Genomic DNA, 57671 nt, shown 5'->3' with positions numbered 1-57671 from the left:
CCAGGCGGGCGGCATGTCCGTCCGGCGAATAGTCGCTCGGCTCGTGCGCCAGGCGATCGATCATCGCGCGGATCATCGCGGTCAACTCCAGCGCGCAGCAATGGTCGGGAAGCCTGCTCGCGCCGGGCTCGACGAACAGATAGTCGACCCGCGCATTCGCGGTCGCGCGCGCGCTGTGCGGCACCCCACCCGGAATCCAGATGCCGCAGCCCGGCGGCACGATCCACACATCGTCCGCGGCGATACAGGTGACCGCGCCGTGCGACGCCAGGATCAGCTGCGCCTTGCGATGGACATGGGTGGGCACTTCGGCGGCATGGTCGGTGAAGTCGAGCCGGTGCGCGATCGCGGTCGCGTTCGCCGCGTCCGGATCCAGGATGGCAGTGGCTAACATAGGTCGTGACATCAAGACGGCAGTTTATAGGGATAGATTGGCTGGATAGCTAATATCATTGCTTGCTGAGAGTCACTATCAACAAGCGATGGGATATTGGCTTTTCTGGTATGGCGGGTGGATCGGACCCGAAATCGCGCTGCCCCAGTGGCAGTGGCAGTGGCCGCGATGGTGCAACCCGCTGCGCAATCCGGTCGTCAAGACGGACGTCGAGGCGCTACTGTTTGCCGCCAAGAGCTTCGTTGCCGCGCTGCTGGCCTATTATGTCGCGCTTCGCATCGGGCTGCCGCGCCCGTCTTGGGCGATCGTCACAGTCTACCTTGTGTCGCAGCCTAGCGCCGGAGCCTCGCTGGGGCGTGGCGTCTACCGACTGGCGGGCACGCTGGTCGGTGCGATCGCGACGGTGGCGATCATCCCGACATTCGCGAACGAGCCGCTGGTGTGCAGCGTGGTGCTGGCCGGATGGATCGGCCTGTGCCTGTTCCTGTCGCTGCTCGACCGGACACCCCGCGCCTATGCCTTCGTGCTGTCCGGTTACACCGCCAGCCTGATCGGCTTCCCCGCCGTCGCGGCACCGGACACAATCTTCGATACCGCATCGGTGCGGGTGCAGGAGATCGCACTTGGGATCCTGTGTGCGGTGCTGGTCCATCGCTATGTGATGCCTCGACCGATGACCGGCCAATTCAAGGCAAAGCTGGCGGCGACGTTGCGCGATGTCCGCCAGCTCGCTGGCGACGCGCTGCGCGAGGTTTCGGAGGACGAGCGCCGCGAGGATCGCCACCGGCTGGCCCTGGACCTGCTCGCGCTGCGGGGACTGGCGACGCACCTTCCCTATGATCCGGTCGCGGGAAGGCCAAGTGCTGCGTCGGTGCAGCTGCTGCACGACCGACTGGCGCGGCTGCTGCCGCTCCTAGCCGACGTCGAGGAGCGGATCGATGCCCTTCGTGCCCGTCGCTTGGGCATGCCGGTGGAACTGGCGCAGCTCGTGCTCGACGTTCGCGCCTGGATCGCCTCGGACGAACGTGTCGACCGGGAGGCGGGCGCACTCTGGTTGATCCGTCATGCCCGTTCGCTCGCACACGGTGGATCCGACACCGGAGATGCGCTGTCGGCCAATGTCGCGGGGCACCTCGCCGACCTGGTCGGCCTGCTCCACGACGGCGACCGGCTTGGGCATGAGGTAATCACGGGGGCGTCGGCGTGCGCGGTAGAGCCGCTCTTCGTCAAGAAGCGGGTTAAAGGCTACGTTTTCCACCGCGATCCCGTCATGGCGGCACGCGCCGGGGCGGGCGCCATCGTCGGGATCACGCTCGGCTGTTTCGCCTGGATCTGGTCGGCATGGCCTGATGGCGGGCTGGCTGTATCGGTGCTGGGGGTCACCTGCGCGCTGTTCGGCAATGTCGACAACCCCGTTCCCTTCGTCCGAAAGTACATTGTCGGCTCGATCTACGGCGTCGCGATCAGCCTGGCCTACAGCTTCGTCATCCTGCCGCGCGTCTTCGACTTCCCATCCCTGCTCGCTGTGCTTGCACCCACCTTCCTGTTCGCCGGATCTTTGCAGGCGCGGCCCGCGACCGCCTTCATGGCGCTCGGCATGACGTTGACAATTCCGATCCTGGTCGGGCTGGGGGCCGAATATGGCGGCGATTTCGCCGACGCCGTCAACAGCAGCATCGCCCTGTTCGTGGGCGTCGGCTTCGGCACGGTGAGTATGGCGCTGTTCCAGACCGTCGCCCCCGATGCCGCGATCCACCGCCTGCTGTGGCTCGGTCGCCGCGACGTGGCACGCCGCGCGCGAGGCGGTGGTCCGGCAGAGGCGGCATGGACCGGACTGATGATCGACCGCGCCGCGCTGCTGATGCCGCGGCTCGCCCTGTCGGCGCGGCCGACGAAGGCGACGCTGGACGAGACCTTGCGCCACCTGCGCATCGGGCATGCGGCGGGACTGTTGCATCGTCGGCTCGGTCGGCAGGGCGGAGCGGTCGCGGACGACGCGCGGGCGGTGCTGGCGGACGTCGCGGCACATTTTGGGAGTGCCAGCGCGCCGAGCCTCGCCGAACTCAGCCGCAGTGTCGACGCGCTGGCTGTGCGGATTGCCGACGCGGCAGAGGCAGATCGCTCGCTGCTCGACCCACTCACTGACCTGCGGTTCGCGCTGGCTCCAGTGCCACGGGGCGAGGTCGCGGCATGATCTCCGACATCGTCATCGGTGGCGTGCTCATTCCCGGTCTGCTGGCAGTCGCCTGCTTGGCGCTGGTGCTGACGGTCGCGATTCTTCGTCTGCTTTCTGCCACCGGCGCATCTCGGCGGCTCGCCTTGCCGCCCGTCGTCGAGCTTGCCGTCCTCGTCATCGTCTTCGGCCTGCTCGTGCAGAGCGTGCCTGCCACTGGATTACTCCAATGAAGCCATATTTCGCCTTGCTCGCGCGCTACGCCGTTACGCTTTCGCTTGTCGCTATCGCCGCGCTGGTGGCGCTGCACCTGTGGGACCGTCACCAACGCACGTCGTGGACCCGCGACGGTCGTGTCCGTGCCGACGTGGTGCGCATCTCGACCGACGTCGGCGGTCTCGTCACCCAGGTGCCGGTCCGCGACAATCAGGTCGTCCGTCCCGGGCAGTTGCTAATCGTCCTCGACCGGCCACGCCTCACCGCCGCTATCGGCCGCGCCGATGCCGCCATCGCCGAGGCTCAAGCGCAGCTCGAACAAGCACGTAAGGAAGCGCGGCGCGATCTTGCGCTCGGAGATCTCGTCGCGACCGAGGCGCGCGAGCAGAATGTCGCCAAGGTCAGGACAGCCGAGGCGGCACTGGCGCGCGCGATCGCCGACCGCAACGTCGCGATGGTCGATATGCAGCGTACCGAAATCCGTGCCACTGTTGCCGGCACCGTCACCAACCTCGACATCCACCCCGGCGACTATCTCGCGGCGGGGGCGCAGGCGATGGCGCTTGTCGACACCGCCTCGCTGCGGATCGAAGGCTATTTCGAAGAGACGAAGCTGCACAACGTGGCCATCGGAGATCGCGCCCGCATTCGCCTGATGGGCGACGATGGCGAGATCCTCGGCCATGTCCAGAGCATCGCCGCTGCGATCGCCGACGACCAGCGCGACGATACCGGCAACCTCCTACCCAAAGTCGCGCCGACCTTCTCTTGGGTACGGCTTGCCCAGCGTATCCCGGTCCGCGTGCATATCGACCGGACGCCCGCGACGACGCGCTTGATCGCGGGGCGGACCGCAACGGTCGAGATCGTGCCCGCCGCGATCGCGCCGGGAGGCCGCTCGTGAGGCGCCTGCTCGCACCCCCCTTCGTGGCGAGCCTTGCGCTGCTGGCCGCCGGCTGCGTAGCGGGACCGGACTACCGCATGCCGCCCGCAGCCATCGTCAATCGACCGCAGGCGTCCGCGTCGTTCTTGGGCAGTCGAGATCCTGCCGTGACCCAGGCAGACCTGCCACCGCATTGGTGGCGTCTCTACGGCGATCCCCGGCTCGATGCCTATGTGACCGAAGCACTTGGCGCCAACACCGATTTGCGCGTGGCCGATGCCAATCTGCGCCGGGCGAGCGCGATCGTGCGCGAGGCCGCGGCCGCGCGCATGGTCACGACGGGCATCAGCGGCCAGGCGGCGGGCGCCCGCATCGGCGGGCCGACCGGGACCTTGCCGGCGCCGCTCAGTTACGCGCTCGGCTTCGATCTCAACTACCCACTCGATCTGGCGGGCGGCATCCGTCGGGGGATCGAGGCGGCGAACGCACAGGCAGAGGCGACACTTGCCGCGCGCGACCATGTGCGCGTGGTGGTGGCGGCGGCTGTCACCCGCAATTATGCGCGCGTCTGCGCCGACGGCGTCGCGCTCGCCGCTGCGCGGCACGTCGTCACGATCCAGCGTTCGACCCTCGGCGTGGCGTTGCGAATGGTGCGCGGCGGCCGCGGCACACGCTTCGACAGCGATCGCGCACGCGCGGCCGTCTTCGCCAGAGAAGCTACCATCCCCGACATCCTCGCCGACCGGCGTGCCGCGTTGTTCGCGCTGGCGGCAATGATGGGACGCGTTCCAGCCGACTATCCACGCGAGCTGGAAGGCTGCACGACAATACTGTCGCTCCGCCGCCCGCTGCCGATCGGCGACGGTGCGATGCTGCTCAAGCGCCGCCCCGACATCCGGCGAGCCGAACGGCTGCTGGCCGCCGCAACCGCCGGCATGGGAATCGCCGAAGCCGATCTTTACCCCCGTATAAGCCTCGGCGGTTCGGCGGGAACCGCTACGTCAGTCGGCCATGCGCTGGCGCCTTCGTCGTTCGGCTTCAGTCTCGGCCCGCTGGTCTCCTGGTCCTTTCCCAACCGCAAGGCGGTCCGTGCGAGGATCGATGAGGCTGATGCTGATGGCGACGCCGCGCTCGCGGGCTTCGATGGTTCGGTCTTGCTGGCCCTTCAACAGACCGAAACCGCCCTGTCCGCTTATGCGCGGTCACGCGACCGACTGGACGCGCTGGAACACGCGGCGGGAGCTGCTAGCAAGGCGAGCGGCGATGCCGAAAAGCTGCAACGCTTCGGTCGCACACCGTTTCTCGACGTATTGAACGCGCAGGCCAGCTACGCCGACGCGCAGGCAAGCCTGTCGTCCGCGCGCGCCAGCCTGGTCGATCGGCAGATCGACTTCTTTCTTGCACTCGGCGGCGGTTGGGAGTGAGGCCGATAAAACTTGTGATTCAAGCGCTACATCCTGATTATCCGCGCTTGCCTGAGGCCAAGCGCCGTCGTTTGGGCGGTCGACACAGACTCAAGCAATGACTGGCCGTCATTCGGGAACGTTTATGAGAGCCGCTCCGCTTTCCCAATATTCGATCCAGACTGTGTGAAAAGCCGCGTCCGTGATTCCGCCCGGTCGCGGATCGGCTTATGCTGCGGGCATGGCGTACATTGAGGGTCACGCGCGCGACCAGGCGCTGCTGCTGCCGGCATCGGTCGAAGACTATGTAGCGGCTGACAACCCGGTGCGGTTCATCGATGCCTTCGTCGAAGATCTCGATTTGGGCGACGCAGGGTTCCTTCGAACGCGGCCCAGGGCCACCGGCCGACCGGGCTACGATCCGGCCGACATGCTCAAGCTGTACCTGTACGGCTATCTCAACCGGGTGCGGTCGAGCCGCCGCCTCGAGGCGGAAGCGACGCGTAATCTCGAACTGATCTGGCTGCTGCGCGGACTGCGGCCCGACTTCAAGACCATCGCCGACTTTCGCCGTGACAACCGCTCCGCGTTCAAGGCGGTGTTCCGCGCCTTCGTGTTGCTGTGTCGCAAGCTCGACCTGTTCGGGCGCGAGTTGCTGGCGGTGGATGGCACGCGGCTGAAGGCGGTGAACAGCCGGACACGCAACTTCGCTAAGGCCAAGCTCGACAAGTACATCAAGTCCGCCGACGAGCGGTTGGAGAAGTACCTTGCGCAGTTGGATGACGCCGACCGGGGCGAGGAGGCAGGCACGACCAGACGCAGCGAGGCACTGGCGGCCAAGATCGCCAAGGTGCGCGAGCAGCGTCAGGTCAACCAGGCGATGCTGGAGCAGCTGAAGGCCAGCGGCGAGAGCCAGATATCGCTCACCGATCCCGACGCGCGGGCGATGGCGGCCCATCCCAAGGTCGGCGTCGGCTACAACGCGCAGGTTGCGGTCGATGCGAAGCACAAGCTGATCGTCGAACAGCATGTCACCAATGCTGGCAGCGATCTGGGTTTTCTGGCTGAAACGGCAGGGGCGGCGAAAGACCTTCTCGGCGTCGAGCGGATCGATGTCGTCGCCGACATGGGATATTACATGGGCGAGGACATCGCCGCCTGCGAACGGGCCGGCATCACGCCCTATGTCGCGCGCCCCCAGCGCGGCACTGCGGTCGGCGACGGTCGCTTTCCCAAAGAGCGGTTCCGCTACGATGAAGCCGCGGACTGCTATCACTGCCCCGGCGACCAGCGCCTCGATACACGCTACCGCTGGCTCCAGGGCGGTCACATCATCGTGCAATATTCAAACCCGCACGCCTGTGGCGGATGCGAACTCAAGGCGCAGTGTGCCCGCGGAAACTTCCGCCGTATCACGCGCTGGGGGGGCGAGGCGGTGCTCGACCGCATGGCGATACGCCTCGCTGCCCGACCCGACATCCTGAACACCCGGCGCGAGACGGTCGAACACCCCTTCGGCTCCATCAAACAGTGGATGAACCAAGGCGCCTTCCTGATGCGTGGGCTCGACAAGGTCCGCGGCGAGTTCAGCCTGACGGCGCTCGCCTACAACCTCAGGCGGGCAATCAACCTCGTCGGCGTACAAGGGCTGATCCGGGCCGTGCAGAGCTGATCTTCCCAGCAACACCCCCGGCACAACAGAATCAACGGTCGTCAGCGCTCGCGAGATGACCACCCGTCACTTCATCATCCCTCCAGCGCCTACAAACCGTCGCCTGCCAAATTCTGCTCATGGCTCGCAACCACAGCAGAGTTTTCGCACGGTCTGGATCGTTTTTGGGACAACGAACGACCGCCCGGTGTGCGCTGATGCTGGTCGCACGACTCCCGCTCCGAACATGAACGAACGTCTGAGGTTGGGAAGCGACGAAGACGGCGCGAATGACCGGATGTGGGTCAATCTGCCTTCAAGTTGAAGTACCGGACGGGTCAACTACGCAATCGCCGCAGCGCCTGCGGCGGTTGCCCCAACGCGCGGACGAAGGCGCGCCGCATCCGCTCGGGATCGCGAAAGCCCGTTGTCGCGGCGATCTGCTCGATCGGTTCGCGAGAATTCTCGACCCGCTCACGAGCCGCTTCCAGCCGCAACCGCTCGACCGCCTTCGCCGGACCGACGCCGACGTCTCTGGTGAAAGCGCGGGAGAAGTTACGCGGGCTCATCGCCATGCGCGCGGAGAGATTCTCGATCGTCAGCCGCTGCGACAGGTTGGCGCGCATCCAGTCGAAGAGCGACGAGAACGCGGTCGCGTCGCCGCCAAGCTCAGCAAGAGCGGAGAATTGTGACTGCCCGCCCGGGCGGCGATAATAGACGACCATTTCCTGCGCCACGCGCCGCGCGACGACTTCGCCCGAATCGTCGGCGATAAGCGCCAGCGCCAGATCGATCCCCGCGCTGATCCCTGCGGACGTCCAGATATCGCCGTCGCGCACATGGATGCGGTCTGGCTCAACCCGGACGTCCGGGAATTGACGCTGGAACTGCTCTGCGCGCCGCCAGTGCGTCGTCGCGCGGCGCCCGTCGAGCAAGCCAGCGGCAGCGAGCAGGAACGCCCCCGAGCAGACGCTACATATGCGCCGCGCTTTGCCGGCCGTATGACGCAGCCAGCCGGTGCTCGTCTCACATCGCATCGCGACACGGCTGCCTTCGCCGCCGACCACCACGATCGTGTCGACGGGACCGGCATCTACCGCCGAGCCTGAGTCGATCGCGATGCCCGACGAGCTTCGTACCGGACCACCAGCGATGGACAGCACCGTTATCCGATACGCATCCGGCGCGATGCGCCCGGCGATCTCAAACGCCGTCACCGGACCCGCCGCGTCGAGCAGCTGGAAGTCGGGGTAGAGGAAAATGCCGATCGCTCGTGACATTGGCCGGAAGTGAGGGATCACTGTCATTCGGTCAATGCCTATCATTTGCCATGATGCGCGCATGATCCTCGAAGGAGCGCATCCGTGACCGACCATACGTTCCGTATCGTCTTCGCCGTCTATCCGGGCATGACCCAGCTCGATTTTACCGGCCCACATCAGTTCCTATCGCGCTTGCCGGGAAGCGAGGTCGTGATCGCCAGCGCGGCAGGCGACGATGTGCCGAGCGAGGGCCTGACCTTCGCCCATACGACGCAGCTCGCCGACGTCGATCGCTGCGACCTGATCTGCGTGCCGGGCGGCATGAACGCGACCGAGGTCGCGCTAGACGCGGCAATCACCGGCGAGATCCGCCGCCTTGGCGAAGGTGCGCGTTACGTCACCTCGGTTTGCACCGGTTCGCTGATCCTCGGCGCCGCGGGACTGCTCAAAGGTCGGCGGGCGGCCTGTCACTGGGGATGGCGGCACCTGTTGCTGCTGTTCGGCGCGATCCCCGACGATGCCCGCGTCGTGCGCGATGGTTCGGTCATCACCGGCGGGGGCGTGACGGCGGGCATCGACTTCGCGCTCACCGTTCTGGCCGAGATCGCCGGCCCGGAGACGGCGCAGACGATCCAGCTCGGACTGGAATATGCGCCTGAGCCGCCGTTCGATGCAGGCCGGCCCGATACCGCGCCGGCCGCGGTGCTGGCGGCGTGTCAGGCCCGCTTCGGTGGCATGATGGCGCGTCGAGAGGCCGAAGCGCGACAGGCCGCAGAGCATCTCGGCCTCGATCAGGAGTAGGATGATGAGCCGACCACCACTGCCGCCATTCGATCTGGCCGGCGCCACTGCCAAAGTCCGCCGCGCGGAAGATGCGTGGAACGGCCGCGATCCGGACGCGGTCGCGCTTGCCTATACGCCTGATAGTCAGTGGCGGAACCGCTCGGAATTTCTGACCGGGCGTACGGCGATCATCGACTTCCTACAGCGGAAATGGACGCGGGAACGGGAGTATCGCCTCATCAAGGAACTGTGGACCTTCGCTGGCGACCGGATCGCCGTCCGCTTCGCCTATGAATGGCATGACGAGGCCGGGCAGTGGTTCCGCTCCTATGGCAACGAGAACTGGGAGTTCGACGACGCCGGCCTGATGCGACGTCGGATCGCCAGCATCAACGATCTGGCCATCAGGCCAGTCGACCGGCTGTTCCACTGGCCTTCCGGACCCCGGCCGCTCGATCATTCGGGCTTGAGCGAACTCGGGCTTTGAAGGACGCTAGCATAGCGGACACTTCAGCCGGACGCTGCCGATAGCAGATCAGCAGTGATTCCCTGCGCCGCCGTCCCGTTGCCTATAACCGGCGGATGCCAAGTTGCTCGGCCAGTGCTGCGGCAGTCACGATGCGGGCGGGACCGTGCCGTTCGAGGGCGAGCAGATCGTCCTTGTTGCCGGTCACCAGCCAATCCGCCGGACCCGCCTCGCACAGCGAAAGCAGGAAATCGTCGCGAGGATCGGGTGAGCGCCGCACATGCGGCAGGGAAGCCGGCATCTCGGCGATCAGCGTGATCTGGTTGACCAGCCGGCCGACTTCGATGGGGCGGAGCAGGACGCGTATCTTGTCGCGTCGCGATACCTCGCGCGGCTCGTCGAGCAGGAGCGTGTGGCAGACCAGCGTGAACCGGCGATCCAGCCATGCTTCGATCAACAGTGCAGGGATACCCCGAGCCGAGATCAATCCGCTGAGCAGGACGTTGGTGTCGAGAATGACGCGCACGGATCAGCGGTGGCCGGCTGCCCAGAAGGACGATCCGGTTTCCCGCAGCTCGTCTTCGATCAGGCGCTCCAGTTCGTCCGGGTCGGCATCGGCGTTGCGGCTCTGCACGTCACGGATCGTCGCGCGCAGTACCTCGCGGTTCACCGCCTCCTCCACGAAGCGCGACAAGTCGCCCTTCTTGCCGCCGCGCGTTGCCAGCAGCGTGCGAAGTCCGATGTCCGTTTCACGGGATACCTTGAGGCTCCAGCGGGTCAGTTCGCCCATGATCCACCTGTAGTTTATGCGTCTAGGCGTATAGACGTTTTATCCAGCTCTATTCAATGACGAGGCATAAAAGGGAGTGCCATGTTCGCTCGACAAGCTCTTGAAGCGTCGTGGCGGCGTAGGATCGGAAGACGCATCTCAAAGGAAGGTAGGCGCCAAATTCCGGACGGACGGAGGGCATCGCCCACCGAGCGGCAGTTTCATTTCACTTCCGTTCTAAAACTGGATAGGGGGCCCGCCCTTTGGCTGGAGCCTAAATGTCCCGTGTCGCCCTGTATGCCCGTTACTCCTCCAACCGGCAGCGGACGGCCTCGATCGAAGATCAACTGCGCCTGTGCCACGATCACGCCACCGCTCGAGGCTGGAAGATCGTCAGCACCTACGCGGATGAGGCGGCGTCGGGCGCCAGCCTGAACGGACGGCCCGGCATGCTCGCCATGCTGGGTGCGGCCAGGGAAGGGTGCTTCGATATCGTCGCGGCAGAGGCTCTGGACCGCCTGTCGCGCGACCAGGAAGATATCGCCCGGTTGTTCAAGATGTTTCGCTTCGCCGGGATCGGCTTGTCCACGGTCACCGAAGGGGAGATCGACGAGCTGCATGTCGGATTGAAGGGCACGATGAATGCGCTGTTCCTCACTGACCTCGCGAACAAGACCCGCCGGGGATTGCGGGGTCGGATCGAGCAGGGCCGTTCGGGTGGCGGTCTCTGCTACGGCTATGACGTGCGGATCGACGCCGACGGGGAAGTCGGTGGCCGGATCGTCAATGAAGCGCAGGCCGATATCGTCCGCCGCATCCTGACCGAATATGCCGACGGATCGGTGCCTCGCGTGATTGCCGAGCGCCTCAACAAGGAGGGCATATCGGGTGTCGGCGGGCGGCCGTGGACTGCGTCGACGATCCGTGGTCACCGCGCGCGGGGCAGCGGCATGATCAACAACATGCTCTACGTGGGTGAACTGGTGTGGAACCGGCAGCGGTTCGTTCGGCATCCGGAAACCGGTCGTCGCGTGTCGCGGGTCAATCCCGAAAGCGAATGGGTAAGGCGGAGCGTGCCCGCACTGCGGATCGTCAGCGACCGCCTGTGGCAGGCGGTAAGAGCACGCGACGCGGAGATCGAGCAGCGCAGTCGGGCGGTCAGTACCGGAATCCGGCGTTCCCGTGAGATCGCGGTCAACAGCGAGAGGCGGGTGCCTGCGCCGCTGCGAAGGATGCTGATCCGTGGTGAGTGCGGTGGAAGCGTCGGGCAACTCGATCGTGGTCGCTATGGCTGTGTCGATCGCGTGCGGCATCGGAATTGTGGCAATGCCGCTGCAATCCGTGGGCATGACATCGAGACGCGCGTGGCGGTGATCCTGTCGGACGGGTTGAAGCGGCTCGATCATGCCACTGTCGGGTCGAACGACGATGATCCGCTTGTACGCGAACGGCGGATGGCGGTGGCTTCGGACCGTCATGCCTTGGCTGAGATCGAGCGAGGTCTCGCGGGCTTCCTTGCCGCGATCGAGGACGGTCTTTACCTTCCCGCCATGAAAGCGCGGATGACGCATCTCGACGCCGAGGCTGTCAGGTTACGTGCCAGGATACGCGTCGCATCGAAGATGGCGGATGCCGAGCAAGCGGAGGCGCTGCGGCATCGCACTGCATTGGGTCAACTGATCGAGCGGGTCGCTGCCGGAAGGGCAGGGGACGACGACATCATCCGCCTGCGTGACCTGCTCGGCCCGATCGCCTTGCTGCAGACCGGTGAACGTGGCGTATGTCGGCTGGTCGAAGTCGGTAAGCTTGGCAGTACCTGACAGACAGACTCTCTGCCGCACCGGTATCGATTCTCCCACTTGCCAGTGGTAACCTGTGACCGCGCTCTTCAAGTGCAACAACGAGTTGATCTTTCCGTGGCGCGCACGTCCATCGTAGAGCCAGAACGTCCCAGCGCATCCGCAGCAGAACGGGGGTACCAAAGGGGGTATCGGCACTCAATCTCAGAATTAAATGTAATGATTAAAGTATTATGGCTATAGCTAGAAAGTCCCTGTGGGTACTGTCCCCGCAACCAAATTCCACGATAGCCCCGGCCGATAAGCCGGGGCTTTCTGCATTTCGGGCACATCACCGTGGTCATCTCCACCGACCGACTAGTACGCGCCCGCGCCAAACAGACGCAGCAGGACTGCTTCTCCCATCGCACGATAGCCCGCTTCGTTGGGATGAAGGTGATCGCCGCTGTTTCACTGTCGGGAATCGGTGCTGCGGTCAGCATTGCCACAGATCATCTGCGTCGGCGTTCATCAAGGCCGGCAACGCCAAGCCGAAACGTATCGGTAGCAATGGCGATATCGCTGCAATTGTTCAGTGCCCAGTGACATCGAGTCCGAGATGCGGGTCCCGGCGATGCAGTGCAGCATCACGTATCGCGGTGGCCTTGATACGCGGCGTTTGACCAGATAGCGTCGATCTGCCGTCGAAGCGATCAATCGTGACCGCAATTATACTCGATGATGGTCGGTACAAAATAACCGGCAACGGCGGGCAATGTGCTGCGAGTGAATACGACACGGTGTTGCGCCCAGTTCTGCTCAACTATTTATCAGCCGATGATGGGCGGTCTTATACATCGAAAGAACGCCCGGACATCAGCGGCTAACAATTCGGGTTTTTCCAAAGCGGCGAAGTGTCCGCCGGTGGGGAGGGGGGTGTAGGTCTGGACATGAAAAACGCGGTCGAGCCAGGAGCGGGGAGGCATCGCGATTTCGTGCGGAAACACCGCGACGGCGAGCGGAGGACGGATCCGCTCGGTTGGGGCAAAGACCAGCGGGCGGCGCCGGTTTTCCTTGTAGAGACGAAGCGACCCGTTGAGATCGTTGCCGAACCAGTAGAGGCAAATGTCGGTGAGGAGGTCGTCGAGCGATATGACGCTTTCGAGATCGCCGTTGCAGTCGCTCCACGATCTGAACTTCTCCGTCACCCAGGCGGCCAGCCCGATGGGGGAGTCGGTGAGAGAGAAGGCCAGGGTCTGCGGCTTCGTGCCATGGAGAGCCGCGTAAGCGCCCTCGTCCGCCGACCATGCCGCGACATGATCCAGATACGCTTGCTCGTCGGGCGTGATGGGGGGTGCGTCGCCGCCCAAGGGCGGACGGTAGCTGCCCGGGACGAAGTTGAGATGGATGCCGTGCACGCTGTCCGGGAACAGCCGGGCGAGCCAGGTCGACACGCCGGCGCCGATGTCACCGCCCTGTGCCCCAAACCGATCGTAGCCGAGCCGAAGCATGAGCTTTTGCCATAGCATTGCGATCTCCCGCGAACTCACACCTGGTCGCATAGGCGCAGGCGAGAAGCCGTAACCCGGCAGCGAAGGGACGACGACGTCGAAGGCATCCGCAGGATCGCCGCCATGCGCGCCGGGATCCGCCAGAAGGGAAATCAGGCGTTCCATCTCGACGAACGAGCCCGGCCAGCCATGGGTGACGATGATCGGTAGCGGCGCCGGCCCGACGCCCCGCCGATGAACGAAATGGATCTCTTGATCGTCAATTGTCGTCTTGAACTGCGGCAATAGGTTGAGCCGTCTTTCCTGTGCCCGCCAATCGAACCGGTTCAGCCAGTAATCGGCCAGGCGTCGCATGAACGCCAAGCTTGCGCCGTCGTCCCAACCGTCGGCATCGAACGAGCTGGGCCAGCGCACCGTGCGAAGCCGCTGTGCCAGATCTTCGAGCTCGGCTTCGGGCACGGCAATCGTGAATGGAACGACGGGCATGATGGGCTCCCAAGTAGCGACGACGTTATCGTGTTCGATGCCGCGCGCGACGACGCCGGCGACGCCGCGCATCGCGACGCGACGCCGGTCGTCCGCCTCGACCTATGCGCGACCGCCATTGGCGATGAACGCATCGACCCGCGTTTCGAGCACCTTGAGCGGTAGCGCCCCGGCGAGCAGGATGGCGTCGTGGAAGCGGCCGATCGAGAAGCCCGCGCCGAGGGCAGCCTTCGCCTTCTCGCGCAGACGCAGGATGGTGACCTTGCCGACCATATAGCTGCTCGCCTGGCCGGGGGAGACCGCATAGCGTTCGATCTCCTGCGTCGACAGCGAGATGGGGTCGCCGTCGATGCCGCTGAGCGTCGCGATCGCTTTCTCGCGGCTCCAGCGCTTGGCGTGGATGCCGGTGTCGACGACGAGCCGGCCGGAGCGGAGCAGCGCGTCGTGGATATAGCCGAGCTCCCAGGCCGGCTGGTCCTTGTAGAAGTTCATCTCGTCGGCGAGCTGTTCGGCGTAGAGCGCCCAACCCTCGATATAGGCGCCGAAGAAGAGGATCTTGCGGTACAATGGCAGCGCCGATTCACGCTGCAGTGTGAGCTGGAGATGATGGCCGGGGACGCCTTCGTGGAAGGTGGTCGTCGGCATGTCCCAGAACGGCGCCTCCGCCGTGTCGCGCAGGTTGAGCCAGTAGATGCCGGGGCGCGTGCCGTCGAGGCTTCCTTCCGTATAATGGGTCGATGAAGCCGCCTCGGTCGCCGCGGGGATGCGGCGGATCTCGAGCGGCGTCTTGGGCAGCGTCGCGAAATAGGCCGGCAGCCGCCGTTGCATCGCCTGCACCAGCGTATTGAGGTCGGCGATCTCCTTGGCCTTGCCGGCGTCGGTGTTGGGATAGAGGTAGCGCGGGTCCTTGAAGAGGCCGGCGTAACGCTCCGCGACGGTGCCCTTGGTCATGCCGAGCTTGCCGAACAGCGTGTCGGCGCGCGCGCTGAGTTCCCGCGTGACGTCGAGCCCCATCTGATGGACCGCATCGGGCGACAGATCGCTCGTCGTCGCGGCGCGCAGCGATGCGGCATAATAAGCGTCGCCATCGGGCAGCCGCCAGACCCCCGCATCGTGCACCGCCTTCGCGCGCAGCGTCGTGAGCAGCGCCATCTGCCGGTCGAGCGCGGGGACGACGCTTTTGTCGTAGATCGCACTGGCGCGGGCCTGCCAGTCGCCAGCGATCCCCTTCGCCTGCGCGCGGGTCGCGAGCGAGGTGACGAGCGTCGAGGATGCGGCGGGCTGGCGCAGCACCTTCATCTGCGCCAGCGCACCATCGATCGCGAAATCGGGCGGGACGACGCCGAGGCCGGCATCGTGTCGGACGCGCTCGATCTCCTGATCCATGACGACGGCGAAGGCGTCGAGGCGCGACAGATAGGCCTCGCAGTCCGCCGCGGTCGCGATCGTATGCTGGCTGTCGAGGAAGTCGGGCGTACCCGAATAGGCGCCGCTCAATTGCGACAGGACATAAGGGCTGCCGGCACCGGTGCCGCCATAAGCGAAACGGCGATCCGCGGCGTCGGTCGCTTCGGTGTCGTAGAGGACGGCATCGTAGTTGATCGCCGCCGGGGCGCTCAATTGCGTGCGGTCGATGCGGCGGAGCTGGCCGAGCTGCTCCGTCACCAGGCGCTTGCGCCGCGCAAGGGCGGCCGGCGACGCGTCGTCGAGCCGGCGCTTCGCTGCCGCCCGCGTGCCGGTATCGACGCCGAGCGACGTCGCCAGCGTCGGGCTTTCGTCGAGCGCGGTCTGGTAGAATTGGTCGAGCAGGTGCGTCAATGCCGCATCGGCTGGACCGGCCGCTGTGGTCGCCGCAGCGGAGGCACCGCGCGACAAGGCCAGCGTCGCAGCGGAGCCCAGACAGAACAGACGGCGATCGATCATCCGTGTTTTCCTTTTCGGCGCAACGGCTTCGGCCAGACTGCCGGGCGCATTGCCGATGCCGCTATATCGGGCGGATCCGGGATGCGACAGCCACGCGACGCCATGCCGTCAGTGCGGCAATGCTGGTTGGCATCGGGTCGGCCGGCCGCACGTCACCTGTTCAGCGCGGAGCGGATACCCGCCACACGACATTGCCGGCGTCGTCGGCGACGAGCACGGCCCCAGTGCGGTCGACGGTCACGCCGACCGGGCGGCCGCGCACCTTGCTGCCGTCCGCGGTCAGGAAGCCGGACAGGAAGTCCTGCGGTTTGGCGGAGGGACGGGCGTTCGTGAACGGGACGAAAATCACCTTGTAACCGTTGAGCTCGTCGCGGTCCCAACTGCCGTGTTCGCCGATCAATGCGCCGCCGCGATATTTCGCGGGCAGGCTGCTGCCGGTGTAGAAAGTGAGGCCGAGCGCGGCGACATGGCTGCTCAACGCATAATCAGGCGGGATCGCGCGCGCGACCAGATCGGGGCGCTGCGGCATGACGCGGGGATCGACGTGCTGGCCATAGTAACTATACGGCCAGCCGTAGAAGCCGCCTTCGCGCACCGAGGTCAGATAGTCGGGGACGAGGTTCGGCCCCAATTCGTCCCGCTCGTTGGCGACGACCCACAAGGTGTTGGTGCCGGGATAGAAATTGGGGCTGTTCGGATTGCGCAATCCGGATGCGAACACCCGCGACCGGCCGGTCGCACGATCGATCTCCCAGACCGCGGCGCGGTTCTTCTCCGCCTCCATGCCGTTTTCGGTGATGTTGCTGTTCGACCCCACCGTTGCGTACAGCAACGTGCCGTCGGGGCTGAGCGTCAGGCTCTTCGTCCAATGATGGTCGATCGGGCCGCCCGGCAATTCGGTCAGGCGCACCGGCGCCGCGGTGATCCGCGTCTGGCCGAGCGCATAGGGATAGCGCAGCACCGCGTCAGTCGCCGCGACGTACAGATAGCCGTCGGCGAAGACGACGCCGAACGGCGAGTTGAGATGACCGAGCAGGACATTGCGCAATTCGGGGACGCCGTCACCGTCGGCATCGCGGAGCAGGGTGATCTGGTTGGTCGCGCCCTTGGGCTTGGCGCCGCTCTGGCCGGTAGCGCGCTTCTGCACCCAGGATACGATCGGGTTCTTCGGACGGGTGATCGGATCGAGATTGGGTCCCTGCGATTCGACGACGAGCACGTCGCCATTGGGCAGCGCGAGCATGTTACGCGGGTGGTTGAGATCGCGCGCCAATGCCTGCACGCGTAGGCCGGCGGGCGCGGTGGGCGTCTCGTTCGCGCCCCAGCCGACGACTTCGGCGACATGGATCGGCGGTACCAGATATTGCTGCGGGGCGGGCAGGACCGGATCGGGACCGATCTGGCTGTTGCGATCGAACTTGGCGCCGCCGTCGTTACAGCCGGCGAGCGTCAGCACCAGCGCGGAGGCGGCGCCGCCGAGGATCGTACGGGCGGCGGTCACGACCGGACCCCGACGCGATGCTTGTAGACGAGCGAGCCGCCGAGCCAGGCGCTGATGCCGAGCAACAGCACCGAGATCACCGACAGCGTCAGTCCGGTCGGCACCACGCTGGTCCAGCCGTCGCGGCTGTGGACGAAGGCGTTGACGATCTCGATCACGAAGACGCTGAGATTGATGATCATATGCGGGGTCGCCGGGCGTGCCGCGCGGACGCGGCGATCGCCGGCGTAATCGATGATCCCGGTCAGCGCGGCGAGGCCGCCCATCACCAGTCCGGCGGTGATCAGCCAGATCGAGAAATTGCTCCACTGGACGTTGGCCGAACCGAGATAGGCGAGATCGGTGATCAACGCGCCGATGAAGCAGACGATCGGGAACGGTACCAGCATGGGATGCAGGGGGTGACCGAACAGCTTCGCCGTCGATCGCGGATTGCCCTCGTCGCGCGTGGCGCGATCTGACGGTGTATTGGCGCTCATCAGGCTACAGCGCAACGCACGACGATCCGTTCCCGGTCGGCAAAGATATGGGCAAGCTATTCTGCCGTATAAACGTCGATCAAGATTGTCCGGGGCAGGGGGCGACTGGCCGGATTATTTGCCGGTGACGCAACGGACCCCGATCCTGCCAGTTACCAGCCGATGATGAGACCGATTTTCCGAAGAGCAAGCCGCTGTGCCTGGATCGTTTGCGCCGGGCTGACGAGTGCAGCCGCGAGCGCGCAATCGGTGCCGACGATCGATACCGAAGATGCTATGCTGGGCAGCGCCGACGTGGGCGACGGCTGGATCCACCCGATGTTTTCCGTCGATGCGCGCAACGGCGATTTCGCGCGCGGCAATTACGATGACGATCGCGCCGATCTCGCCCGTCTGCCCGTCCATGCGCAGGTCGGCGCGGCGATCGATCTGTCGCGCGGCGCCGACGGCAAGACGACGAGCTGGCTGGTGCTGCGTTCCTCCAACGGCTTTCACGCGCCGAACCGAAGCGAGACGCGCACGCCGCGCGCCTGGTATGAGAGCAACAACCTCGCCGCTGTGGTCTTCGCACCGCTGAAGGGGCTGCGGACCGCCGCGGTCTATACGATCAAGACCAGCCCCAACCACGTATCGGGCACGACGCACGAGGCCAGTGTCTCGCTGGCCTATGCCGGCAAGGACGGCTTCGGCAGCATCTCGCCGACCTTCGTCGTCACGACGCGGACCAAGGGGGATGGCGGCGTCTATGCGCAGGCGGCGATCGAACCTGGCGTCGATCTCGGCAACGGCGAACGCGCGCCGCGGTTCAGTGTGCCGCTCGCGGTCGGGACGGGCTGGCGCGGCTTCTACGGTGCGCAGAGCGGCGACCGCCTGTTCGGCAGCGCCGGGGCGGCGCTGGAGGCGCCGTTCCTGCTCGGCACGACGCACGGCACGATGCGCTGGGAGGCGCTGGCGCTGGTCCGCGACGATCGCCTCGCCGCGCTCAGCGGGCCGGACGGCGAGACCGGGACGGTGATCCCGCTGGTGACCTGGTCGCTGTCGGTGGCCTATTGATCGCGCGGGCGCGGCGACGAAGGCGCATGACGGTCCGGGCAGGATCGTGCATGATCGATGCGGGGCCCGCGCCGGGAAGGATGCTGCTGCAAACGTTATGGATGCGACCGATCAGACATTGCGCGAGCTCGGCTGGGACGATCATTTCGCCGGCCAGCTCTCGGCCGCGGAGGCGACGCGGACCCATCCAGCGCGGGTGATGGCGGTGCATCGTGGTCAGGTCGAAGTCGTCGGCGCGGGCGTCGACAGGCTCGTCTCTCCCTACGTACAGGGCGCCAGACCGACCGACGATCATCCGACCGTCGGCGACTGGCTGCTGATCGCCGACGACACTCTGCTGCCCGTCCGCGTGCTCGCGCGCAAGAATCTGTTCAAGCGGCGCGCGCCGGGCGATGGCCGCAAGGAGCAGATGATCGCGGCCAACGTCGACACCGTCTTCATCGTCGCCTCGTGCAACCAGGATTTCAGCGTCGCGCGGCTGGAGCGCTATCTCGTCCTCGCGCGCGACGTCGGGGTGGAGGCGGTCGTGGTGCTCACCAAGATCGACCTGACCGAGACGGTGGCCGATTTCGTCCAGGCGATCCGCGCGATCGAACCCGATCTGGCGATCGAGACGGTCGACGGACGCGTGCCGGCGCAGGTCGCGCGGCTGGCGGCGTGGTGCGGGATCGGCCGGACGGTGGCGTTCCTCGGCTCGTCGGGCGTCGGCAAGTCGACCCTGGTCAACAGCCTGCGCGGCTCGGACAGTATCGCCACCCAGGCGGTCCGGGCGCATGACGACACCGGCCGCCACACCACGACGGTGCGGCGGATGCACCGGCTCGACCACGGCGGCTGGCTGCTCGACCTGCCCGGCATGCGCGAGCTGCAATTGTCGGAGGCGGCGGAGGGCATCGCCGAGGTGTTCGACGATTTCGCGCTGGCCGCGGCGGATTGCCGCTTCTCCAATTGCGCGCACGGCAACGAGCCGGGATGCGCGGTGCGGGCGGCGATCGCGGCGGGTACGCTGACCCTCGAGCGGTTCGACCGCTGGCGGCTGCTCGCTGCCGCCGAGAGCGCCAATGCGGCGCCGGTGTACAAGCGACGGCGCTGACGCGCGAGCCTGCGCCGACGGCGTTGCGGTGGCGGGCGGGCGCCTTTAGCTTGGGCCGCGATTGGGGAATGGGTCGATGGAAACGATTGGACGCGATCTCAACGAGATGCAGCGCATTCCGTTGGAGCCGGGCCATGTCCGCGCGATCCGCGCGACCGGCACCGAACGTCGCTATCGCAAGGGCGAGCTGCTCGCCACGATCGGCGATCCGGCGGACCGGTTCGTCTATGTCGAGGCGGGCGAGATCGAGGTGGTCGATCCGTTCACCGGCGACCGGCTGGTGCCCTCGACGCTGGGACCGACGCAGTTCATGGCGGAGATCTCGCTGCTGTCGGGGGGCAGCTGGTCGATGACGATGCGCGCCGCCGCCGACACCCGCGTCGTCGAGGTGCCGCGCGAGGACATGCTGCGGCTGATGGCAGAGATCCCCGAAATGTCCGACATCGTCATCACCGTGCTGGCGGCGCGGCGTCGGCGGCAGCTCGACGGGGGGACGGGCATGCTCGTGCTGGTCGGCGAGGAAGTCGACCGCGACGTGCGGCGGGTGGCGGAGTTCGCCGCGCGCAACCGCATGCCCTACCGCTCCTATCCGCTCGGCAGCGCGGATGCCGCGCGGGTGGCGGTGAGCTGCGGGACGCCCGCCGACACGCCGGTGGTGCTCTACGGGCGCGACCTGATCGTCACCGAGCCGACGCCGGAGAAGGTCGCGCGGCTGCTCGGGCTGGACCGCGACCTGCCCGAGCATGAGGCGTTCGACCTGCTGATCGTCGGTGCCGGCCCGGCCGGCGTCGCGGCGGCGGTCTATGCCGGTGCGGAGCGGCTGCGCGCGCTCGTCGTCGACGAATGCGCGATCGGCGGGCAGGCGGGCACGTCGAGCCGGATCGAGAATTACATGGGTTTTCCCACCGGGATCTCCGGCGCCGATCTGGTCTGGCGCGGCGAGGTGCAGGCGATGAAGTTCGGCACGCGCTTCGTGATGCCGCGGCGGGTCGCGACGCTGGAAGCGTTGCCCGACGCGCAATTCTGCGCGACCTTCGCCAATGGCGAGCGGGTGCGCGCCACGGCGGTGGTGGTCGCGACCGGGGTGCAATACCGCCGGCTGCCGCTCGACCGGCTCGCCGACCTCGAGGGCGCCGGCGTCTATTATGCCGCGACCGAGACCGAGGCACGCTATTGCCGCGAGGCGGAGGTGGTGGTGATCGGCGGCGGCAATTCGGCCGGGCAGGCGGCAATGTTCCTCAGCCGCAGCGCGCGGCATGTGCGGCTGCTGGTGCGCGGCGACAGTCTCGCGACGTCGATGTCGGACTATCTGTCGAGCCGGCTGCAGGCCGATCCGGCAATCACGATCGAATATGGCGCGCATGTCGCCGCCTTGCACGGCGACGACCGGCTGGAGGCGGTGACGATCCGCGACAAGGCCGGCGACCGGCGCGTGGAGACCTGCGCGATGTTCGTGATGGTCGGCGCGGCGCCCAACACCGGCTGGCTGGCGGAGCTTGTCGCGCTCGACGACAAGGGCTTCGTGCTGACCGGCGCGGACGCCGGCGCCGCCTCGCCCTACGCCACGTCGCGCCACGGCATCTACGCCGTCGGCGACGTGCGCGCAGGATCGGTCAAGCGGGTCGCCTCGTCGGTCGGCGAAGGCTCGGTCGTCATCTCCAAGGTCTGGGACTACGTCCGTCGCTGATCCGCCGCCGACGGAAGGTCAGAACTCCGTGGCGCGCTCCGGGTGGAGGCGGTTGATGACGTTGTAATTGATCGCCGTCCAATATTCCGAGCCTTCGCCGAGCAGATCGGCCTCCGCCGCGGCGATCGTCGCACCGTCCTTGCTCACCAGGAAATCCTCGACGTCGTTCATCGAGGCGAAGGCGAAGATCGACACCGCATCGATCTTGCTGCCCTCCGGGTCCTTCTGCGTCGAGCCGATATTATGGAGCTGCGCATAGCGGCGGACGAATTCGCCCGTCGCCGGCTGCGCCATCACCAGCCGCGCATGCTCGCGCAGCAGCCGCTCCTGGAACACCTCGCGCGACAGATCGGGGCGGCGCATGTGGATCTTGACCAGACTGACCGCGTCGCGATGCCGCTCGCTGGGGATCAGGATATATTCGCGGGTGATCTCGCGCGTCACCATGCGGAAGGCGGTCTGTTCGTCGGCGATGATCCGCTTGGCAAATTTGTCCTGATCGAGCGTGCGCGCGATGTCGGCCTCCTCGGCATAAGCAATATAGGCGAGGCCGTCCCAGCGCGGGCGGACGAAGGCGGGCACCCGCTGCCAGGGATCGGCGGGCAGCAGGCCGTTCTCGTCGACCATCGCGCGATAGGGCGGCGGGAAGGCGGAGGAGGGGCCGCTCGCGACGCGGTGGATCTGGTCGTAGCGTAGGACGCGCTCCGACGAGCTGCCCGGCTCGTCCCAGGCGAATTTCGGGCCGTGGACCTTGCGCCAATATTCGTCCCAATGTTCGAACGCAAGATTGGGGTCGCTCTCCAGCGCCAGCGCGTGCGGGCGCCAATTGGGCAGATGCACCTCGTGCCCGTGACGGCTCTTCGCCGAGCCCGCATCCTGCGGACGGTCGCCGCGGGCGGTATCATCGACGCGGCTGACGAAGGTCGGGGTGACGACCAGCGGCTTGCCGGTCGGCGCATGCGTCTGGCCCAGGGGTGGGCGGTGCAGCGCGTCGCTACGGTCGAAATCGATGGACATGAACGTCTCCGGATCGGGATCGGGTGAAGGCGGCGGCGTCAGGACAGTCCAGCGCCGCGGCGTACCGCCAGCCCGGCAGCGGCCCAGTCAACGTCCTCGCCTTCGGTGGCGATCGCGCTGCGCAGATGGTCGCGGACGATGCCGAGCAGCGGCATCGGCACGCGCGACGCGGTCGCTGCGGCATCGACCAGCCCCATGTCCTTGAGGCCGAGCGGCGCGGTGAAGCCGGCGGGGCGGAAGCGATCCTCGACGAGGAAGTCGCCATAGGTCTTGTAGATCGGCGCATCGAACAACGTGCCGGTCAGCACGTCGAGCAGGGTGCGGCGATCGACGCCGCCCTTGTCGGCCAGCGTCATCGCCTCCGCCATCGCCTCGACCGCGGCCATGATCATGAAGTTGCCCGAGAGTTTGACAAGATTGGCAGCAGATGGCGTATCGCCGACGCGAAAGGTGCGCTGGCCGATCGCCTCGAACAAGGGCGCGCAGCGGTCGAGATGCGCCGTCGCGCCGGCCGCGACGACGAACAAGTGCGCGGCCTCGGCGGCGGCGGGGCGGCCGAAGACGGGCGCCGAGACGAAGCCGCCGGCGCCCGGCTCCGCGGCGAGCCGCTCGGCCATCGCGACGCCGATCGTGCTGTGCGAGACGTGCAGCGCCGGGCCGCCGGTGATTCCGTCGGCACCGAAGGTCACCGCCGCCAGCGCATGGTCGTCGGCGAGCATCGACATCACGACCTCGCCCTGCGCCGCCTCGACCGGGCTGGCGGCCAGCGTCGCGCCCGCGGCGACCAGCGGCCCGGCCTTGTCGGGCGAGCGATTCCACACCGTGACCTCGTGCCCCGCGGCGACGAGATTCTGCGCCATGGCGGCGCCCATCCGGCCCAGTCCGATGAAACCGACCTTCATCGTCCGTCCTCCATATAGGCCGCGAAGGCCGCGGCGTGATCGGGGTGCCAGCGCGACAGCGCCGGGCGGTTCTCGATCAGGTCACCCGCCGCCCAGGCGATCCGGAGCCGGTCCTGTTCGGGCGTCGTCTCATTGTCCGGGCAGATCAGGTAGAAATCGCCGGCGGCGATGCCGGCCATCATGAAGTCCACCACCTGATCGGGCGACCAGGCGCCGGGCGGCTGGTCGCCGCGGCCGCGCGCGGTCATGCCGGTCCAGGTGAAGCCGGGCACGAGCAGATGCGCGGCGACGCGGTCGCCGGTCTGCGTGCGCAACGTATGCGCGAGGCCTTCGGTCAGCGCCTTCACCGCCGCTTTGCTGACGTTGTAGGCGGTGTCGCCCGGCGGCTGGGTGATGCCCTGTTTCGAGCCGGTGTTGATCACCAGCGCCGGCCCGCCGTGCGCGATCATCGCCGGGACGAATGCCTGCACGCCGTTGAGCACGCCGAACAGATTGACGCCGAGCAGCCGGTCCCAGCCGCCGCGGTCGGATAGCGCATCGCCGCCGCCGCCGACCCCGGCATTGTTCATCAGCACCGACACCGCGCCGAACCGCGCGGCGACGTCCGCCGCCAGTGCCTCGACCGCCTGCCGATCGGATACGTCGCAGGCGATGCCTACCGTATCGCCGGGGATGGTCGCCACCGCCGCGTCGAGCGCATCCCGTTCGCGATCGACGAGGCATGTCCGCATGCCCTCGCGGGCGAAGCGCCGGGCGGCGGCAAGGCCGATCCCGCCCGCCGCGCCGGTAATCACTGCGACCGTTCCGGGTGCGAAGGCGGCTGCCGCGGCGCTCATCGGCCGAGCGACGCCATCTGCGGCGCGGCATAGCGCGTGCCGGTCGCCGCGCCCGGCGGCAGGATGCGGTCGATCCGCGCGCGGTCGTCGTCGGTCAGCGTCACGTCGAGCGCGCCGATATTGTCTTCCAGATAGCGGCGGCGCTTGGTGCCGGGGACCGGCACGATATCGTCGCCCTGCGCCAGCACCCAGGCGAGCGCGAGCTGCGCGGCGGTGCAGCCCTTCTCCTGCGCCATCGTCTCGATTTCCGTCACCAGCGCGAGGTTGCTGGCGAAGGCGTCGCCCTGGAAGCGTGGATTGTCGCGGCGGTAATCGTCGGCAGGAATATCCTCGGGACGGCGGAACTGGCCGGTCAGGAAGCCGCGGCCGAGCGGGCTGTACGGGACGAAGCCGATGCCGAGCTCGCGCACCGTCGGCAGGATCGCCTCCTCGGGATCGCGCGTCCACAGCGAATATTCGGTCTGCAAGGCGGTGATCGGATGCACCGCATGCGCGCGGCGGATCGTCTCGGGCGCGGCCTCCGACAGGCCGAGATACTTGACCTTGCCCGCGCTCACCAGCTCGGCCATCGCGCCGACCGTCTCCTCGATCGGCACGTCGGGATCAACGCGGTGCTGGTAATAGAGATCGATCACGTCCAGCCCGGTGCGCTGCAGGCTCGCGTCGCACGCCTGGCGGACATAATCGGGGCGGCCGCTGATCCCCTGGAAGCTGCCGTCGGCGCCGCGGACGTTGCCGAATTTGGTCGCGACCACGACCCATTCGCGCCGTTCGCGGACGACCCGGCCGACCAGTTCCTCGTTGCGGCCGACGCCGTACATGTCGGCGGTGTCGAGGAAGGTGAGGCCGAGGTCGATCGCGCGGTGGATCGTCGCCGCCGATTCTTCGTCATCGCGACCGGCGTAGAATTCAGACATGCCCATGCAGCCGAGGCCGAGGGCGGAGACTTCGAGCCCTTGCGAGCCGAGCTTGCGCATTTCCATTGCCGAACATCCTAACCGGGGGAGCCCCCACAGCGGATGAGGCGCGGCCATGTTCCCCGCGTCATGCGATCGGGCGCACGCGCCGTCGCAACGCGCGACCGCCGGGTCAGCCGCCGAGCGCGGAGGCGGTCAGCGCCGACAGGCTGGCGGCCAGTTCGGCGTTGCGGAACGGCTTGGTCAGGCGAGGAATGGCGGCATCGATCCCGTCCTCCTCGGCATAGCCCGAGACGATCAGCACCGGCAGGCCGGGATGGCTGTGCCTGAGCGCGCGCGCGAGCTGCGCGCCGCTCATCCCCGACATCAGATGATCGGTGACGACGATGTCGGGCGTCAGGCCGGCATCGAGCAACTGCAACGCCTCCTCCGCGGAGGCGGCCTCGACCACCACATAGCTCATGTCGGCGAGCATGTCGGCGGTACTCAGCCGGACCAGCTCCTCGTCGTCGATCAGCAGCGCGGTTCCCAGGCCCTGGGCGGCGGGGAGGAACTCGGCGGACGCATCCTCCCGGTTGACCGCGATCGCGCTGATCGGCAGCCACAGGCTCATCGTCGTGCCCTGACCCGGCGCGCTCTCGATGGTCAGCCCGCCGCCGAGCTGCGCGGCGAGGCCGTGGACCATCGACAGCCCGAGGCCGGTGCCCTTGCCGACGCCCTTGGTCGAGAAGAACGGCTCGATCGCGCGCCGCTGCGTCTCGGCATCCATGCCGACGCCGGTATCGCGGACGCTGAGCCGCACGTAATGACCACGCGCCAGCCCGCGCACGTCGCGCTCGCGCACGCTCTCCCGCCGCGCGGAAATGGTCAGTGCGCCGCCGTCGGGCATCGCATCGCGCGCATTCACCGCAAGGTTGAGCAGGGCCATTTCGAGCTGGTTCAGATCGGCCTTGGCCGGCGGCAGATCGGCGAGATCGACGCGCACCTCGATCATCGGGCCGAGCGTCGAGCCGATCAGCCCGGTCATGCTGTCGACCACGCGCGCGACGTCGACCGCGGTCGGCTGCAACGGCTGGCGGCGTGCGAAGGCGAGCAGGCGCTGGACCAGTGTCTTGGCGCGTTCGGCGGATTGCAGCGCGCCGCCGATCAGCCGCTGCTCGCGATCGCTGCCGATGCCCTTGCGGACCAGCATGTCGAGCGACCCGACGATCGGGGTGAGCAGATTGTTGAAATCATGGGCGACGCCGCCGGTCAGGCTGCCCATCGCCTCCATCTTCTGGCTCTGCCGCAGCGCCTCGCGCGCGACCTCGAGATCCGCCTCGCGCGCCTTGCTGTCGCTGAGATCGCGACCGACCGCGACGAAATTGACCCCGTCCGCCTCGGGCGCGACGGTCCATTCGATATCCTTCCAGCCGCCGTCGCGGGTCGCGATGCGGTTTTCGAAGCGGGTCGGTCGCCGCGTCTCGGCCATCCGGCCGATCGCCGCCAGCGTATGCGCCTGATCGTCGGGATGCATGAAGCTGGCATAGCCGCGGGCGAGCAGTTCCGCCTCGGTCCAGCCGAGCAGGCGCGACCAGGCCGGGCTGACCGCCGACATCATCCCGGCGTAATCGGCGCGCGCCAGCATGTCCTGCGACAGGGTCCACAACCGGTCGCGCTCCGCCGAGCGCAGCGCGATCTGCTCCTCGAGCGTCTCGTTGAGCCGGCGCAGGCCTTCCTCGGCGCGGGCGCGCTCGACCGCGGTCTTGACCCGCTCGCCGACCTCCTGGACGAGGCTTTCCTCGGCCGCCGTCCAGACCCGCGGCGTCGCCGACTGGACGGCGAGCAGCCCGACCCGGCCGGTCCCCTCGAACAGGATGACGTCGATGAAGGCGCCGACCTGCCGCTCGGTCAGGCCGGTGCGTGCCTCGACGCCCAGCCGGTGGTCGCTGCCGACGTCGCGCACCACGACCGGCGTGCCGATCCGATAGGCGCCGAGCAGATCGGGACCGAAGGCCTCGAGCGAATGATCGCCGACGATCGAGGCGACGCCGCGCGCATGGTCGCAGGCGACCGTCATCCGGCCGTCGACGATCTCGGCATAGAAGACGCGGCTGGCGTCGAGCCGCTCGCCGAGCCGTTCGGCGGCGAGGCGGGTGATGGCATCGGGCGTGTCGAGCGGACGCAGCGCGTCGGCGAGCGCCAGCAGGAAGGCGGTGCGCCGCTCGCTCGCGACGCGCTCGGTGGTTTCGGCGAGGATGCAGATGACGCCGCCGGGCGTGCCGCTCTCGTCGAGCACCGGCGAATAATCGAGGTCCATCCAGACCTGCTCGGGCCGGCCGTGCCGGTACAGCGTCAGCTCCTGGTCGTGATAATGGAGCGTGCCGCCGGCGAGTCCGACCTTCATGACGTTGTCGTTGAAGTCGGCGACCTCTGGCCAGCCCAGCCGCACCTCCGAGCCGAGCAATTCGGGATGGCGGCCGCCGGCGAACGCCGAATAGGCGTCGTTGTAGAGCATGACGCCGGCCTCGCCCCACAGCATCACGATCGGCACCGGCGAGCGCAGCAGGATGGCGGTCGCGGTGCGCAGGCTCTGCGGCCACCGCGCGATGGGTCCGAGCGGCGTCGCCGACCAATCGCGCTCCCCGATCAGCCTGGCGCAGGCGCCGCCGCCGGTCAGGAAGTCGTGCGCGGCGTCGGAGGTACGGTGCATCGCGGGTAAGGCCGACATCGGGGCGGTAGGATCCTGCAGACTCTCGTGATCGGCCAGACCTTTACCCGCACCCCCGCACGATGGAAGAGACAATGTGGCGCGGCTTCACCCCGCATAGGCCTTGACCAGATCGTACAGATAGTCGCGCCCGGTGTAGACCGCCTTGACGATCGCGCGTTCGTTGAGCCCGTGCGCGCCATTGCCGTCGGGATCGCCATAGAGGCCCGGCGGGCCGTAGGAGGGGATGCCGATCGCGCCGAGATAGATGCCGTCGGTCGCGCCGGTCGACATCATTGGTGCGAGCGGCACGCCGGGATAATAACGCGCGAGCAGCCGTTCGGCGGGCTGGACGATCCTGGGATCGAGCGGCGGCGGCACCGCGGCGGGGCCGCGATCGTCGACCTGCTTCACCGTCATCTTCGGGTCGGCGACGACCTTTTCGAGCGCGACGCGGACGCTCTCCGCCGACACGCCGGGGAAGATGCGGCAGTTGACGTTGGCGCCGGCGCGCTGCGGCAGCGCGTTATTGGCGTGGCCGCCGTCGAGCAGCGTCGCGACGCAGGTGGTGCGCAGCATCGAATGGTAGCTCTTGTCGGTATCGACGATCGCGAGCGCCGCCTTGTCGGTCGGGTCGGCGGCGACCCGCATCATCGCCGCGCCCATCGCATCACCGCGCGCCTTGCCGGCGATGCGGAAATAGGCGCGGGTGGTGTCGGTCATCTGCACCGGAAAGTCGTAGTCGCGCACCTTGCCGATCGCATCGGCCAGCTCGTAGATCGCATTGTCGCGCACCGGCGCCGAGCTGTGCCCGCCCGGATTGGTCGCCTCGATCCGGTAATTGACCGCCGCCTTCTCGCCGACATGGATGTTGGCGATGACCAGATTGCCCTTGCCGTCGGAGCGGCCACCGCCGCCCTCATTGAGCGCGAATTCCGCCGCGATCAGGTCGGGCTTGTTCTGCGCCAGCCATTTGGCGCCGTTAAACGCCCAGCTCGTCTCCTCGCCGCAGGTCAGCGCCAGCTTGATCGTGCGCTTGGGGCGATAGCCGTCCTGCTTGAAGCGGATCAGCGTATCGATCCAGATCGCGTCCATCGCCTTCATGTCCGACGTGCCGCGGCCGTAGAAATAGCCGTTCTCCTCGACCATCTTATACGGGTCGCGCGTCCAATCCTCGGCCTTGGCCACGACCACGTCGATGTGGCCGAGCAGCAGCATCGGTTTCGCGGTGCGCGACGAACCCGGCAGCACCACGACGAGGCCACCCTCCTTGGGGTGATCCGGCACGGCGAAGCGGGTGATCGCGCTGTCCACATAGCCCGCCACCTTCAGCCGCGTCTCGACCTTGTCGGCAAGCGCGGTGCAGCTGCCGGTGGTGATGCTCGTGTCGGTCTCGACCAGTTCCTGGTAGAGCGCGCGGAAGCGCTGCTGGTCGGGGCGCAGGGCTGGGGCGGCGGCGGTCTGCGCCGCCGCGGCGATCGGGACGCTCAGCGCCGCGATGGTGAGCACGATCCGGTTGCGCAGCGTCATGACGATCCCCCTGTGTCGATGTGGCCTACTATGCACGATCCCGTTTGCGCTGGAACAGGCAACGCGATCCCCCGTCCACCTTGCCGGCGCTATTGATTCGCATTAACGGATCCCGATCTAAAAGGGGGAAAGCGATGATCGGTATCGGTGGTCGGCGGAGCAGCCATATCGCGGCAATCGTGGTCGCATTCGCGGCGTGGCCGGATGCCGCCGCGGCGCGGCCTGCGGCGGCGGCGGTGCAGGCGGACTATGGCGACCAGGCCCGCGATCATGCCGCGATCCTGGCGATGGCCGGGACCTTCAAGGTGACGTTCGACATGCGCGAGACGACGCCGCTCGTCGCCGGCTATACGCCCTATCCCGCCAAGATCAGCGGCGGGCACGAACTGGTCCGTGCGATCGTCGATACGCCGGATCACGTCGTGCTCCAGCATCTGCTGGTCGTCGCGGACGGCAACGGCAAGACGATGGTGATCAAGCATTGGCGGCAGGACTGGACGTTCCAGCCGGCGCACGTGCTGACCTATGTCGCGCCCGGTCGCTGGACGCTACGCCCGGTGCCCGAAGCGGAACGGCGCGGCGCCTGGTCGCAGACGGTGTGGCAGACCGACGACAGCCCCCGCTATGGCGGCATCGGTCGCTGGCGCTACGACGATGGAGAGACCCGCTGGACCAGCGACGAGACCCGCCGTCCGCTCGCCCGCCGCGATGCGACGCGCGGCGTGCCCTACGACCATTATCTCGGCACCAATCGCCATGTCCTGACGCCGAACGGCTGGGTGCACGAGCAGGACAATGCCAAGATCGGCAGCAAGGACGGTCGACCGGCGACCTTCGTCCACGAATATGTCGTCAACAGCTATGTCCCGGCGCGCGACTTTCCCGTCGCGGCGGCGGAGGACTATTGGGCGAAGACCCACGATTATTGGGCGATCGTCCGCGCCGAATGGGATGCGGCGATCGCGCGCGACGGCGGGCTGGCGCTCGGCGAGGTCGCCGACAGCGGATCGGTGACGGGCCACCAGCTCATGCTGCTCGCCGACGATATCGTGCACGGCGACGCCACGACCGCCGCCGCCAGCGAGGAGGCGCGCGAGCTGATCCGCGGCGCGACGCGGCGCTGATGGTTCATGCGGGAGAAACCGCGGCCGCCGCAAAGCGGCGGCGGCAAGAAATCGCCTGCCGACCGGCGTTACGAGCGGGACCAATATAGATCAGGGTCGTTATGTCCGTTATGACGAGGTCGGTGAGGACGGGGATGAGGATAGACGCGGTGTCGCGGCGGGATCGACGCGCGGCTTCCGGTCGCGACGGGGTCGCATTTCAATGATGTCGCAGCCGCTGAACAGTGCCGCGCATGTCATCCAGCTCGCCCTCACGCCGATCTTCCTGCTCACCGCGGTCGGATCGTTGCTCAACGTGTTCGCGACGCGGCTCGGGCGGGTGCTCGACCGCATCCACGCGCTGAAGGCGAAGGGGGAGGGCGCGCCGGCCGAACTCGCACGGCTGCGGCTGCGCTCGCAGGTGCTCGACGCGGCGGTGCTGAGCGCGGCGCTGGCGGGTGGCCTTACCTGTTGCGCGGCGGCGACGATCTTCTTCGGCGTGCTGCGCGACACCGGCACCGCGACGGTATTGTTCGGCCTGTTCGGTGCGGCGCTGGTCGCCGCGATCGGCGCGCTCGCCTGTTTCGCCACCGAGGTGTTCCTGTCGGGGCGGGCGGTGCGCGAGCATATCGACGAGGCCGCCGTCGGCGCGGCGCAGACACCGGACCGGTCATGAGCGAAGAGGAATGGGAGGTGCGCGGCGCGCACGAGGATGCGGTCGAGGAACGTGCGCATCACGAACCGCTCGGCCAGAAGATCGCGCTGTTCTCGGCGATCCTCGCGACGCTCGGCGCGATCATCAGCTTCCTCGGCGGCCACGAACAGAATGACGCGCTCTATTACAAGAACGAGGCGGTGCTGATGAAGGCGCGCGCGTCCGACAATTGGGCCTATTATCAGGCCGAGGATCTCAAGCGCCACCTCGCCGAGACCAGCGCCGTGTTGGTACCGGCCGCGACGCACGATTATGCCGCGGACGCCGCCCGCTACGCGAGGCGCGGCAAAGCGCTGCGTGCGGCGGCGGAAGCGTATGACCGTCGGTCGGAAGAGGCGGATGCCGAATCCCGGCGCGCGCTGCGCCCGCATACCAAGCTGGCGATCGCGATGACCTTCCTGCAGGTCGGCATCGCGCTCGCCTCGATCAGCGCGCTGACCCGGCGGCGCTGGCTGCTCGGCGGGGCCGGGCTGTTCGCGGTGATCGGCGTCGCGCTCAGCATCGCCGCGTGGCTCTGACACCCGCTACGATCGTAACGAAGGATTGAGACGTTGGGATGCACGCAGATTCTATGACGACTCCCGACATCGCGCCGGCGGATCACACCATCCAGGCGTCGATCGCGCCCGCCCCGGCGCTGCGCCCCGAAGAGCCTTATGCACGCGACGAACTGCTGCACGAACTGTTCGACGCGACCGGCCGGCGCAGCGGCGGCGCGGTTGCGCTGGAGCTGATCGGCGCCAGCGAGGAATATGGCCGCAGCACCAGCTGGAGCTATGACATGCTGGCGCGGCGCAGCCTCGCGCTGGCACAGCGGCTGCGCGCGATGGGCATCGGCCGCGGCGACCGGGTGGTGCTCTGCCTGCCGCGCGGGCTCGACCAATATATGGCGATCCTCGGCGTGCTGCGCGCGGGCGCCGCCTATGTGCCGGTCGACTGGGGATATCCGCAGGACCGGATCGACTATATCATCGAAGACAGCGGTGCCGCGCTGACGCTCACCGTGACCAGCCGCGCCGAGACGATCGCCGGCGCGACGCTGGCGATCGACGCAGAGCTCGGCGACCTCGCCGCCGAGCCGATCGGTCCGCTCGGCCGCGACCAGACCGGCAGCGTGCCGGATGACCTCGCCTATATCATCTATACCTCGGGGACGACCGGGCGGCCGAAGGGGGTGATGATCACCCACGCCAACGCCTGCCATCTCGTCCGCTCGGAAAGTGCGATTCTCGCGCTCGACTCCGCCGACATCGTGTTCGGCGGGTTCAGCCTCGCCTTCGACATGTCGGTGGAGACGATGTGGAGCGCCTTCTTCGTCGGCGCGCGGCTACTCGTCGCGACCGAGGCGCTCGCGACCAGCGGCCCCGACGTCGCGATCGCGCTGGCCGCGGCGGGGGCGACGATCTGGCACGTCGTGCCGTCGCTGATCGCTTTGGTCGAGCATCCGGTACCGACGCTGCGCCTCATCAACATGGGCGGCGAGGCCTGTCCGCCCGACCTGCCGCGGCGGCTCGCCCGGCCGGGGCTGCGGCTGCTCAACACCTACGGCCCGACCGAGACCTCGGTCACCGCGACCTGGACCGAGGTGCAGCCCGGCCAGCGGATCACGATCGGCAAGCCGCTGCCCGGCTATACCGCGTGGATCGTCGACGAGGCGTTGCAGCCGGTGCCGGCGGGGCAGGAGGGCGAATTGGTCATCGGCGGCCCCGGCGTCGGCGTCGGCTACGTCAACCGGCCCGACCTCACCGCCGAGAAGTTCACGATGACGCCGTTCGACACGGTGTCGGGCGGCCCCGAGCGGATCTACCGGTCGGGCGACCTCGTTCGGCTCGACGCGGCGGGCGACATCGACTTCGTCGGCCGCATCGACACGCAGGTGAAGATCCGCGGTTTCCGCGTCGAACTCGCCGAGATCGAGGCGGTGATCGGCGAATGGCCGGGCGTCGCGCAGGTCGTCGTGCACTTGTTCAACGATGACGACGGCGCCGAATTCCTCGCCGCCTTCCTCGTCGCGCGCGCGAACGAGACGATCGATCTCGCCGGGCTGCGCACGCTCGTCGCCGAACGTCTGCCCAATTACATGCGCCCCGCCGCCTATCAGACGCTCGCCGCGCTGCCGACCCTGCCCGCCTCTGGCAAGGTCGATCGCAAGGCGCTGGTCAAGCCGGCGATCACCGTCACCACCGATCGCGCGATCGTCGCGCCGGCGACACCGATGGAGGAGACGTTGCACCGCGTCTGGGCGGAGGCGTTCGCGCCGCAGCCCGTCTCGGTGCTCGACGATCTGTTCGAGGATCTCGGCGGCCATTCGCTCAAGGCCGCGCGGCTGGTCTCCGCCGCGCGCAAGGTGCCGGGGTTGCAGGGTCTGTCGCTCGAGGACGTCTATGCCGCGCCGACGATCCGCGCGCTGGCGCTGCGCGTCGGCGGCAGCGCGGCGGTCGCGGTGCAGCAGGCGGACAGCTTCCACCATATCGCGGCGTGGAAGCGGCGGCTGTGCGTCGCGGCGCAGACGGTGGCGCTGCTGCCGATCTACACGCTCGCCGGGCTGCAATGGTTCTCGCCCTATATCGCCTATACGCATCTCGCCGGGCGGGTCGACCGGATCAGCGCGCTCGTGCTGAGCGCCCTGTTCTTCACGATCGTGCCGATCGCGTCGATGTTCCTGTCGATCGCGCTCAAATGGCTGATCGTCGGCCGCTTCAAGGCGGGCGATTATCCTTTGTGGGGCTTCTATTATTTCCGCTGGTGGCTGATCCGGCGGATCATCGGCGTCACCGCCACGCCCTATCTGGCGGGCACGCCGATGATCCGCGGCTATTACCGGCTGCTCGGCGCCAGGATCGGCGCGCGCGTCCATATCGGCACCGGGGTCATCGATACCGCCGACCTGCTCGACGTCGGCGACGATGCGATCATCAGCGACCAGGCGGTGCTCGCCACCAGCTCGGTCGAGCGCGGGCTGCTGCGCCTCGGCACGGTGACGCTGGCGCCGGGATCGTTCGTCGGGTCGCAGGCGGTGGTCGGGCGCAACGCCACGCTCGGCGAGGATGCGGTGCTCGACGACATGTCGGCATTGCCGACCGATGCGGTCATCCCGGCGCGGCAGCGCTGGACCGGATCGCCCGCGGCCTTCGCCGGCGACGTTCCGGCGCGGCCGCAGCGGGGAGGGCGCGAACCGCTCGGGCCCCTGCTCGGGCTGCTGCTCGGCGCGTTCATGCTGCCGATCATCGCCATCCTGCCGATCGCGCCGGGGCTCATCGCGCTGATCGAGCTCGACTGGGCGACCACCGGCTACGCCTATGTGCTCGTCTCGCCGTTCCTCGCGACGACCTATGTCGTGATGATGTGCGTGCTGACCGTCGCGGCGAAGCGGCTGATCCTCGGCAAGGTCGCGCCCGCCACCTATGCGCTCGATAGCTGGTTCTACGTGCGTTATTGGCTGGTCAAGCAGATCAACGATCTGGCGTTGCGGCTGCTGCATCCGATCTTCGCGACGCTCTACGTCATCCCCTGGTATCGCGCATTGGGCGTCAAGGTCGGGCGGCGGGCGGAGATCTCCACCGCCAGCGCGATCGTCCCCGACCTCGTCGAGATCGGCGCGGAGAGCTTCATCGCCGATTCCGTCATCTTCGGCGCGGCGCGGATCGGCCACGGCACGATCGAGCTGGCGCACACCCGCATCGGCCGGCGCAGCTTCATCGGCAATTCGGCGTTGCTGCCGAGCGGCGCGCAGATCGGCGACGAGGTGCTGATCGGCGTGCTCTCCAAGCCGCCCGAGAACCCGGCGCTGGCGATGGAGAGCGGCAGCACCTGGTTCGGCTCGCCCGCGTTCAAGCTGCCGGTGCGACAGGTCGCGACGATGTTCGACGAGGGCGCGCGCTTCAACCCGTCGCGCGGGCTGATCGCGACGCGCCTGTCGATCGAGGCGGTGCGCACCACCTTGTCGCTCACCGCCTTCCTCGTCTTCTTCAGCCTGTTGCTGTCGGTGGTCGGCGATCTCGACGATCTCGAACGCGGCGGGCTGGTGATCGGCCTCGCCTTTCCGTTCCTCTACGTCGGCTTCTGTCTTGCCTGCGGCGGCTTCGTGCTGGCGCTGAAATGGCTGGTCGCCGGCCGCTACCAGGCGACCACCGCGCCGCTGTGGAGCACCTTCGTCTGGCGCAGCGAGCTGGTAACCGCGACCTACGAGAATCTCGCGGTCGCGAATCTGCTCGAACCGTTGCGCGGCACGCCGTGGATCGCCGTCTATTTGCGGCTGATGGGGGCGAAGATCGGCAAGCGCTGCTATATCGACACCACCGACCTCACCGAGCACGATCTGGTGACGATCGGCGACGACGTCGCGCTCAACGACTTCGCAGGGCTCCAGACGCATCTGTTCGAGGACCGGGTGATGAAGGTCGGCCCGATCCGCGTCGGCGACCGCGCGACGATCGGTTCGCTGGCGATCGTGCTGTACGATGCGGAGATCGGCGCCGACGCGCAATTGGGCGATCTTTCGGTGGTGATGAAGGGCGAGACCCTGCCCGACGGTACCAATTGGGAGGGCAGCCCCGCCCGGATCGCGACCGGCGGATGACGCCGCACTGGCACGACGGGCCGCTGGCGGCGCTGGACTGGGACGGGGCGGCGCCGGTGGTGTGGCGCGCCGCGGCGCAGGATGCGGCGACGCGGCGGGACCTCGCGCAGGCGCTGGTCGCGCGGCTGGCGCGGCGGCGCGTCGAGGAGGTGCGGCTGGCGCGCACCGTCGCGGGCGCGCCGCGCGTGGCGAGCCCGGCGGGCTGGTACGTCGGCCTGTCGCATCGCGGCACGCACTGCCTGATCGGCGCCGCCACCCGGCCGATCGCGGTCGATCGCGAACTGGTCGATGATGCGCCGCCCCTGTGGGATATGCTGACCGAACGGGAAGGGCGCGCGCTGCGCCGGCTCGACCCGCTCGTTCAGTCGCGTGCCTGGCTGCGGCGCTGGACGATCAAGGAAGCGCACGCCAAGCTGGTCGGCGAACCGCGCCGCATCGCCCCGGAGACGATCGAGACCGAGGTGATCGACCCGGTGCACGCCACCGCCCGCTGCGAGGGCATGTCGCGCTGCTGGACGCGTGACGATGGCGAGGCGATCGAGACGGTCGCGCTGTGGCAGGCGGCGGCATGAGCCGGGTCGCGGTCCGCCGCTACGAGGCCGCGGATCGGGCGGCGGTGCTGGCGATCTTCGATTCCAACCTGCCCGAATATTTCGGGGCCGGCGATCGCGGCTGGCTGGAGGAGACGCTCGACGAGCCCGACGGTCCGGGGTTCGTCGTCACCGTCGACGGCGTCCCGGCGGCGTTCGGCGGCTATGAGATCTGGGACCATTACAACAAGGCGCTGCTCTATTGGGGCATGGCGGCGCGACGCTTCCACCGCTGCGGGCTCGGCCGGCTGCTGCTGTTCGAGCGACTGGCGCACGTCGCACGCTACGCCGAGCCGCCGACCCGCTACGTCACCGTCGATACCTCGCCGCTGGTCGCGCCGTTCTTCCGCCGCTGCGGCTTCGCGCTGACCGCGGTCTGGCCGGAGGGGTATCGTTCCGGCATGGAGATGCACGAGCTGCATTTCGATCTCGCCGCGACGACGATCGACGCGCTCGACGCGCAGCGTCGTGCCGCGCTGGCGGGGGTGGAGGCGGCAGTCGCGCGGCGCTAGCCGCGGTCCTCATGCGCAAGATGCAGCGCGACCAGTCGCGCGAGCAGCGTCGCCGGGAAGAGCTGGCCGATCACCGATTCCAGATTGGCGAGGCTGCGCGCCAATGGCGCCACCGGCACGATGTCGCCGAAGCCGGTGGTGGTGATCGTCGCCAAGCTGAAATAGGTGAAAGCGGCATTCGCGCTGGTCGCGCTGTGCGGATCGAAGCCGCTACCGCCGAAGGCGCCCGGCGCATGCATCTGGATCGCGCCATAGGCGATCGCGAACAACGCCGAGACGTTGAGATAGAGCAGCACCGCGCCGCGGATGCGATGCGCGGTTACCCGCCCGGCGGCGAAAACGTGCGGCGCGACCACCGCAGTCACCGCGACGTTGAACAGGAAGGCGACCAGCGCGATCGCCTCGTGCTGCTCGGTGGCGTCGAGCTGGAGCGAGGCGGACACCACCCGCCCGAATGCCGGCCATGCGGTCAGCAACGCGATCGACACGATCAGCAGCACCCGCCACAGCCGGTTCCGGGTAAAGACGGTGACGCAGATGAAAGCGAAGGCGAGGTGGCAGGCGTCGAGCAGGCTGCGGCCGGACGACCAGCCCTGCGCCATCGGCACGACCACGAACAATGTGACGCCTTGCAGGACGAGCAGCGCCGACAGGCTGTGATCGATCCGCCGGTCGCGATCCGCCGCCGCGCTCATCGTTGCGGCGTGCGTCGGCTTCGTCGGCATGGTCGCGCATCCTCGTCTCCGGCAGCACCGTCGCGCTAGGCGTGGCAGGCTGAACCGCGGGTTGATGATCGGGCGCCGCGGTTTGCCGTGCCCGATCATACGGGAATCGCACCGGAATGGCCGTGAGCGCTGATCGACAGCGCGCACACATTCGGGCACAAGCTGCGCCGATGAGCCACGCAGACAGTGTCCGAGAGCAAGAAGCCGGGGCAGCACAAGGGGTTAGCGCTGACGGTCCGGATATCGACCGCTATCGCTCGATCGTCTTCCCCAATGCCGTGCGCGAATTACGCAAGCAACAGGGCTTCGCCAGGCTGCTTGGATTGTCGGCCGTATTGCCGGACATCCCCTATGTGCGCCTCTCCAAGATCGAACGCGGCGAGGTCGTCGCCAAGGCCAGCGAATTGCGCAGCATCGCGATGGCGATGCGCGTCGCGCCCGAGGATCTGTTGCTCGATATCGACGATCCGGCGTTCGACATCGCCGCATGGGCGACCGAATTGCAGGACCTGACCGACGAGGAGATCGCCGAGGATCGCTTCGCGGTGCTGCTCGCCGCGGCGATCCGTGCGCAGCGCGATGCCGACCGGTCGCTGTCGATCGTCAACGTCGAACGCCGCTTCGGCATCGCGCCGGTGATCCTGTCGCGGCTGGAGAACGGCTACAAGCCGCTCGGGCGCTGGAACGCGCAGACCGTGCGTGCGGTCTGCCAGTTGCTCGACGTCACGGATGCGGAGAGCCTGCGCGCGCATGTCGCGCGGGCCGATGCCGATGGCACGCTGCGCGCCTATCTGCCCGCCGCGGCGAGCAGCGCGGCGCGGATCGAGAAGACGCGCGCCCGCGTCGCGCTGTTGCGCGAGGAATTGCACGATCCCGCCCAGCCGGCGGCGATCCGCGTCAAGGCCGCGCAACCGCCGCGCGTCGCGTCCGCCGCGACGTCGCCGAACGGGGTGGATGCCGCCGTCCTTGCCGCGATCGAACAATCCGAGACCGCGATTGTGCGGCTGGTGCCGGTGTTCGGCGCGCCGCTCGCCGACGGGCTGGTCGAACGCGTGCCGGTCGGCCGCACCGTCGAGGCGCCGCGCCATGCCCAGCTCAACAGCTACGGCCTGCGCGTCTGCCGGGCGACGTTGGGGCCGGCGCTGCCCGCGCATGCGATCGTGGTGGTCGATCCAGACCGCTTCCCATCCTCCGGCGGGCTCGCCGTCGTGCGCGAAGCGGGCGGGCTGCGGCTGCTGGTCGTCACTTTCGATCGCCAGGGCCGGATGATCGGCTACAGCGTCAATCCCGACCGCGAGATCGAGCTCGACACGCTCGACGCCGCCGACGTCGGTACCGTCGTCGCGGTGCTGCTCGACTGACGCCACCACAATCCGGCACGGGATAGGACGGGCGAGCATCGGCGCGCGCTCAATAACTCGAATTGATCGCGATCGGCATCGTCGGATCGAATCGCGACAGATGACCTTGCGCACCATAGGTCGAGGTGGCGCGCCCGGCGAGCCGCTTCGCCTCGCTGGTGATCGCGCCGATCATTTCCACCGACAGATCGATCTGCCGCTCCAGCGCCGCGGCATTGGCGGCGGAGATCGGCTCCAGCCGCGCGAGCAGCTCCTCGAGCCGCGCGCGTTGCGCCTCGTCGAGCGACCTGTTCCAGTCGACCGTGCTGCGCCCGTAAGCGGCGGTCATCTGTTCGAGCTGGCCGACCAGCCGCACCTTGGTCGCCGCCAGCTCGGGCAGCGCCGCGCCGAACGGGCTTTCCTGCAGATGCCGCATCTCCTCCTCCATCAGCATCAGCAGCGAGTCGAGCACGTCGGTCAGCCGGTCGATCATGCGCCGCCCTCCTGCAAGGCGATGATCTGGTTGAGCACCGCCGGGGCGAGGCCGAAGCCGCCACGTCGTGCGATCGCATCGCCCATCTTCTCGGCGAGCACGCCGCGGAACATCTCCTCGCCATGGCCGCCGCTGAACGGCCCGTCCGACGGCGCGGTGTCCATCATGATCCGCACCATCTGACCGACGAACACCGCCTCGAACGATTGCGCGGTCGCCGCCGGATCGTTGGCCTTGCGGATCGGCTGCGGCGGCGGCGTCGCAGCGGGCAAAGCGGCGGAAAGACTGTTGTTCATCATTGTACCTCGATTTCCGCCTGGAGCGCGCCGGCGGTGCGCAGCGCCTGGAGCACGGTGATCAGATCGCGGGGGCTGACCCCGAAAGCGTTCAATCCGGCGACCAGCGACACCAGCGACGTCGCATTGTGCAGGACGCCGAGCCCGCGGCCGTTGCCGTCGCTCACCCCGATCTGGGTACGCGGCAGCACTTCGGTGGTGCCGTTGGAGAAGGGGCCGGGCTGCGACGCGACCGGCGTCTCGGCGATGCTGATCGTCAGCCCGCCCTGCGCGATCGCGACCGGGCTGATCCGCACGTCGGCGCCCATCACCACCGTCCCCGACGCCTCGTTGATGACGACGCGGGCGGGCAGGTCGACCTCGACCGGCAGCTCCTCGATCCCCGCGACCAGATCGATGACGTGATCCACCGAGCCTGCCGGCGGCGCGAGCTCGATCGTGCCGGGGTCGAGCACCCGCGCGACGCGGTCGAAACGGCGGTTGATCACCTCGGCGATGCGAAAGGCGGTGGTGAAATCGGGGTTCTTGAGCGCGAGCTTCAGCGTCGTCGCAGTGCGCAGCGAATAGGGTACTTCGCGTTCGACGATCGCCCCGCCGGCGATGCGCGCCGAGGTGGTCACGCCGCGGCTGATCGAGGCGGCGGCGCCCTGCGCGCGGAAGCCCGACACCGACAGCGGCCCCTGTGCGACCGCATAGATCTCCCCGTCGAGTCCACGCAGCGAGGTGACGAGCAGCAGGCCGCCCTGCAGACTGGTGGCGTCGCCCATCGCGGCGATCTGCACGTCGATCGTGCTGCCGGCGCGCGCGAAGGCGGGCAGGGTTGCGGTCACCGAGACGGCGGCGACGTTCTGCGTCCGTATCGTATCGCCGCGGATGTTGACCCCCATCCGTTCGAGCATCGACTGGATGCGGCTCATGCTCTCCGAATGGCCGAGGCAGATCACGCCGCCCGGGCGCATGCTGTCGTAGAGCGTCTCGACCGCCTCGCGCCGCGACACGTCGTCGAAATAGATCAGCATGTTGCGGCAGAAGATCACGTCGATGTCGCGGAACCGGCGCATCGCCATCGCGTCCGACACGTTGACGACGGTGAAGTCGATCGACTGGCGCAGCGCGTCGCAGATGCGGAAGCCCTCGGCGTGCGGCGTGAAATACTTGCCCTTGAGCTGCGCCGAGAGGCGATGGAGCGCGCGATCGCTGTAGATGCCGGCGCGGGCATCGGCGATGACGCGGCTGTCGATGTCGGAGGCGAGGATCTGGATGTCATAGGCATCGGCCTGCGGCCAATTCTCCAGGATCTGCATCGCGATCGAATAGGGTTCCTCGCCGGTCGAACAGGGCAGCGACCAGATGCGGATCGGCTTTCCCGGTGCACGGTTCCTGGCGATCTCGGGCAGGACGTGCTGGACCAGAGCGTCGAACTGATAGTCCTCGCGGTAGAAATAGGTCTCGTTGACCGTCATCGCGTTGACGAGATGCTGCATCTCGACGCCCGACGTCTCGAAACGCACCAGCGTGAAATAGTCGCGGAACGTCGTCTTGCCCGTCGCCAGGATACGGTCCTGCAGCCGGCGCTCGACGAAATAGGCCTTGGTGTCGCTGAACATCATGCCGGTCTTGCGGTAGAAAAACTCGCAGAACTTGGCGTAATCCTGTGGCGTGATGGCCGGTGCGCCCGGTGGCGGCGCGGCGGCGGCGGCGGCGGATCTGGAGGCGCTCAGCACCGGTTGATCCTCTGCGCGGCGACCTGCACCGCGAAGGCGATGAAGCTGTCGCCGGGGAAGCGGTCGGGCAGAGCGAGCAGCGCCGGCAGGGCGGTCTCGTCGCCGATCTCCGCCAGCCCGTCGGTCGCCGCGGCGCAGACGTTGACGTGCGCGTCGTCCAGAGCGGCGACGAGCCATGCGGCGGCACGCGGATGCGGGAGCACGCTGAGCAGGTTCGCGGTGAAGATGCGCACGTCGTCGTCGGCATCGCGCAGCAGTTGTTCGACATGCGGCGCGACCTCGTCGGGCATCGCCGCGAGACCTTCCAGCGCGGCATTGCGCTGCGGCGCGCCTTCGCTGCGCAGCAACGGCAGCAGCGCCGTCACGACCTCGGGCGAGCGCCGCCGGATCAGCGCCGCCATGATCGCCTCGCGCACGCTCGGCGCATTCTCCTCGGCGAGGCGGGCGCAGAGCGGGGCGACGCCGTGGGCATGTGCTTCCAGCCCGCGCACCGCGGCGCGGCGATCCGCCCCGCTCGGCGAGGCGAGCAAATCGACCAGATCGGCGAGCGTACAGGCCGCCGCGGACGATGGTTCGGCGGGGGTATCGATAGGGGCTTTGACCAGCGGCACGGTGCGTATCCTGTTGATTATGACGCGTGAGCGCGCCGGTTCGAGGCGAGCCAGGTGGCGATCTGTCCGGCGATGGCGTCGCTCGCCAGGACGAGGTTGGCGCCCGCGCGCCGGATGAGTTCGTGGGGCATGCCGAACACCGCGCTGCTGTCGGCGTCCTGTGCGATCGTCCGCATGCCGCGGCGGTGACAGCGCGCCATCGCCTCCGCGCCGTCGTCGCCCATGCCGGTGAGCTGGACGCCGATCAGCCGGTCGGCGGGTACGTGCTCGGCGGCGCTCTCGACCAGCCGGGTGACGCTGGGATGCCAGGCATGCTGTTCGCTGGCCGGCACGGACATTGCGGTGAGCACGCCGCCGCGGCGGGCGACGATCATGTCGGCGTCGCCGCGCGCGATATAGACGTTGCCGCCGAGCAGCGGCGTCGGCGCGCGCACCTCCTGCACGTGGATCGCGCACAAGGCATCGAGCCGGGGCGCGAAGACGCCGGTGAAGCTGCTCGGCATATGCTGCGCGACCAGCACCGGCCACGGCAGCGTGGCCGGGAGTGCGGGCAGGATCGTCTCGAGCACCGACGGGCCGCCGGTCGAGACGCCGAGGATGACGAGGCCCGGCTCGGTGGTGCCGTCCTTCATCATCCGTGCGGGCGGCGGCGTGGGGGCGGGGGGCGGCGGCTTGACCATCCCCGCACGTCCGCGCACCCGCGCGCCCGCCGCCACCCTGACCTTGGCGACGAGCTGCACGGCGATCTCGTCGAGCGACAGCGAGATCGTGCCGTCCGGCTTCTGCACGAAGTCGAGCGCGCCGAGGCTGAGCGCCTGCAACGTGGTCTCTGCCCCCGCGGCGGTGATCGAGGAGACCATGATGACCGCGCGCGGACTGCCGACCATGATCCGCGACAGACAGGTGATGCCGTCCATCTCGGGCATGTTGACGTCGAGCGTGACGACCTGAGGATCGAATGCCTCGACGAGTTCCAGCGCCTCGGCGCCGTTGCGGGCGGTGCGAACCTCGAAGCCGGGTTGCTGTTGGAGGAGCTGGGCGAGGTGGCGGCGCATCAGCGCGGAATCATCGACGACGAGGACGCGGGTCATGGCAGGCTCAGGCGGCGAGCGCCGGCTGGTGCGGCGGCAGCAGCGCGTCGGCCGCCGGCTCGATCAGGCAATCGACGTCGAGCAGCTGGATCATGCGGTTCTGCGCGGTAAGATTGGCGACGCCGCGCACGACCTTGGCACGGCTGCCCGACAGATCGGGCGCCGCCGAGATCGTCGCCTCGGGAATGCGGCCGACTTCCGACACGCTGTCGACGATGAAGCCGACGTGCTGGCCGTGGATGGTGAAGACCATGATCCGCTGGCGGTCGGACCGGGCCGCCTCTTCGAGGTCGAAGCGGCGGCGCTGGTCGATCACCGGCAGCACGGTGCCGCGCAGGTTGATGACGCCCTCGACGAAATCGGGGGTGCCGGGAACGTGGGTGAGCTGGTCGGGAACGCGGACGATCTCCTGCACCGCCTCGACCGGCACGCCATATTCCTCGCCCATCAGGCGGAAGATCACATATTGCGCGTCTTCGGTCGTTGCATCGCTCATCGTGGCATCTCCTTCGGCGGCGCCGTCCGCTGCGGCACCGGCATCGCCCTGCGTGGCGCGCAGCGCGCGCAATTCGTCGACGTCGAACATCGCGTCCGCCGACAGCACCGACACCAGCCGACGGCCCTCGTCGAGGCGGCAGATCGCGCGGATATCGCTGTGCCCGTCCTGCGAATGGAGCGCGGCGGGCACCGGCTCGACCAGCGCGCGCTCGACGCGCAGCACCGCCTTCACCTTGTCCATCACGACGCCGACCGACAGCGCCTCGCCGTCGCGCTCGCCGGGCAACGAGACGACGACGACCTTGTTGGCGTCGGTGAACGCCTCCACCGGCATGCCGAACATCGTGCGCAGCGACACCAGCGGCAGCAGCCGGTTGCGCAGCGTCGTCACGCCCAGCACGTGGCCGCGGGTGCCGGGCACCTGCGTGATCGCGGCGGGCAGCTGGACGATCTCCTGCACCTCGCCGATCGGGAAGGCATATTCCTGGCCGTCGACCTCGAAACTGACCAACTGGTCCTCGTCGGCGGCACCGTCGGCGGCGTCATCCTCCAGCGTCAGCGCGGTCGGCCCGGCGACATCGGCGAGGCACAGCGCCGCGTCCTGCGCCGCAAAGGTGCGGCCGATCGACTTGGACACGTCGAGCACCATGACGATGCCGCGGCCGTCCTCCTCCTTGATCATGCCGGTGAGCAATTCGGTGTCGATTGTCGCCTGGATCTGCGTCACCGGCTCCAGCCGCTCGCGCTCGACGGTGACGACGTTGGCGACGCGATCGACCATCAGGCCGACCGGGTGGCCGTGATCGAGCACGACGACGCGGCTGGCGTCGTCGCTCAGCACCGGCGGCAGGCCGAACAGATGGCGCAGGTCGAGCACCGGCAGCACCGTGCCGCGCAGATTGGCGAGCCCCATCAGCGCCGGCGGGCTGAGCGGCATCCGCACCACGTCGGGCACGCGGATGATCTCCTTCACCTGTTCCAGCGGCACGGCGAACATCTCGCCGGCGCTGTGGAAGATCACGAACTGGCAGAGGCCAGCGCGGTCATGGTCTGCGGCCTTGGGGTCGGCGGAGGCGATGGCCTCCGCCGGGATCGTCGTCGTCTCGGTCATGCGCCCGTCCTTTCGTCGCGGTCGGGGATCAGGCGGCCTGCAGTTCGTCGGCCAGCGAGGCGATCTCTTCGATCGCGGCGGCGAGCTGTTCGGCGCCGCGTGCCTGTTCGCGGGCGGCGTTGCTCGCCTCGTTCGAGGTGCGCACCGCCTGTTGCGCGGCGGTGGCGATCTGCTCGATCGCGACCTGCGTCTCGCCGAGCGCGCGGGCGACCTCGCCGGCGGCATCTGAGATCTCGCCGTTGCCGCGCACGACCTCGCTCACGTCGACGGCGATCCGCTCCAGCCCGGTGGAGATCGCCCGGCTCTTCTCGACCTCGGCGGCGGCGGTGTCGGCGATGTCCTGCAAGTCGGTGCGGACGATGCCGATCGTGTCCTGGATGCTCTTCACCGTATCCTTGATCCGCTCGGCATTTTCCGCCGAATCACGGGCGAGGTTGCGGATGTCGGTCGACACGACGGCGAAGCCCTTGCCGAATTCGCCCGCCCGCGCCGCCTCGACCGAGCCGCTGACCGCGAGCATGTTGGTCTGGATCGACACGGTGGTGATCGCATCGATGATCTTGTCGATACGGCGGCTGACCTGTTCCAGCGCGCTGATCTGGTCGCGGCTGTTGCGGCCGGCGGCGACCGATGCGGCGACGCCCTGCATCATCGCACCGACCAATGTCTTGTTCTCGTCGAGCAATCTGGCGATCTCCTCGCCCTTCTCGGCGCCGGACGCGGCGGCTTGCGCGGCGGCCTTGGCATTCTGTTCGATCTGTTCGATCGCCGTCGCCGACTGCTGGGTGGCGGCGGCGGACTGCTGCGAGCCGCGATTGATCTGCTCCAGGGCGGTCGACACCTGCACCGACGCGCGGTTGATCTCCTCGACCGCGCTCGACAATTCCTCGGCCGCCGACGCGACTTCCTCGGCGCTCTTGCTGATGTTGGTGCTGTTCTTCAGCTCTTCGGACAGCTGGCCGAGTTCCTGCGCGGCCTGTTCGCTCTGTTCGAGCGCGCCGGTCTGCTGTTCGATCGTGTTGCTCGATTCCTGGCAGGCGGCGGCCTGTTCCTCGGCGGCGGCGGCGATCACCTCGGCGCCCTTCAGCGCTTCGTTGGCCGCCTGTACGGCATCCTCGGCGCCGCTGGCGATCAGGGTACAGCCCTTCAGGATGTCGGCCATCTCCTCGCGGATGCGGTCGAGCCCGGCGGTGACGATCGTACCCTTCTGCGCCTCCTCGCGCGCCGAGGTCGCCGATGTCTCGATGCCCTCGGCAACCTGCCGCACGTCGTCCTGCACCTGGACGATGAGGTCCTGGATGTCGCGCGCCGACTTCTCGCTCGTTTCGGCGAGGGTGCGGACCTCGTCGGCGACGACGGCGAAGCCCTTGCCGTGCTGGCCAGCACGCGCCGCCTCGATCGCGGCGTTGAGCGCGAGCAGGTTGGTCTGGTCGGCGATGCGCGCCACGACCTTGACCACCTCGCCGATCGCGCTTGCCTGACGGTCGAGTTCCTCGACCAGCTTGACCGATGCCTCCTGACGCTCGGAGGCGCGGACGATCGCGCCCAGCGAATTGGCGACGTCGCTGCTCGTCGTCGCGACGAGGTCGGCCAGCGCCTGGGTCAGCGTCGCCGAGCCGTCGGCACGCGTCTTCATGTCGCGCAGGCGATCGGTGGCGAGCGTCATCGACTTCATCGTCTGCTGCGCCGCGGCCGAGGCCTGTTCGGCGCCGACGCTGATCTGCTCGGCGGCCTTGCGCAGTTCCTCGGACGCCGACGAGGCTTCGGCGATGCCGCTGGACAGTTCGGCGGTGGCGGAGGCGAGTCGCTCGGAGCCCTTCTGCTGGCGGGCGAACGTCCTGGCGCGACGCTTTTCGGCGTCTGCGGTCAGGCGGACGCTGCTGCTGTTCATGCCGCCGGCACGAGCGCTGGTCTCGCCGGGAAGGGACATCGTGCTTTTCTTGGCGAGGGACATCGCGGGCTCCACTTGACGTTGTTGTGCCCGGCTATGACTCATTTCGTAATGATTAGTTAAAAATGGACATAATTCCCCCGCAAATCGTTTACTCACTAAGTGGTTGATTTTGAACAGCTTCCTGCGGATGCTAGACGATCGTGGCGTCCCGCCATCGGCAGTTTGGACCGGCGTCACAAGGGTTTACGCAAGCACGGCTGCCGGGGAGAGCCCCGGCAGAAAAGGTGAAAAATTCGCGAGAGGCCTCGGCTCGGCGCATGTTTCTACCAACGTCGGCCAGTTCGCTGTTCGCTTATGCGAACGGATCGCGATACCGCAATGCTTCCAACACAAGCGCAAATGCCGCCGAAGGTTGGCGGCGCGACGGATAGTAAAGGTGATAGCCGTCGAACGGCGCGCACCAATCGGCGAGCAGGCGAACGAGCGACCCGTCGGCGACCGGGGTCAGGACCCGATCCTCGACGACGTGCGCGATGCCATGGCCGGCGCGTGCCGCGGTCAGGATCAGGTCAACGTCGTTGACGACGATCCGGCCCTCGACCTTGACGTTGAGCAAGCGGCCATCCTTTTCATATTCCCAGACATACAGGCTGCCGTTGGGCATCCGCCGGTTGATGCAGGCGTGGCGGGACAGATCGTGCGGCGTCGCCGGCGCCCCGTGCCGGGCGAGATAGTCCGGCGCGGCGACCGTCGCCATCCGCAGCCGCGGGCCGATCGGTACGGCGATCATGTCGCGTTCCAGCCGCTCGCCGAGTCGCACGCCGGCGTCGAACCGTCCGGCGACGATGTCGGTCAGGCTCGCGTCGAGATCGAGCTCGACACAGATGTCGGGATAGGCGGCCGCGAGCCGGTCGAGCGCCGGCCACAGGATGGATCGCGCCGGCTGTTCGGGGGTGGTGATCCGCACCGTGCCCGCCGGCTTCTCGCGCAACTCGGTCAGTGCGGCGATGCGGCCGTCGATCGCGTCGAGCGCGGGCCGCAGCGTCTCGATCAGGCGTTCGCCCGCCTCGGTCGGTGCGACGCTGCGCGTGGTGCGGGTCAGCAGCCGTAGCCCCAGCTTCGTTTCGAGCCGGCGCATCGCATGGCTCAGCGCCGATTGCGACAGGCCGAGGCGAACCGCGGCGCGGGTGAAGCTGCGCTCCTCGGCGACCGTCAGGAACAACGCCAGGCTGGCGAGATCTTCGCGGCGCAGATCCGAACTCATGACCGGCATTCATAGGCTCAAGCGATGCGGCCTGTCTAATCGCGCGCTCCGCGACCGCCTATCTTGCGCAAGAACCAATCGGAGGACGAATGATGCAGACGCGTATATTGGGCCGCGGGCTCGAAGTGTCGGCGCTGGGGCTGGGCTGCATGGGGCTGAGCTACGCCTATGGACCCGCCACCGAGCGAAGCGAGGCGATCCGGCTGCTGCGCGGCGCGCACGATCGCGGCGTGACCTTCTTCGACACCGCCGAGGCCTATGCGCAGGGCGCCAACGAGGATCTGCTCGGCGAAGCGCTCGCGCCGGTGCGCGACGAGGTGGTGATCGCGACCAAGTTTGGCTTCACCAACGGCGTGACCACCGAGGGGCTCGACAGCCGGCCCGAGAATATCCGTACGGTCACCGACGCGGCGCTGACCCGGCTGCGCACCGATCATATCGATCTGCTCTACCAGCACCGCGTCGACCCGAACGTGCCGATCGAGGATGTCGCGGGCACCGTGCGCGAGCTGATCCAGGCCGGCAAGGTGCGCCACTTCGGCCTGTCGGAGGCCGGGGTCGAGTCGATCCGCCGCGCGCATGCGGTGCAGCCGGTCACCGCGTTGCAGAGCGAATATTCCTTGTGGTGGCGCGAGCCCGAGGCGGAGATCCTGCCGCTGCTGGAGGAACTCGGCATCGGCTTCGTCCCGTTCGCGCCGCTCGGCCGGGGCTTCCTGACCGGCAAGATCGACGCGGACACGACGTTCGACGCCGACGACTTCCGCAGCAACGTGCCCCGCTTCACCACGGCGGCGCGGCAGGCCAATCAGACGCTCGTCGATCTCATCGCGACGCTGGCAGCGGAGAAAGCGGTGACGCCGGCGCAGATCGCGCTCGCCTGGCTGCTGGCGCAGCGGCCGTGGATCGTGCCGATCCCGGGAACGACGAAACTGCACCGGCTGGAGGAAAATCTGGGCTCGGCAGACGTCGTGCTGACCAGCGACGATCTGACCCGCATCGGCGACGCGCTGGCCGGGATCGAGATCCACGGCGCACGCTATTCGCCTTCGCAGCAGCAGTTCGTCAGCCGCTGACACTCCGCGGGGCTGTACCCCGGCGGAGGCCGGGGTACATCAGACGTTACGTATGGCTCCGGGTCACGCCGGGGGATCGCCCACGCCCTATCACCAGCCGATTGGGGGCGCTTAAACCCCCATCGGCTCGTGATACGGGCAGCCGTTCACCCGCGCGCGGAAGTCGGCGGAGTGGCGATAGGGTTCGTTGCGCGCACGGTTGATGTTGCCGAGCGGGCGGTGCGCGTCGAGCCCAGTCCAGATGCTGAAGCGGCTCTCCTCGTTGATCGCGCGGACGTTGTCCTCGGACCAGCTTTCCTGCGCGGCGGCGCGGACGATGCCGACGCGGTGGAACGGCGCCTCGTCCTCGTCCCATTCCACCGTCGGATCCTCGATCGGCTGGCGGTCGAGGTCACGGCACAATTGCACGCGGAACTCCCATGCGGCGTCGATCGTGCGCATTTCGCTGCGCACTTCGTCGCGGATCGCGTCTTCGCGACCATCGACGTCGATCGTCTTGCCGGTCAGCGCGGTCATCTCCGGCGCGATCGGCTTCAGGCTGAACTTGGCGATATAGTCGCCGTAGCGGAACGGCGTGACGCTGTAATAGGTCTCGCCGAGCGGTTCGGCATTGGGGGCGCCGCCGAGCGAGTTGAGCGCCGCGCTCTCGACGCCGACCGTCTCCAGCGTCGCGCGCACGCCCTGCAACACCGACGACAGCACCTTCTTGGTGCCCTCAAGCCGATCGGTGGTCTTGGCGAGCAGCTTGAGGTTGCCGAGAAACTTGTCGGCGGTCTTGGCCTGGAACACCGTGCCGTTGACCATCACGAAGTCCTGCGCATTGCCCTCGGCACCGGGCAGTCGCGCGCCCTCGACGTCGAACACCTTCATCGCCACGCCGCGCGGCAGACTGATCGCGTCGGGCAGGATGTCGCCGGCGTTGGTCGACAGGCGCAGCAGCACCTTGTGCGTGCCGGCGCTGGCGAACAGCCCCTGCGCGAGCTCGGGCGGCAGGTCGGCATCGACGGTCAATTCGCCGTCGAGCAGGGCATGCGCCTTGGCGTGGACCGAGCGGACGGCGTGGCCATAATCCTCGGCGGTCCGTTCCAGGATCGTGTCGAAGGTGGTGCAGAGCGCGGCGATCGTCTCGCCTTCGTCGGGCTGCACGTCCTCGACGTCGGGGCGATAGCGGATGGGGGCGTCGGTCATCGAAGGTCTCCTCTTCGGGCAGGGAACGCGGGGCGGAGGATTCCGCCCCGCGTCGGGATCAGCGCGTGCGCGCCGGTGCGGCGAACGCCGCCTTCAGCCGCGCGACCGCGAGGGCGTTGGCGTCCTGGGCGCCGCGCACCACCTTCGCCATGCCGAAGAATTCGTGCGTGACGCCGGGGAAGGTGCGCTGTTCGACCTTATCACCCGCCTTGCGCATCGCCGCGGCGAGCGTCTCGCCGTCCGAGCGCAGCGGATCGATCTGCGCGTTGATGATCGTCGTCGGCGGCAGCCCGCGCAGATCGGCGGCGACGAGGTTGAGCCGCGGATCCTGCGCATCGGCGGCGCGGGTCTGGTAATAATAGCCGAACCAGTCGAGCATCGCCGCATTCAACGGCTTGGCATTCGCCGAATCGCGACGCGACGGCAGCGTCTTGCTGTTGTTGGCAATCGGATAGACCGAGACGACGTGCAGCGGCGCGGTCAGGCGATTGTCGCGGGCGTAGATCGCGGTGGCGACGGCGAGATTGCCGCCGGCGCTTTCCCCGGCGAGGGCGATTTTGGCGGGATCGCCGCCCCAGCTTGCCGCATTCTGCAGCGTCCAGCGATAGGCGGCGGCGGCATCGTCATGCTGCGCCGGGAATTTGAACTCGGGCGCGTGGCGATATTCGACCGAGACGACGATCGCATTGAGCGCCTTGGCCATCGCACGCGGTGCCGCGTCATAGGTATCGACATCGGCGATCACCCAGCCGCCGCCGTGATAATAGACGATCACCGGCAGCGGCGCACCGCCGGCGGGCGCGTTTGCGGGCTTGTAGATGCGCGCGAACTGCTTGGGATCGCCCCCATAGGGCTTGTCCTGCGTCGTCACCGAAGCATCGGGCGTCGTCGGCATGCCGCGCTTGGCCATCACCGCCTTGGCGCCGTCGGCGGCGGATGGCTGCATGCGCGCTTCGGCGGGGGTGAGCGTCTCGATCGGCTTGCCGCCGAGCCCGGCGAGCGCGTCGAGCACCGCCTGCATGTCGGGCGCCGCCTTGGGCGGCTGGGTCGCGGTGGCGGGCGGTGCGGGCGGTGGCGGCGCGCTCGGCGAGGGGGCGGACTGCGCCCAGACGGCGGTCGAGCCGAGCAGCGCGACAGCGACGGTGGTCGCGGTGCGCGCGGACGTGCGGGTGACGGACATGTTTCCTCCTGTTGTTACTTTCGAGGAACAACCCGGATCAATCTATGTTGCTGTACGGAACCGGACCAAAGGGCACCGGCGGAGCTGCGGGGGACGCAAACGGCGGATGGCGACGGGGTTGAAGAGTGTGATCGGCGCGCAGGATCGGGGCACCAGCAACCGGCTGCTGCTGCAACTGGCCGAGGCGGACTGGGCGCTGCTGGCCCCGCATCTGGAACGCGTGTCGTTCGCGGTTTGGGATGATATCGCCCGCGCCGGCGAGCGGATCGCCAGCGTCTGTTTCCTCAACGACGGCATCGCCGGCATCCTCGACGCGCTGGAAGGCGACCGGCGCTATGCGGTGGCGCTGGTCGGCGCGGAGGGATTCATCGGCTGGCCGCTGCTGCTCGGCGACGACCGCTCGCCCTATGACGTGACGATGCGCGCCGAACATGGCGAGGCGCTGCGCCTGCCCGCCGCGGCGCTCCTGTCCGCGCTGGAAGCGAGCGCCGGGCTGCGCAGCGTACTGCTGCGCTTCGTCCAGACGCTGATGCTGCAGATGGGGCGGACGATCGTCTCGTCACTGGCGCACCCGATCGAGCGGCGCATGGCGCGCTGGATCCTGCTCTATCACGATCGCGTCCGCGAGGACGACATCTGCATGACGCACGAGGAATTTCGGCTGATGCTGGGCGTGCGGCGCAGCAGCGTCACCGATGCGCTGCATCGGCTGGAGGAAGAACAGGCGATCCGGGCCTTCCGCGGCCGCGTCGTGGTGCGCGACCGCGGCAAGCTGATGCAATTGGCCGGCGACACCTACGGGCATGCCGAGCAGGAATATCGTCGCCTGCTCGGCACCCGCTGACGCCCGGCCGGTCAGAAGCCGCGGCGTAGCGTGACGAACCACTGGCGTGGCGCACCGGCGAGCAGCGTCTGGTTGTCGCCGCTGGCGACATAGCCGTTGCTGCCGATCGTCGCGATGTAGCGCTTGTCGGTGAGGTTGGTGACGCTGCCCTCGATCGCCAGTCCCTCCAGCACGCCGCCGAGGCCGCGCAGCCGATAGCCGATGCTGGCATCGACCAGCAGCCGCGCGCCGACCGACTGGTCGTTGAGATAGGTGAAGTAGCGCTTCGTCATGTAATCGCCACCGACGCGCGCGAAGACGCCGCCGTCGTCATAGACGATCTCGCCCTTGACCATATGCGCGGGCGTATCGACGACGGTCTTGCCCTTGGTCGGCGACAAGACGACGCCTTTGGCGTCACGGACATCGTCCTGATAGGTCGACTTGTTGTAGGAATAGCTGGCGAACAGCGTCAGCGGCCGGACGATGCGATAGCTTGCCGACGCCTCGGCACCGTAGCTTTCGACGTTGCCGGCGTTGTTGAGGGTCGGCGGATTGCCGATGATGCCCGCGCCATTGGAAAAGGTCAGCAGGCGATTGGCGAAGTCGACGTAATAGCCGACCGCAGACAGCTGCAAGCCGCCGCTGTGCAGCCGGACGCCACCCTCGACGGTCTTCGACGTCTCCGGCTTCAAGGTCGAGCGGATCGCATCGAAACCGTCCTGCGTCGTCGCGAACGGCCCCGCCGTCGCCGCGGAAACGAAGGCACGCATGTTCTCCGTGTAGCTGGCGAATGCCTCGACGCCGCCACCCAGCCGATACAAGGCGCCGACCTGCGGCAGGAGCCAATCGCGCGCCTGGATTTTGCCAGCGACCAGCGCGCCCGTGAGCAGGTTCGCTCGATTGCGTACCCGCATGCCCTTCCACCCGCCGTTCAAGGTCAGTGGACCGAGGTCGAGCGTGTCGGCGACGTGATATTGCAGCGTCTCCGTATCGTATTTGCCGTTATATTGCGTTGCGAACGGGCTGGACTGGAAGGCCAGCGTCTCGCGATTGGGGGTGCTGCCGGCAGCCATGCCGTAGAAGCGACGCGCCTGCGTAAAGGTGTTGCTTTCATACCAGCCGCCGAGCTCGAAACGGTTTGCTCCCGTCTCGACGAGCAGCCGCGTCAGATTGCCGGCCCGGTCGATGCCATATTCGGTGGTGCGAAACGAGAGCGGCGCCGGGTTGGTGATCGGTGAACCGTCGGCATTGGGCGCGCCTGCCGGCGTGGCAAGGTAGGGCGTGATCCACGATCCCTGCCCCTTGTTATGGTGATAATAGCTGGTCGACGTGATCGACAGAACGCTGGTCAATCGGGCGTCGAAGGTCAGGCCACCAAGCCAGTCGCGCCGCAGGCCGCCTGCATCGTAATAGACGTCGTCCACGGTGGCGATGCCGTTCGGAAACGACAGACCCGACGAAGGATATGGTAAAGCAGCCGTCGCGCTGCCGGCACGTGTTTGCTGATTGGCGTAGACTCGCCCGATCTGCAGCGCGAGCGGATAGTTGCCGGTGATGTTGTCGTTGTTCAGCCCGCGGCGGCGGATGATGTCGAGGCTGAGGTCCTGATAGTCGTTCTCGCGCCGGTCGGAGAAATCGACGAAGCCGGTGATGCTGCCGCGCTCGCCGAAATCCTTGACCAGTTTGGCATTGGCCTGATGCTGGCGCTGGACGCCCTGGCCCTTCCATTTGTCGGTGGTGAGGAAGCCATAGCTCAGATAGCCCTTCAGCCCGCCGCCGATGTCGCCGCTTTCGGCGCGGAAGAAGGCGCGATAGGTCTGGTCGCTACCATAGGTGCCCGAGGCGACGAGATCGGCGGTTTCCGAAGGCTTGCGGCTGGTGAATTGCAGCGTGCCGCCGAGATTGCTGGTCGAGGCGGTGCCGAGCGCGCCGGCACCCTGCGCCACCGTCGTCGTCGCCAGATTTTCGGAGATGATCGCGCGGCTGATGTGCAGGCCGTTGACGTTGCCGTAACTCATGTCGCCGAGCGGCACGCCGTCCAGCGTGAAGCCGAGCTGGTTCTGGTTGAAGCCGCGCAGCGAGATGCGCGTCGACCATTCATAGGCGCCGAAGGCGTCGGACGACTGGAAATTGACGCCCGGCAGCTTGGCCACCGCCTTCAGCGGCGAGGTACCGGGGGTCAGCCGTTCCATGTCGATCGCGGATACCGTCTGCACCTGCCGGCTCTGGCCGAAGCCCATGACGACGATGTCGCTGCCGGTGCCGCCGGTCGGCGTATCGTCGCTCTGCGTCACCGCAGCGGCGGTATCCTGCGGCATCTCCTGCGCTTCCGCGGTCTGCGCGAGCAGCAATGCCACCGGCGCGACGCCGACCCACCAAGTCCGTTCGATCATCTCGTCATCCCCTGCCGCCTGACGCGCGTGCAAGGCGGCTGGTGACGTGCGCCGGTGACAGAGCCGCGACGATGGCGCGACGGATCGATGACATCGGCCGTCGGCGCCGCTGCATCCGCCGATTGATTCCAGACCGTTCTATAATTGTAACAGGTCGGTTCAATATGGCCGTATTTAACGGGGTCTTCAGACTTTCGGTCCAATTTGAACGTTAGAGGCTGATTCGAAACGATGAAGAGGCCGGGATCGGCGGGATCGTCCGCCTTCATCGAAGGACCTGAAGATGTTCACCTGGTTCGCCAATCACGCGCCCATCCGTACCAAGTTCAAGGTGCTGCTCGCCTTGCATGGTACCGTGGCCGCGACCGGCGTCGTGACGACCTATCTGGCCGCCGAGGCCACGCCGGCGGCGGCAATGACCTATGTCGCCATCTCCGCCATCCTGTTCGTGGTGACGGTCGTCGCCGTGCTGGTCAGCGGCAAGGTAATCAGCGATCCCTATGTCGCATCGGTCGTCCGCATGGAGGAACTGGCCGCGGGTGACCTCAAGACGCCGATCCCGTTCGCCGACCATCGCGATTGCATCGGCCGGATGTCGCGCGCGGTCAGCGTCTTCAAACAGAATGCCGAAACCGTCCAGGCCGCCGCCGCGGCGCAGCAGCAGGTCGTCGGCACGCTCGGCGAGGGACTGACGCGGCTCGCGGCGAGCGATCTCAGCTTCCGGATCGAGCAGAGCTTCCCGGCGGATTACGAGCGGGTGCGCGTCGACTATAATCGCGCGCTGGACGCGGTCGCCGAGACGATGCGCGCCGTGACCGACGCGACCAGCGGCATCAACAACGGCGCGATCGACATCCGCCAGGCGTCCGACGATTTGTCGCAGCGCACCGAACAGCAGGCGGCGAGCCTCGAGGAAACCGCCGCGGCGATGGACGAGATCACCTCGACCGTCCGCCAGACCGCCGCGGGTGCGGTGCGTGCCAACAGCGTCGTCGAGGAAGCGCGCATCGAGGCCGAGCAATCGGGCCAGGTCGTCCGCCGCGCGGTCGACGCGATGGGCGGGATCGAGCGCGCCTCGAACGAAATCTCCGACATCATCTCGGTGATCGACGGCATCGCCTTCCAGACCAACCTGCTGGCGCTCAACGCAGGCGTCGAGGCGGCGCGTGCCGGTGACGCGGGTCGCGGCTTCGCGGTCGTCGCCTCCGAAGTGCGCGCGCTCGCGCAGCGGTCGGCCGAAGCGGCCAAGGACGTCAAGACGCGCATCACCGCCTCGTCCGAACAGGTCGACGCCGGCGTCGAGCTGGTCAGCGAGACCGGCAAGGCGCTCGACCGGATCATCGGCCGCATCGGCGAGATCAGCACGCTGGTCGGCCAGATCGCCTCGGCCGCCGAGCAGCAGGCGACCGGTCTGCAACAGGTCAACACCGCGGTCAGCGAGATGGACGGCGTCACCCAGCAGAATGCCGCGATGGTCGAGGAAGCGACCGCCGCCGCGCGCAGCCTGTCGGCCGAGGCGGACGAACTCGCCCGTCAGGTCGCGCGCTTCAAGCTGACCGCCGGCGAACCCGTGCTGCGCGCGGTGCCGGTGGTGCATCAGTTGCAGGATCGTGCCGCCGACGCCGGCCGCCGCATCGCCCGGTCGGCGCGCCGCACCGGTACCGGCGGCGGTGGCACCGCGGTTGCGGTGGCAACGGACGATTGGTCGGAATTCTAAGCCATCGCGACCGGCCACCGCCGGTCCGCTCTAGGAAGATAGAAGGGAAGGGGGGCAGCGTGCACTATCATCGTAACGATCATCGCGACCGTACGCGCCGCCGTCCTTCCGTCGGCCTTACCGGCTACGAACCCGTCGTCGCACGCAGCCGAAGCCGCCATCGGCCGATTACACCCAAAATGGGTGGTCAACGTCGCGTTAAGTCGATGCTGCCACCCCCCATCGTCATGGACCGGACGGACCGTTTCCGCTGGTCGTCGATGGAGACGTTACCGATGTTGAGCTGGTTCGAGAAACGCGCGCCGATCCGCGTCAAGTTCCGCGTTCTCGCAGGGATACAGGCGCTGCTCGGCGCCATTCTGGTCGGGATCACGGCGGGCGCGGCGACCGGTATGATCCACACCAGTCCGGCGATCGACGTCGCCGCCGCCACGCTGACCGTCGCGGTGCTGTGCATGACCACGCTGTTCGCCGGCGGCATCATGTGCCGGCCCTATGTCCAGACGGTGCTGCGCATGGAGGCGCTCGCCGCGGGCGACCTCCAGGCGCCGATCGAGCATACCGAGAACAAGGATTGCGTCGGCCGGATGACCAAGGCGATGGCGATCTTCCGCCGCAACATGGAGGAAGCCAATACCGCCGCCGCTCAGCGGGCGATGGCGGGGGCGCTGGCCGAGGGGCTGGGGCATCTGGCGCAGGGCGATCTGGCCTTCCGCATCACCAGCGACTTCCCGGCCGAGTTCGAGGCGCTGCGCAGCGACTTCAACGTCGCGATGGAGGCAATGATGGCGGCGGTCGCCGCGGTCAATCACGCCGCCGCGAGCATCGACGGCGGCTCCGCCGACATCCTCCAGGCGTCGGACGATTTGTCGCAGCGCACCGAACAGCAGGCGGCGAGCCTCGAGCAGACCGCGGCGGCGATGCAGCAGATCACCGTCACCGTCCGCGACACCGCGGCGCGCGCCGAACGCGCCAATGGCGTCGTCGGCTCGGCGCGCGGCGAGGCCGAGGAATCGGGCCAGGTCGTCGCCCGTGCGGTCGATGCGATGGGCGGGATCGAACGCGCCTCCAACGAGATTTCGGAGATCATCTCGGTGATCGACGGCATCGCCTTCCAGACCAACCTGCTCGCGCTCAACGCCGGGGTCGAGGCGGCGCGGGCCGGCGATGCCGGTCGCGGCTTCGCGGTGGTCGCCTCCGAGGTGCGTGCGCTCGCGCAGCGTTCGGCGGAAGCGGCCAAGGACGTCAAGACGCGGATCACCGCCTCCTCGGTGCAGGTCGATGCCGGCGTCGCCTTGGTCAGCGCGACCGGTGAGGCGTTGCAGCGGCTGATCGGCCGGTTCGGC

Annotated in this window: 48 protein-coding genes and 1 pseudogene (2 of these 49 cut by a window edge); 22 read left to right on the top strand and 27 right to left on the bottom strand. The window is 67.9% G+C overall.

Annotated features, from left to right (window positions below; all coding sequences use genetic code 11):
- Positions 1 to 394 carry the 5' portion of an AraC family transcriptional regulator gene (locus AC07U4_RS07775; RefSeq protein WP_495194978.1) on the bottom strand. 383 nt of this gene lie to the left of the window's left edge, so 394 of the gene's 777 nt are visible here — the first part of the coding sequence; it begins with the start codon at positions 392 to 394; its stop codon lies beyond the left edge, outside the window.
- A gap of 88 nt (positions 395 to 482) precedes the next feature.
- Between AC07U4_RS07775 and AC07U4_RS07770 the strand changes: the two genes are divergently transcribed.
- From AC07U4_RS07770 to AC07U4_RS07750, 5 genes are all read left to right on the top strand, one after another.
- The gene (locus tag AC07U4_RS07770; protein WP_495194977.1) at positions 483 to 2588 is read left to right on the top strand and encodes an FUSC family protein; all 2106 of its coding nucleotides are present in this window, start codon (positions 483 to 485) and stop codon (positions 2586 to 2588) included.
- On the top strand, positions 2585 to 2800 hold the full coding sequence (locus AC07U4_RS07765; RefSeq protein WP_495194976.1) for a DUF1656 domain-containing protein: 216 nt from the start codon (positions 2585 to 2587) through the stop codon (positions 2798 to 2800). Before AC07U4_RS07770 ends, AC07U4_RS07765 begins: the two co-directional genes overlap by 4 nt.
- Complete coding sequence (locus AC07U4_RS07760; RefSeq protein ID WP_495194975.1) at positions 2797 to 3687, top strand: HlyD family secretion protein; 891 nt, start codon at positions 2797 to 2799, stop codon at positions 3685 to 3687. Before AC07U4_RS07765 ends, AC07U4_RS07760 begins: the two co-directional genes overlap by 4 nt.
- Positions 3684 to 5090: an efflux transporter outer membrane subunit gene (locus AC07U4_RS07755; protein ID WP_495194974.1), complete on the top strand. Its 1407-nt coding sequence runs from the start codon at positions 3684 to 3686 to the stop codon at positions 5088 to 5090. The genes AC07U4_RS07760 and AC07U4_RS07755 overlap by 4 nt, the downstream gene beginning before the upstream one ends.
- 220 nt (positions 5091 to 5310) lie before the next feature.
- Complete coding sequence (locus tag AC07U4_RS07750; RefSeq protein WP_495194973.1) at positions 5311 to 6741, top strand: IS1182 family transposase; 1431 nt, start codon at positions 5311 to 5313, stop codon at positions 6739 to 6741.
- Positions 6742 to 7058: 317 nt separating this feature from the next.
- On the opposite strand, the gene AC07U4_RS07745 is transcribed toward AC07U4_RS07750, so the two are convergent.
- Positions 7059 to 8063 carry a GlxA family transcriptional regulator gene (locus AC07U4_RS07745; protein WP_495194972.1) on the bottom strand — a complete coding sequence of 335 codons (1005 nt, stop codon included), beginning with the start codon at positions 8061 to 8063 and terminating at the stop codon, positions 7059 to 7061.
- Positions 8064 to 8084: 21 nt separating this feature from the next.
- Between AC07U4_RS07745 and AC07U4_RS07740 the strand changes: the two genes are divergently transcribed.
- The gene (locus AC07U4_RS07740; protein ID WP_495194971.1) at positions 8085 to 8783 is read left to right on the top strand and encodes a DJ-1/PfpI family protein; all 699 of its coding nucleotides are present in this window, start codon (positions 8085 to 8087) and stop codon (positions 8781 to 8783) included.
- 4 nt (positions 8784 to 8787) lie between these two features.
- Complete coding sequence (locus AC07U4_RS07735; protein ID WP_495194970.1) at positions 8788 to 9252, top strand: nuclear transport factor 2 family protein; 465 nt, start codon at positions 8788 to 8790, stop codon at positions 9250 to 9252.
- Between the two features lie 82 nt (positions 9253 to 9334).
- On the opposite strand, the gene AC07U4_RS07730 is transcribed toward AC07U4_RS07735, so the two are convergent.
- Together AC07U4_RS07730 and AC07U4_RS07725 are read right to left on the bottom strand one after the other, a co-directional pair.
- Complete coding sequence (locus AC07U4_RS07730; RefSeq protein ID WP_495194969.1) at positions 9335 to 9757, bottom strand: putative toxin-antitoxin system toxin component, PIN family; 423 nt, start codon at positions 9755 to 9757, stop codon at positions 9335 to 9337.
- Positions 9758 to 9760: 3 nt separating this feature from the next.
- Complete coding sequence (locus tag AC07U4_RS07725; RefSeq protein ID WP_495194968.1) at positions 9761 to 10021, bottom strand: ribbon-helix-helix domain-containing protein; 261 nt, start codon at positions 10019 to 10021, stop codon at positions 9761 to 9763.
- 257 nt (positions 10022 to 10278) lie between these two features.
- On the opposite strand from AC07U4_RS07725, the gene AC07U4_RS07720 reads away from it, so the two are divergent.
- Entirely contained in the window at positions 10279 to 11820 is a 1542-nt protein-coding gene (locus AC07U4_RS07720) for a recombinase family protein (RefSeq protein WP_495194967.1), read from the top strand.
- Between the two features lie 788 nt (positions 11821 to 12608).
- Here the strand turns inward: AC07U4_RS07720 and AC07U4_RS07715 are convergent.
- From AC07U4_RS07715 to AC07U4_RS07700, 4 genes are all read right to left on the bottom strand, one after another.
- Complete coding sequence (locus AC07U4_RS07715; RefSeq protein WP_495194966.1) at positions 12609 to 13847, bottom strand: epoxide hydrolase family protein; 1239 nt, start codon at positions 13845 to 13847, stop codon at positions 12609 to 12611.
- A 30-nt stretch (positions 13848 to 13877) separates the two neighbouring features.
- Positions 13878 to 15698: a DUF885 domain-containing protein gene (locus tag AC07U4_RS07710; protein WP_495194965.1), complete on the bottom strand. Its 1821-nt coding sequence runs from the start codon at positions 15696 to 15698 to the stop codon at positions 13878 to 13880.
- A 160-nt stretch (positions 15699 to 15858) separates the two neighbouring features.
- Positions 15859 to 17199 (bottom strand): PQQ-dependent sugar dehydrogenase, encoded by a 1341-nt coding sequence (locus AC07U4_RS07705; RefSeq protein WP_495194964.1) that lies wholly within the window; start codon positions 17197 to 17199, stop codon positions 15859 to 15861.
- Positions 17196 to 17678 (bottom strand): DUF2231 domain-containing protein, encoded by a 483-nt coding sequence (locus tag AC07U4_RS07700; protein WP_052075580.1) that lies wholly within the window; start codon positions 17676 to 17678, stop codon positions 17196 to 17198. The genes AC07U4_RS07705 and AC07U4_RS07700 overlap by 4 nt, the downstream gene beginning before the upstream one ends.
- A 249-nt stretch (positions 17679 to 17927) precedes the next feature.
- Between AC07U4_RS07700 and AC07U4_RS07695 the strand changes: the two genes are divergently transcribed.
- From AC07U4_RS07695 to AC07U4_RS07685, 3 genes are all read left to right on the top strand, one after another.
- Entirely contained in the window at positions 17928 to 18731 is an 804-nt protein-coding gene (locus AC07U4_RS07695) for a hypothetical protein (RefSeq protein WP_495194963.1), read from the top strand.
- Positions 18732 to 18828: 97 nt separating this feature from the next.
- Positions 18829 to 19824, top strand: coding sequence for a ribosome small subunit-dependent GTPase A (gene rsgA / locus AC07U4_RS07690; protein WP_495194962.1), 996 nt, complete (start codon positions 18829 to 18831; stop codon positions 19822 to 19824).
- A 76-nt stretch (positions 19825 to 19900) separates the two neighbouring features.
- Positions 19901 to 21511, top strand: a complete 1611-nt coding sequence (locus tag AC07U4_RS07685; RefSeq protein WP_495194961.1) for an FAD-dependent oxidoreductase — start codon at positions 19901 to 19903, stop codon at positions 21509 to 21511.
- A gap of 18 nt (positions 21512 to 21529) precedes the next feature.
- Here the strand turns inward: AC07U4_RS07685 and AC07U4_RS07680 are convergent, their stop codons facing one another.
- The 6 genes from AC07U4_RS07680 to AC07U4_RS07655 form a co-directional block, all read right to left on the bottom strand.
- Positions 21530 to 22528, bottom strand: a complete 999-nt coding sequence (locus AC07U4_RS07680) for an EthD domain-containing protein (protein WP_495194960.1) — start codon at positions 22526 to 22528, stop codon at positions 21530 to 21532.
- Between the two features lie 38 nt (positions 22529 to 22566).
- Positions 22567 to 23430 (bottom strand): NAD(P)-dependent oxidoreductase, encoded by an 864-nt coding sequence (locus AC07U4_RS07675; RefSeq protein WP_038661726.1) that lies wholly within the window; start codon positions 23428 to 23430, stop codon positions 22567 to 22569.
- Entirely contained in the window at positions 23427 to 24266 is an 840-nt protein-coding gene (locus AC07U4_RS07670; protein ID WP_495194959.1) for an SDR family NAD(P)-dependent oxidoreductase, read from the bottom strand. The genes AC07U4_RS07675 and AC07U4_RS07670 overlap by 4 nt, the downstream gene beginning before the upstream one ends.
- Positions 24263 to 25249: an aldo/keto reductase gene (locus AC07U4_RS07665; RefSeq protein WP_495194958.1), complete on the bottom strand. Its 987-nt coding sequence runs from the start codon at positions 25247 to 25249 to the stop codon at positions 24263 to 24265. The genes AC07U4_RS07670 and AC07U4_RS07665 overlap by 4 nt, the downstream gene beginning before the upstream one ends.
- 106 nt (positions 25250 to 25355) lie before the next feature.
- Positions 25356 to 27893, bottom strand: coding sequence for an ATP-binding protein (locus AC07U4_RS07660; RefSeq protein WP_495194957.1), 2538 nt, complete (start codon positions 27891 to 27893; stop codon positions 25356 to 25358).
- A gap of 87 nt (positions 27894 to 27980) precedes the next feature.
- Positions 27981 to 29402 (bottom strand): M20/M25/M40 family metallo-hydrolase, encoded by a 1422-nt coding sequence (locus AC07U4_RS07655; RefSeq protein WP_495194956.1) that lies wholly within the window; start codon positions 29400 to 29402, stop codon positions 27981 to 27983.
- Between the two features lie 134 nt (positions 29403 to 29536).
- On the opposite strand from AC07U4_RS07655, the gene AC07U4_RS07650 reads away from it, so the two are divergent.
- The 6 genes from AC07U4_RS07650 to AC07U4_RS07625 all read left to right on the top strand — a co-directional run bounded on the left by AC07U4_RS07650 (position 29537) and on the right by AC07U4_RS07625 (position 36901).
- A complete protein-coding gene (locus tag AC07U4_RS07650; RefSeq protein WP_495194955.1) occupies positions 29537 to 30526 on the top strand; it encodes a DUF6607 family protein in 990 nt (329 codons plus the stop codon).
- 205 nt (positions 30527 to 30731) lie between these two features.
- A complete protein-coding gene (locus tag AC07U4_RS07645; protein WP_495194954.1) occupies positions 30732 to 31181 on the top strand; it encodes a DUF2721 domain-containing protein in 450 nt (149 codons plus the stop codon).
- Positions 31178 to 31738, top strand: coding sequence for a DUF4337 domain-containing protein (locus tag AC07U4_RS07640; protein WP_495194953.1), 561 nt, complete (start codon positions 31178 to 31180; stop codon positions 31736 to 31738). Before AC07U4_RS07645 ends, AC07U4_RS07640 begins: the two co-directional genes overlap by 4 nt.
- Positions 31739 to 31791: 53 nt before the next feature.
- Entirely contained in the window at positions 31792 to 35799 is a 4008-nt protein-coding gene (locus AC07U4_RS07635) for a Pls/PosA family non-ribosomal peptide synthetase (protein ID WP_495194952.1), read from the top strand.
- A complete protein-coding gene (locus AC07U4_RS07630) occupies positions 35796 to 36371 on the top strand; it encodes a 4'-phosphopantetheinyl transferase family protein (protein ID WP_495194951.1) in 576 nt (191 codons plus the stop codon). The genes AC07U4_RS07635 and AC07U4_RS07630 overlap by 4 nt, the downstream gene beginning before the upstream one ends.
- Entirely contained in the window at positions 36368 to 36901 is a 534-nt protein-coding gene (locus AC07U4_RS07625; RefSeq protein WP_137898968.1) for a GNAT family N-acetyltransferase, read from the top strand. The genes AC07U4_RS07630 and AC07U4_RS07625 overlap by 4 nt, the downstream gene beginning before the upstream one ends.
- On the opposite strand, the gene AC07U4_RS07620 is transcribed toward AC07U4_RS07625, so the two are convergent.
- On the bottom strand, positions 36898 to 37626 hold the full coding sequence (locus AC07U4_RS07620; protein WP_052075578.1) for a potassium channel family protein: 729 nt from the start codon (positions 37624 to 37626) through the stop codon (positions 36898 to 36900). The two genes, AC07U4_RS07625 and AC07U4_RS07620, sit on opposite strands and share 4 nt — an antisense overlap.
- Positions 37627 to 37796: 170 nt before the next feature.
- On the opposite strand from AC07U4_RS07620, the gene AC07U4_RS07615 reads away from it, so the two are divergent.
- On the top strand, positions 37797 to 38987 hold the full coding sequence (locus AC07U4_RS07615) for an XRE family transcriptional regulator (RefSeq protein ID WP_495194950.1): 1191 nt from the start codon (positions 37797 to 37799) through the stop codon (positions 38985 to 38987).
- Positions 38988 to 39036: 49 nt separating this feature from the next.
- Here the strand turns inward: AC07U4_RS07615 and AC07U4_RS07610 are convergent, their stop codons facing one another.
- The 9 genes and pseudogenes from AC07U4_RS07610 to AC07U4_RS07570 form a co-directional block, all read right to left on the bottom strand.
- Entirely contained in the window at positions 39037 to 39459 is a 423-nt protein-coding gene (locus AC07U4_RS07610) for a flagellar biosynthesis protein FlgN (RefSeq protein ID WP_495194949.1), read from the bottom strand.
- Positions 39456 to 39755: a rod-binding protein gene (locus AC07U4_RS07605; protein WP_495194948.1), complete on the bottom strand. Its 300-nt coding sequence runs from the start codon at positions 39753 to 39755 to the stop codon at positions 39456 to 39458. Before AC07U4_RS07605 ends, AC07U4_RS07610 begins: the two co-directional genes overlap by 4 nt.
- On the bottom strand, positions 39755 to 41218 hold the full coding sequence (flgI, locus tag AC07U4_RS07600; RefSeq protein WP_495195030.1) for a flagellar basal body P-ring protein FlgI: 1464 nt from the start codon (positions 41216 to 41218) through the stop codon (positions 39755 to 39757). Before flgI ends, AC07U4_RS07605 begins: the two co-directional genes overlap by 1 nt.
- A gap of 6 nt (positions 41219 to 41224) precedes the next feature.
- A pseudogene (locus tag AC07U4_RS07595) lies at positions 41225 to 41479 on the bottom strand (hypothetical protein); the annotation flags it as partial.
- On the bottom strand, positions 41473 to 42090 hold the full coding sequence (locus AC07U4_RS07590) for a HEAT repeat domain-containing protein (protein WP_495194947.1): 618 nt from the start codon (positions 42088 to 42090) through the stop codon (positions 41473 to 41475). The gene AC07U4_RS07590 and the pseudogene AC07U4_RS07595, both read right to left, overlap by 7 nt.
- Positions 42091 to 42107: 17 nt before the next feature.
- Positions 42108 to 43181 (bottom strand): chemotaxis-specific protein-glutamate methyltransferase CheB, encoded by a 1074-nt coding sequence (gene cheB, locus AC07U4_RS07585; protein ID WP_495194946.1) that lies wholly within the window; start codon positions 43179 to 43181, stop codon positions 42108 to 42110.
- 7 nt (positions 43182 to 43188) lie between these two features.
- Positions 43189 to 44790 (bottom strand): chemotaxis protein CheW, encoded by a 1602-nt coding sequence (locus tag AC07U4_RS07580; RefSeq protein ID WP_495194945.1) that lies wholly within the window; start codon positions 44788 to 44790, stop codon positions 43189 to 43191.
- A 28-nt stretch (positions 44791 to 44818) separates the two neighbouring features.
- A complete protein-coding gene (locus AC07U4_RS07575; protein WP_495194944.1) occupies positions 44819 to 46720 on the bottom strand; it encodes a methyl-accepting chemotaxis protein in 1902 nt (633 codons plus the stop codon).
- Positions 46721 to 47036: 316 nt separating this feature from the next.
- A complete protein-coding gene (locus AC07U4_RS07570; protein ID WP_495195029.1) occupies positions 47037 to 47936 on the bottom strand; it encodes a LysR family transcriptional regulator in 900 nt (299 codons plus the stop codon).
- Between the two features lie 104 nt (positions 47937 to 48040).
- On the opposite strand from AC07U4_RS07570, the gene AC07U4_RS07565 reads away from it, so the two are divergent.
- A complete protein-coding gene (locus AC07U4_RS07565) occupies positions 48041 to 49021 on the top strand; it encodes an aldo/keto reductase (RefSeq protein ID WP_495194943.1) in 981 nt (326 codons plus the stop codon).
- Between the two features lie 111 nt (positions 49022 to 49132).
- Here AC07U4_RS07565 and AC07U4_RS07560 read toward each other — a convergent pair whose 3' ends face one another.
- Together AC07U4_RS07560 and AC07U4_RS07555 are read right to left on the bottom strand one after the other, a co-directional pair.
- A complete protein-coding gene (locus AC07U4_RS07560) occupies positions 49133 to 50209 on the bottom strand; it encodes a catalase family protein (protein ID WP_495181900.1) in 1077 nt (358 codons plus the stop codon).
- A gap of 58 nt (positions 50210 to 50267) precedes the next feature.
- Positions 50268 to 51389 (bottom strand): alpha/beta hydrolase, encoded by a 1122-nt coding sequence (locus tag AC07U4_RS07555; protein ID WP_495194942.1) that lies wholly within the window; start codon positions 51387 to 51389, stop codon positions 50268 to 50270.
- 127 nt (positions 51390 to 51516) lie between these two features.
- Here AC07U4_RS07555 and AC07U4_RS07550 point away from each other — a divergent pair, with 127 nt between their 5' ends.
- Positions 51517 to 52233 (top strand): Crp/Fnr family transcriptional regulator, encoded by a 717-nt coding sequence (locus AC07U4_RS07550; protein WP_495195028.1) that lies wholly within the window; start codon positions 51517 to 51519, stop codon positions 52231 to 52233.
- An 11-nt stretch (positions 52234 to 52244) separates the two neighbouring features.
- On the opposite strand, the gene AC07U4_RS07545 is transcribed toward AC07U4_RS07550, so the two are convergent.
- On the bottom strand, positions 52245 to 54608 hold the full coding sequence (locus AC07U4_RS07545) for a TonB-dependent receptor (RefSeq protein ID WP_495194941.1): 2364 nt from the start codon (positions 54606 to 54608) through the stop codon (positions 52245 to 52247).
- A gap of 283 nt (positions 54609 to 54891) precedes the next feature.
- On the opposite strand from AC07U4_RS07545, the gene AC07U4_RS07540 reads away from it, so the two are divergent.
- Both AC07U4_RS07540 and AC07U4_RS07535 read left to right on the top strand, forming a co-directional pair.
- On the top strand, positions 54892 to 56325 hold the full coding sequence (locus AC07U4_RS07540; protein WP_038661685.1) for a methyl-accepting chemotaxis protein: 1434 nt from the start codon (positions 54892 to 54894) through the stop codon (positions 56323 to 56325).
- A 275-nt stretch (positions 56326 to 56600) separates the two neighbouring features.
- Positions 56601 to 57671, top strand: the 5' portion of a protein-coding gene (locus AC07U4_RS07535) for a methyl-accepting chemotaxis protein (RefSeq protein ID WP_495194940.1). 45 nt of this gene lie beyond the right edge of the window; only the first 1071 of its 1116 coding nucleotides appear in the window; its start codon is at positions 56601 to 56603; its stop codon lies beyond the right edge, outside the window.

The sequence above is a fragment of the Sphingomonas sp. GW821-FHT02B09 genome (assembly GCF_059421875.1).
The sequence above is the reverse complement of the archived record's forward strand: the minus strand, read 5'-3'. Positions and strand labels throughout refer to the sequence as shown.

Bases quoted from the DNA above. Each gene is read 5' to 3' on its own strand.
- AC07U4_RS07770 (WP_495194977.1), top strand. From the start codon at position 483: ATGGGATATTGGCTTTTCTGGTATGGCGGGTGGATCGGACCCGAAATC.
- AC07U4_RS07765 (WP_495194976.1), top strand. From the start codon at position 2,585: ATGATCTCCGACATCGTCATCGGTGGCGTGCTCATTCCCGGTCTGCTG.
- AC07U4_RS07760 (WP_495194975.1), top strand. From the start codon at position 2,797: ATGAAGCCATATTTCGCCTTGCTCGCGCGCTACGCCGTTACGCTTTCG.
- AC07U4_RS07750 (WP_495194973.1), top strand. From the start codon at position 5,311: ATGGCGTACATTGAGGGTCACGCGCGCGACCAGGCGCTGCTGCTGCCG.
- AC07U4_RS07745 (WP_495194972.1), bottom strand. From the start codon at position 8,063: ATGCGCGCATCATGGCAAATGATAGGCATTGACCGAATGACAGTGATC.
- AC07U4_RS07735 (WP_495194970.1), top strand. From the start codon at position 8,788: ATGAGCCGACCACCACTGCCGCCATTCGATCTGGCCGGCGCCACTGCC.
- AC07U4_RS07725 (WP_495194968.1), bottom strand. From the start codon at position 10,021: ATGGGCGAACTGACCCGCTGGAGCCTCAAGGTATCCCGTGAAACGGAC.
- AC07U4_RS07720 (WP_495194967.1), top strand. From the start codon at position 10,279: ATGTCCCGTGTCGCCCTGTATGCCCGTTACTCCTCCAACCGGCAGCGG.
- AC07U4_RS07715 (WP_495194966.1), bottom strand. From the start codon at position 13,847: ATGCGCGGCGTCGCCGGCGTCGTCGCGCGCGGCATCGAACACGATAAC.
- AC07U4_RS07710 (WP_495194965.1), bottom strand. From the start codon at position 15,698: ATGATCGATCGCCGTCTGTTCTGTCTGGGCTCCGCTGCGACGCTGGCC.
- AC07U4_RS07700 (WP_052075580.1), bottom strand. From the start codon at position 17,678: ATGAGCGCCAATACACCGTCAGATCGCGCCACGCGCGACGAGGGCAAT.
- rsgA (WP_495194962.1), top strand. From the start codon at position 18,829: ATGGATGCGACCGATCAGACATTGCGCGAGCTCGGCTGGGACGATCAT.
- AC07U4_RS07685 (WP_495194961.1), top strand. From the start codon at position 19,901: ATGGAAACGATTGGACGCGATCTCAACGAGATGCAGCGCATTCCGTTG.
- AC07U4_RS07680 (WP_495194960.1), bottom strand. From the start codon at position 22,528: ATGTCCATCGATTTCGACCGTAGCGACGCGCTGCACCGCCCACCCCTG.
- AC07U4_RS07675 (WP_038661726.1), bottom strand. From the start codon at position 23,430: ATGAAGGTCGGTTTCATCGGACTGGGCCGGATGGGCGCCGCCATGGCG.
- AC07U4_RS07670 (WP_495194959.1), bottom strand. From the start codon at position 24,266: ATGAGCGCCGCGGCAGCCGCCTTCGCACCCGGAACGGTCGCAGTGATT.
- AC07U4_RS07665 (WP_495194958.1), bottom strand. From the start codon at position 25,249: ATGGAAATGCGCAAGCTCGGCTCGCAAGGGCTCGAAGTCTCCGCCCTC.
- AC07U4_RS07660 (WP_495194957.1), bottom strand. From the start codon at position 27,893: ATGTCGGCCTTACCCGCGATGCACCGTACCTCCGACGCCGCGCACGAC.
- AC07U4_RS07655 (WP_495194956.1), bottom strand. From the start codon at position 29,402: ATGACGCTGCGCAACCGGATCGTGCTCACCATCGCGGCGCTGAGCGTC.
- AC07U4_RS07650 (WP_495194955.1), top strand. From the start codon at position 29,537: ATGATCGGTATCGGTGGTCGGCGGAGCAGCCATATCGCGGCAATCGTG.
- AC07U4_RS07645 (WP_495194954.1), top strand. From the start codon at position 30,732: ATGTCGCAGCCGCTGAACAGTGCCGCGCATGTCATCCAGCTCGCCCTC.
- AC07U4_RS07640 (WP_495194953.1), top strand. From the start codon at position 31,178: ATGAGCGAAGAGGAATGGGAGGTGCGCGGCGCGCACGAGGATGCGGTC.
- AC07U4_RS07635 (WP_495194952.1), top strand. From the start codon at position 31,792: ATGACGACTCCCGACATCGCGCCGGCGGATCACACCATCCAGGCGTCG.
- AC07U4_RS07630 (WP_495194951.1), top strand. From the start codon at position 35,796: ATGACGCCGCACTGGCACGACGGGCCGCTGGCGGCGCTGGACTGGGAC.
- AC07U4_RS07625 (WP_137898968.1), top strand. From the start codon at position 36,368: ATGAGCCGGGTCGCGGTCCGCCGCTACGAGGCCGCGGATCGGGCGGCG.
- AC07U4_RS07620 (WP_052075578.1), bottom strand. From the start codon at position 37,626: ATGCCGACGAAGCCGACGCACGCCGCAACGATGAGCGCGGCGGCGGAT.
- AC07U4_RS07615 (WP_495194950.1), top strand. From the start codon at position 37,797: ATGAGCCACGCAGACAGTGTCCGAGAGCAAGAAGCCGGGGCAGCACAA.
- AC07U4_RS07610 (WP_495194949.1), bottom strand. From the start codon at position 39,459: ATGATCGACCGGCTGACCGACGTGCTCGACTCGCTGCTGATGCTGATG.
- AC07U4_RS07605 (WP_495194948.1), bottom strand. From the start codon at position 39,755: ATGAACAACAGTCTTTCCGCCGCTTTGCCCGCTGCGACGCCGCCGCCG.
- flgI (WP_495195030.1), bottom strand. From the start codon at position 41,218: ATGACGGTCAACGAGACCTATTTCTACCGCGAGGACTATCAGTTCGAC.
- cheB (WP_495194946.1), bottom strand. From the start codon at position 43,181: ATGACCCGCGTCCTCGTCGTCGATGATTCCGCGCTGATGCGCCGCCAC.
- AC07U4_RS07580 (WP_495194945.1), bottom strand. From the start codon at position 44,790: ATGACCGAGACGACGACGATCCCGGCGGAGGCCATCGCCTCCGCCGAC.
- AC07U4_RS07575 (WP_495194944.1), bottom strand. From the start codon at position 46,720: ATGTCCCTTCCCGGCGAGACCAGCGCTCGTGCCGGCGGCATGAACAGC.
- AC07U4_RS07565 (WP_495194943.1), top strand. From the start codon at position 48,041: ATGCAGACGCGTATATTGGGCCGCGGGCTCGAAGTGTCGGCGCTGGGG.
- AC07U4_RS07560 (WP_495181900.1), bottom strand. From the start codon at position 50,209: ATGACCGACGCCCCCATCCGCTATCGCCCCGACGTCGAGGACGTGCAG.
- AC07U4_RS07555 (WP_495194942.1), bottom strand. From the start codon at position 51,389: ATGTCCGTCACCCGCACGTCCGCGCGCACCGCGACCACCGTCGCTGTC.
- AC07U4_RS07545 (WP_495194941.1), bottom strand. From the start codon at position 54,608: ATGATCGAACGGACTTGGTGGGTCGGCGTCGCGCCGGTGGCATTGCTG.
- AC07U4_RS07540 (WP_038661685.1), top strand. From the start codon at position 54,892: ATGTTCACCTGGTTCGCCAATCACGCGCCCATCCGTACCAAGTTCAAG.